Origin of the sequence: Saprospira grandis DSM 2844 (assembly GCF_000275825.1) — a bacterium.
GTDB classification, from domain to species: Bacteria; Bacteroidota; Bacteroidia; order Chitinophagales; family Saprospiraceae; genus Saprospira; species Saprospira grandis_A.
In genome coordinates, this window is record NZ_JH719942.1 from 4,162,624 (window position 1) to 4,209,695 (window position 47,072).

Genomic DNA, 47,072 nt, shown 5'->3' on the forward strand with positions numbered 1-47,072 from the left:
CATCCCCTCATTCGAGGGGATTTTCTGTTCCACTAGGCTCCATCAGCAAACAAGGGCTTTAGCCCGCCCGTTTGCATAGACCCGCAACCATGGGCTTCAGCCCATGGCCGCAGAACTGCCTAGCCACTAAAAGACGCTTTCTTTATCTCTCCTTTTTCAAAACTCCTAGAGAAAAAGTTGAGGGACTAATGAAAAACCGCAGGACCGAAAAAAACCTAATACCTTCTTTTCATATAAAGAACTTCTTCTCTATTCTATCTCCCATAAAACCCAAGAAAAAGTTGAGGGACTAATGAAGAAAACCAGAGACTACAGAAGGATAGCATTCAAAATCTTGTGTGCGCCCTTTTTGCTGCCTAGGGACAAGCCCCTAGGCTAGCTTTTTCAGACAGCCCTCTGCGAGGGCCTTTGGATATGGCCCTTCTCTGCAAAAACAGATGAGCAAAGCCGTGGATCACAACTTGAAGCCCTTTAGGGCTGACTCCATGGAGTTAGCCTAAGCGATGAATGGTATTTTATCATCCCTGTAGGTTAAAACCCACAGCAACAAAAGAGACCAAACTTAGCCCAATAAATATGAGCCGATGGTTGAAACCATCGGCCCATATCATTTATAGCAAACAAGGGCTTTAGCCCGCCAGTTTGCATAGACCCGCAACCATGGGCTTTAGCCCATGGCCCCAAAAACTCCACACTAAAATTAAGGGATAAAACAATTGCGATTAGTTCTGCCACAAAAAATTCATAGGAACCCTAGGGCCAAGGCCCTAGGCTAAGAAAAAATTGTCATCCCCTCATGCGAGGGGATTTTTCTTGGCGGTTGTGCTTGGACGGTTGTTGTTGTTGTTGTCACTAAAAAATCAGGGATAAAAATAATTGCTATTATTTCTGCCCTGGGCTGAAGCCCAGGGTCGTAGACTTGAGCGAACTAGCGGACTAAAGTCCTTGTTCGCTTTTTCTACTTATAGCTTTCCATTAAGCTTCGGCCCAAAGCTACCCTGCCACTAAAAGACACTTTCTTTATCTCTCCTTTTTCACCCCCAGAAAAAGTTGAGGGACTAATGGAAATTATCTCCATATGGCTTCCTGCTCGGCTGCCTAGGGACAAGCCCCTAGGCTAGCTTTTTTAGACAGCCCTCTGCGAGGGCCTTTGGATATAGCACTTCTCGGCAAAAGCAGATGAGCAAAGCCGTAAATCATAATTTAAGGCCCTTTAGGGCTGACTCCATTGGGTTAGCCTAGGGGCTTGTCCCTAGGCGATGAATGGCAGGCGGCAAAGCCGCCGCAAAGGAGCGAAGCGACTGGCCCAGCGCTGCGCAGGGGTGGCCGAAGGCCAGACCGAAGCCGCCAAAGGCGGCTGAAGGGCCGAACAGACCTGTGAGCCCCGCAGCATAGCGGCGGCCAGCTTGCTGGCCGCGGGCCCCAAAAAATAAGAAAGTCCTAAACCCTTTAGAAAGGTTGATTATCCCTCTTTTTTTCTGTATCATTGGGGCATTAACTCATAAAAGAACAATGATGAAAAAACAGACAACTACCATTGGTTTGGACCATACGGAAAGCCTACAATTGGCTGAAAAGCTAAACGTACTCTTGGCAAATTACCAATTGTTGTACATCAATACTCGTGGATTTCATTGGAACATCAAGGGGGATAACTTTTTTGAGCTGCACGCCAAATTTGAGGAAATTTATACTGATTTGCAGATCAAAATTGATGAAATTGCGGAGCGGATTTTGACTTTGGGGCAGCAGCCTTTGCATGCCTACAGCCAGTATTTGGAGCAATCATCTATTGAGGAAATCACCAATGTGACTGATGGGAAAGAGGGTTTGGCCCATGTATTAAAGGCCTTTTCGGTTATCATTGAATTGCAGCGCGAGTTGCTGGGGCTCTCTGATGAGGCCAGTGATGAGGGGACCAATGCCTTGATGAGTGATTATGTTCGGGAGCAAGAGAAATTGGCTTGGATGTACAATGCTTATTTGGGCTAGTTCTAAATAGTTTTATATCTTAAGCGCGCTGGTCAGATTGGCCAGGGCGCTTTTTTTTCGCCCAACATTTTGCTTACAAAAAAGAATCTTATGCAAAAGAAAAGTTCTTTGGTCCAGAGAGACCAAGCTGTCGTTTGGCATCCTTTTACACAAATGAAAACAGCCGAGGCGCCAATTGCGATTACTAAGGGCAAGGGCACATTGCTCTGGGATGAGGACGGCAAAGAATACATTGATGCCATTGCTTCTTGGTGGATGAATTTGCATGGGCACAGCCATCCTAATTTTGCGGCGGCCCTCAAGCAGCAGGCCGAGCAATTGGAGCATGTCATTTTTGCCAATTTCACGCATGAGCCTGCCGTACAAATTGCCGAAAAAGTATTGAGCAAGCTCCCTGATAATCAGGCTCGTTTCTTCTTTTCGGACAATGGGTCTACGGCCGTAGAGGTGGGTCTAAAAATGTGCTTTCAGTATTGGCACAACATCGGGAAGCCCAAAACGAAGATCATTGCTTTTGAGGGGGCCTATCATGGCGACACCTTTGGGGCCATGTCGGTGGGGGGACGCTCTGCTTTTTCGGCCCCTTTTGCCCCCTATCTTTTTGATGTGCTTTTTGTAGAGCCGCCTTTGCCGGGCCAGGAAGCCGAGAGTTTGGCTGCTTTTGAGCAGTTATTGGACCAGCATCAGGGGCAAATTGCGGGATTTATTTTTGAGCCTTTGGTACAGGGTTCGGCGGGTATGCGGATCTATGAGGCTGCGGCCTTAGATCCTTTTTTGGCCCATTGCAAATCGGAAGACATTCTGATTATTGCGGATGAGGTCATGGTGGGTTTTGGTCGAACGGGCAGCTGGTGGGCCAGTGATTTTTTGGCTCATGATCCCGATATTTTTTGTTTATCTAAGGGCCTTACGGGTGGCACGATGGCCTTGGGTGCGACTACTTGCAGCGATAGAATTTTTCAGGCGTTTTGGTCCGATGACAAATACAAAACCCTCTTTCATGGGCATAGCTGCACGGGCAATCCCTTGGCCTGTGCGGTGGCCTTGGCCAGCTTTGAGCTGACCAATTCGGAAAAAACCTGGGAGCAGATTCGCTGGATCGAGCAGCAGCATAGCGCCTTTGGGCAGCAGATCATTGGGCACCCCAAAGTGAGCAATATGCGTCAGAAGGGGGTCATTTGGGCCTTTGATTTACAGACGCCTGACTCCACCTCTTATTTCAACAACATCCGCGATGAGATTTGGCAGTTTTTCATTCAGAGAGGCTTGTTGTTGCGTCCCTTGGGCAATACGGTCTATGTTTTGCCGCCCTACTGCATCACGGAGGAGCAAATGGGCAAGGTACATGAGGGGATATTGGCCCTTTTGGATAGTGCTGTTGGGGGGTAGTTTTGGGGCCTGCCGCCTTTGGCGGCCGGGCCCTTGCAGGGCTCGCAGGTCTGCTCGGCCCTTCAGCCCTTCGGGCTTCGGTCTGGCCTGACGGCCACCCTTTCAGGCCCCTAGGCCAGTCGCTTCGCTCCTTTGCGGCGGCTGCGCCGCCTGCTATCTGGACCTGTAGGTGGAAAGCTACAGCAACAAAAGAGGCCGTGCTAACTGCAATAAAATGGGCCGATGGTTAAAATCATCGGCCCATAATGAGTTTAAGCTGGCTATGCCAAATAGCCTAAGCTAGCAATTGCTCCAAGCGCAATTTCCATTTTTCCCAATCTGGAAGAAGCAGCGTCTGTAGCTCAAAAAATGCCTGATTGTGATGAGGATGCAACAAATGACAAAGCTCATGTATAATCACATACTCTATACAACGCTTGGGGGCCATAATCAACTCTGGATTGAGGATGATTTTCCCCTTAGGGGTACAACTCCCCCATCGACTGGGCATTTCTCTTAACTGTATGCTGCTTGGCCCCTCATGAAAGGACTTAAAGCGCTGAATTAAAGGTGCCGCAATTTCTTTAAATTTATGCTCGGCCCGCTCCCGATACCAAGCTAAAAGCAGGCCCTTTGCCTTGGCCTTCTCTTTGGTATGCACTTCTATATACCGCCCCCGATACTTTACGCCCTGCGGCCCCTCCGAAAGAATGACTTTGAGCAAGTACTGCCGCCCCATATATAAATGCGTTTCCCCACTGACATAGGTCCGCACAGTCCGCCTAGGATGAAAGGATAAGAAGTAACTCAATTGCTTGATGATCCAGGGCGCCCGCTTATGCACCTTCTCCCGAATCAGCACCAAGGAGGTCTCTGGCGGCACCTTTACGATTACTTGCATTTCTGGCGTGACCGTAATTCCCAAAGATTTACGGGCCACATACTTTATTTCGTAAGTGATTTGCTTGGAACCAAAGGCAATGACATCTGTCATGATTTATATCTCTTTTTGGCATTGGCAATAATACGATCTACTAAATGATAGACCTGGTCAAAATCAGGCGATAAGCCCTCTGCCTCTAAACTGTCAATTATAATATCACTCAGTGCAATAGACATCTGCCCCTGTATATCCTGCTTTTGCACCCAATCCACGACAATCATATCCTTTATGAGCTGATCGCTAGTTAAGGCAAAGGCTAAAGCGAGCTGTTGCTTTTTCTCTTCTTCTAGGCCCGAGGGGACCAAGTTTTCCAACTCCTCCAAAGCCAAACCATAAAAGGCTTGTGCCTCCGAATGCCCAGCCAATGCAGCCGGCAAACTACTATCTTCCCGGTTCAAGACCTTTTGCATCAGGTCCTTGAGCTTGTTCAAATATTGTAGTTCCGTCATTCTCTTTTCCTTAAAATCCCGTATAGCCTCTTCCAACATTTCCGAGAATTTGCGGTAAAAAGCGGGGTCCTCTTCTAGGCGCTCACTAATGTGCTTGGCCGTCCGAGAAGCTATTTTATCTGCCTTGGCCCGATCGCCTATGGTTTTTTCTACCTCTTCCTGAAAGGCTTCCGTATCAAAGATATCGACCATGCTTACAATTTGCTCTACGCCCGAACTACTGATGTGCTGATCGATCAACTTCTGAATCTGGCCCTCATAACGCTTATAATCTACCTGATCAGAATAGCGAGTAAGTACGGCCTTCCGCAGCTTTAAGAAAAAGGCTAGATCCTCTTTGTATTGAACCAATTGATTTTTGGGCTCCTCTTTATGAAAGTCTACAGAAGACAAAGCCATTTTTAATGTCCGTGCATAGGCCCGCAGCTTATCATAAAAGATGACTCGAATGGCTTCATCTGCCAAAAGCTGTTGGTAGGCCTCTGCATCTCGCTTGTTCTTGACCGTTTTAAAGATATCCCAAAGCTCCGCATGCCGCTGCGGCAACTTGCCAATTTCTTCCTTAATATCGGTTAAAGTGCCCTTCAAGTCATCAGGATCAAAGTCATCAAAGGAGGAGTAAGTGGCCAAAGCATCATCTAAAGCCCCTAGTACCCCATAGTAATCAATGATATACCCATAGTCTTTATCTGGATGTATGCGATTGACCCGCGCAATGGCCTGCAATAGACTATGATTGCGGAGGTTTCTGGTCAAGTATAATACGGTATTCTGTGGCGCATCAAAACCCGTCAATAGCTTATCGACAACAATGATGATCTCAGGATGCTCCTCGTTTTTGTAGCGATTGACGATGTTCTTCTGATAACGACTGGCATTTCCATGCTCTTCCATCATCCTTTTCCAAAAGGACTTTAGCCGATTAGAACTGGCCCCATAAGCGCTATCTTCTCCCTCCCGATCATCTATGGCCGAGATGACGACCTCACTACTGACCAAAGTAGTGGCATCCAAAAATTCTTTGTACTTGATGGCCGTCTCTTTGTTGGGAGCCACTAATTGCCCCTTAAAGCCTGTTCCCCGGAAGTTCTCCTTAAAATGCTTGGCAATATCCCAGGCCTGCGCATAAACCTTCTGATCCGCCTTATTGAGCTGGTCCGCTCGACTAAATTTCTTTTTCAAATCCTTGCGCTCATATTCCGTTAAGGGCTCCGCAATCATCGAAAAGAAGTTATCTAAAGCTGCCGCATTTACAGTTTGGGCCGTATGCCTCCCCTCATAGAGCAAGGGCACAACTGCCCCATCCTTGACGGCCTGATCGACGGTATAATGATCGATCAACTTTCCAAACTTGCTCAGGGTGTTTTTGTCTTTCTTGAATAAAGGCGTTCCCGTCAAGGCTATAAAGCAAGCATTGGGTAATACCCGCTCCATATTGACATTGAAGGTTCCATGTTGTGTGCGGTGGCCCTCATCCACCAAAACAAAGATATTGGGGCTCTGCAAGGGCTGGCTCATTTTTTTTACTGCAGTCTCAAACTTATTGATGACCGTGGTAATGACCACATCCCCATCTTCTTCTAAGAGCGTCACCAATTGCTTGCCCGTCTTTGCATTTTCTACGGACATCCCACATTTCTGAAAGGTTTTTGTAATTTGCTCATCCAAATCCGTGCGGTCCGTTACGAGTACGATCTTAGGGTTTTTGATTTGTGGATCCATCACAATGGCCTGCGCCAATAGCACCATGGTTAGCGATTTACCCGAACCCTGTGTATGCCAAATCACGCCCCCGGAGCGCTTGCCCGCCTGTAAGGGCCGCAATTGCTCCATTGCCTTGGCCACCGCAAAATACTGCTGGTAGCGAGCTAGTTTCTTTACTCCATTGTCATAAAGAATGAAGTTGCGCAAAAAGTCTAATAAACGCTCAGGCCGAAACAAACCATAAAGGTAGGCATCCTGCGGACTAGGCGCTATGGGCTCGGCCCCCAAAGCATCAAAGTATTGACGAACATAGCGATAACGCTCCTCAAAAAGGGCATTTTTAGTCGTTTCGCTTAATGGGCGGTTCTTTAGGGCATATAGCTGCTGCTCATAATCTTGCTTGGCCTGGGCATTGGCAAATTTTTCTTGCCAGTGCGACCAGAATTTCTCTGCGGTGCCATTGGTGGCGTACTTACCCGAATTGGTCGAGATGCTTAATAAGATTTGTGCATAGACATACAAATTCCGTATCCCATCCTCTTGCTGATTGCGCAAATGCTGAGAAATGGCCTGCGCTATGGGCTGCTTCATATCGGGCCGCTTGCATTCTATGATGCCCAAGGGAATCCCATTGACAAAAAGGACAATATCTGGCCGATAATGATCCCGACGGCCCGTACGCAAAACAGAATACTCTTCTGTTAGATGAAAACAGTTGCGCTCTGGATGCTCAAAGTCGATATACTTTAGGTTGTAGCTCTTTTTTTGGCCCGCTATGGATTGCTCTAAGGATATTCCCGCCGTCAATAGATCATAGAGCTTTTGACTAGCCGTAATATATCCCTCTGCCAAAGGTAAACTAGTCAGGCGGCGAATGGCCTGCCCAATATTGGCCTCCGAAAAGTCTATTTGCTGGCCTGCCCGCTCTATCTTGTTGAGCCGCTTGAGCTGCTGCGCCAAGATGTTTTCTAATAATACGGTCCGATGACTGCCCCCTCTTGCTTGCAAACAAGCCGAAGGCGATAAATAGCGATAGCCCATATTGATTAGGAGGGCCAAGGCCGGTATTTGCGAGATATGATCTTCTTTAAAGGATGGTCTTTGCATTGCTTTTATGTTTAATGTTTGTCTGTAATAGAAGAACTCAGCAGCAAGCTATAGAATAACTTGCTGCTGAGTTTAGTTTTGTTAAATTATTTTCAGCTCCCAAGTGCCTGTACCTTCTCTAATTTTAGAATGCTTAATCACTTCACGCTTAAAATCGCTATCACTTATAGGTCCATAAAAATGTTTATCAAAGATTTCATAAAAATACACAATACCTTCTTTTTTAGCCTCAAATAATTTAATATGTTTTACATCAGATATTTTCTTTTTAAAATCATATATTATAGTTGTATTTCCAACTGCTTCCACTTTCCCTTTTCCCTCATCTATAGTACATCCTTTACAGGTTACAAGAACACCTCTTTTATCAGGTAAATATCCTAATGCTTGATGCCCCGCAATCGGTCCAACTAGTCCAAACTGAGGGATATATGATTTTGACTTCAACATTTCTAAAGGGCCTAATTTTAGAGAAATCCAAGAAGCACTATAGTTTTCAGAACGAAGACTAACGCCAACTATATCCCGCTTATAGAGACTTTTATATTCTCCAGCTACAAGATCTGTCTTAGTTGGGCGAAACTGTTGGTTCATTGCCATAATGAGCTGCTCAATATCTTTGAACTCACTATTAGGAATGGGTATATAAAAACACACTAATTCTGTTTGTTCAACTTGTTGGGAGGTCATTACTGCCTTGTAGTCCGAAAACTTTGCGTGATATGAAATATTTACAAGCTTGCCCAAGTCCACCCCCCCCCCATCTGCATTATAAACTTCATACTCGCAAACAATTCCGCTTTGTTCAAGAAGTGAATCTTTCCTCGGAGAAGCTGGAGATCCCATAATCGGCCCAACTGATACTAAATCCCAATTTTTCATTTCGTTTATTTATTTAAGGTTGTTAATAAATCTATTCTTTCTGCAACTAAAAAAAAGCCCAAGAACTATGACTTAGGCTTAAAACATCACAAAAAAGCGCTATACATCGCTGCAATTTTTGTTCAGTTTAAAAATTGTCCCAACACGGTAGTCATCTTGGGTTCCATTGACTTCGACAACTTTAATAAATCTCCTTTTAGATGTGTCTATCTCTACAATATATTCGACAGATTTACTCTCTCCTTTCCCAAACCAATGTACATATGCTGCATATGGGCAAACTAGTTTTAATAGCTTGAGGCTTATCTCTTTCTTTTCTGCATCAATATAACTCTTTGCATTTCCCGCAATGGTTTTTATTGTATTTTTATCCCAAGCATCAATTGAGTCTTTTTTATATTTATAAGAATCAGGTATAAAGTCTTGCATACTCACAGTAAAAACATACCTCCTACCATCTATATCAGACGCTTTCCCCTTTTCCCAATCTGTGTAAAAATCTTTAAGCTCCGTCAATTGCTTCTTTCGATAAAAAAAACGGTTTAATAATGCTGCGATTTGATTGCCAGTTGCGCTGTTTACACTGTATTTAACCTCTGGATAAAGTAGATTTTTCATAAGATTTCTTCATTTAATAATTAACAATGGCAAAGAGTACGGCTTTCTGAAGTAAAGTGCAACATTTTAAACTTATAAATTTAATAGCCGAAGGCCAAACGGCAGAGGCCAAAGGCTATGCCTTTAAAAAATGCCTTGACTAGCCTAAAATTTTTATCAAAGGATGGCCGAAGCGCAGAGCTTCCATTCGGCCTAGCGATGTGCAGCAGTGCGGCGCAGCCGCAGACCAAGGCGCTGCAAGCGCCGCAGGGCCGAGCGAATAGCGAGCTGCGAAACGTAGCGCCTGCCGCAGGCAGGAGGCCCCAAAATAATAATCACTTTCCTTAACAGAGCTTAATCGACCTAATTTTGCTGTAGGCATGTCTAGTTAGCGAGACTTGCTGATTTAAGTAATGCTTCCATACATAATCAGCACTTTCACACTCTAAAAGTTGGTCGGGCTGCTGTTCTAAGATGGCATAGGTCCGCTGATCAAAGTAGTGATCTATGGCCGTATCCTGATAAAAACTGATTTGCCCCTCTTTGCTTTCTGCGCTTAAGGTAGAGAGCTCCTGCAGCGGGTTGAGCAGAAGTTTATACTCCTTGTAAGGGAGCAACCTATTGGCATGATAACTAATTTTGCTAGTATGTAAGGCGATTTTGGCTATGACATAAGAATGCTTTGTTTTCTTCATGATCTTTTTAGCGCATTTTTCTGCCTGAACAAGTAGCTCCTCTAAAGGTTTTAGCTGAAAAGGAGGACCGAAAACAAGCAAGATCCCCGCTCCTTGTAGTTCATCTATCTCTCCGCCAAATTCATATATAATCGGGATAATGATATCGTAGTATTCCTCAAAATAAGTACTACGCCCCTCTCCCCATAAATGCGGCAAGAGCGCTGCATCATCAAAACCATTTATGTACATCAGCACGGCCTCTGCAGGCTGACTATAAAGAAAATAAGGGACATAAGTTTGATCAATTGCCTCTAAAAAAGGGGCATAGTCCCGCTCAAAGTCAGGCTCACAATTGTTGGGATAGACCAACTCCTTTTTAGCTAAGGGTGTCTTTTTTCCATAGCGCTCATTGAGTCGCTTGATCAATTCTAGGTTGGCCATAAGCGTTTTTTTAGGAGGCCGATAAATAGTTATAGTACTTGAGGCCCTTTAGGGCTGACTGCAGACGGATTAGCCTAGGGGCTTGTCCCTAGGCGATGATTGGCAAAGCCTTTCCCCCAAACAGCCCTTTCTTCCCCCTCAATATAATAACATTTGCTAAACCAACCGCTTCCGCCCCGTCAATAACTGCTGCATTATCCCCCGCTTTTGCAGACGATACTGCCCCAACTTGGCCCGCAATAAACTTAACTCCCGATCCGCAGTGTTTAAAAGCTGAGCAATGGCCTTTTGCTCGGGAAGAGGGGGAAGGGGGATTGATATATTCTTTAAGTTCTTTTTCGCAACACCATAAACCTTTGCTCCCGTAGCTATCCTTTGAAGACTCTTACGCACTGTAGGTATTTCATGAATATAGGCTTTAAATCCATCTGCAAATAAATTGGATTTTGAACGCATCAAAATTGTATGCAGCCCAGATATAGCTTTTCCTTCTAAACCTTTAACCTCTATACTTTTACCTACTCCTGCCAAATCCTCTGAAGCATCAGCCATAATTAAATCGCCATTCTTTAAGAGGGAATATTTTGCCCCCTCTTCTGCTGTGCATCCATGAATACTAAATTCTTCAAAGTCTATATAGTTATGGAATTTTGTGTGTATATCTCCATAATGCAAACATTGAATATCATTCCCCTCAAAAAGCTTTGCTCTAGAAAAGCTAGCTGTAGACAAAAAATCAAAAGCTTTTCCATACTTCACCCGCTCCCATTCCCCAGCAAAGCCCGGCAAACGCTGCCTGCCCGTCAACAACTGCTGCATTAAGCCCTTCTTTTGCTCCTCTTTTTGGGCAATCAAACGCTCTAATAGGGCAATGCCCCGATCCCATTGCGATAGACAGTCCGCTATGCGAGCCTGCTCTGGGAGAGGGGGAAGGGGGATTAACATATCTACAATCATTTCTAAGCGAACTGAGTCCACTGAATTTTTTGCACTAAGTCTAAATACTCGTTTTAAAAATGCTTTAGAAAAATAGTAGTATAAATATTTTCCAACAACATTATCTCTAAACTCATGAATATTATAAACTCTTTGATGATAGTTAAACCTACCATTGATATAATGGTAGTTCTTGCCAACCCCTACACCATCTCCTGATGTAAGTATCGCCTCTCCATCATATGAATATTCATTAATTCTTTCAACATTATCCGAACGAACAAAAAAAGGGTATTGGCCATTTTCAACTTTATCCTTTGTATCCCTATTACCTGTTTTCACTTTAGCCACATCCCCCAACTTCGCAACCTCCCAATCCTCAGGGATCAGTCCCAGCTTTGTTTTTTTATATTCTGTCTTCATTCCCTTTTTTCTTTAATAGTGTTTCTAGTTGTTTGGCTAATGAGCTACCAATAGTAGAGATGATTGTAGCCTGTTCTTCGGCAGTTATTTCTTCGGCATAGCGTTTTTTCAATACAGCATAACCAAAAACCAACCGATAATCATATTGGTCAAAATGGACCTCTAATTTTGCATTTAAGTCTTTTCTAGATAGTTGAGGATAAGGCTTGGCCCCTTGGCTAAAGCGAACTTGAATATCCACTTTGCTCAGCTCATCGCCTAATCTCCCCTCATGATAAGCAGTAACAGCCTGTGAAATGCCTAATATATCCGAACCACTTTCTCGCATAAAGTTATCATACTGACGCTCATAAGAGGCTGTTTCATACTGATAATACAGTTGGTTTTCACAGAAAAAAGGCGCAAAATTCTGCTTCAACTTATCTTTCAAGCGCTCAAACAAAGGCAAAATGCTTTTATAGTAACTTTCATAAACCCGCTCCGCATTTTTCTCTAATGTGGGCAGCTTAGGCCCTTCTCGAAAAAGGAGCAAGCGCTTCTCCCAATCGTCTGGCCGCTCTAGGCTTTCGCCCCTATAGGCCTTGAGGCGAAACTCCATGGCGGCCAAACAACTTTTTGCGACAAAATCAAGCAGGGGCTCCACCGCTCCCCCATCCTGCGCAATAATTAGCGTTCTTAGGTATTCCTCTTTTTCTTCTCTTAGGATAATGGCTGGGGCCAAGCCCATTCTCATCAAAATCAAATTCATCAAGATGCGGCCCATACGGCCATTGCCATCATCAAAGGGATGAATAGTTACAAATTCCAAATGAAAGCGACAGGCCAGTTCTATGGGATGCCGCGCTCCCTTTTCTTCTTCTTCCTGCAACCAAGTAATCAGAGATTGCATCCGAGGCTCCACATCTTCCACCGCTGCATAATGATAGCGTTCCGCCCCTCGCTGCACAAAGTTTTGGGTCTTTTTATAGTCGCCTGGCCGTCCAGCTACCTTTAGAGGATTCCCTTGAGGGTCCTGCGCATCAATTTCATACTTTTCCCCCATCATTTCGGCATGCAAGCCTCTAATAAGGTGTTGTGTAATAGGGCGTTCTTCTCTCACAATAGCCTGAAGCATATTCAGTACCTCATGATGAAGTTTCATTTCTTCATAATGTCGCCCATACTTATTCCCCGCATGAATACCATGCGTCAGCAAAATTTTGGTTTCGCTCAGGCTCAACGTATTTCCCTCCATGGCATTAGAATGATAATTCCAATCCAAGCGGATGCGCTCCCAGAGCTCCAGTTTCCGAGCTTTAGAGAGCTCACCCAATTGAGCAATTTCCTGTTGGATCTCCTTAATCCGTCTTATGCTTGTTTGCCATTTCATAGCTTCTTGTTTTTTGGTCTAAAACAACTGTTTTAAATAGCCTTGCATCTCGACTTCCACCGCCTTCAAGTCCTCCTCTAGCGCTGCAATCTCCTTTTGCACGGCGGCCATATCTACGGGCGCTTCCTCCTCAAAGGTATCTACATAACGGGGAATATTGAGGTTAAAATCATTCTCCTCAATCTCCTCAAAGCTGGCCAGATAGCTATATTTATCCTCAACTACCCCCGAGGCATAATCCCCAGCCTTATAGGCCCGATAAGTCGCCACGATTTTCTCTAGGTCTTTCTCGCCTAGGCGGTTTTGCTTTTTGCCCGCCTCAAAACCTTGGCTCCCATCAATAAAGAGGACCGAGCGATCTTTTTGGCGGCCCTTGCTAAAGACCAAGATAGCGGCGGGAATCCCCGTTCCATAAAAGAGGTTGGCGGGCAAGCCAATCACGGCATCCAAGAGGTTCTCCTCAATTACCTGCTTTCTGATCTTGCCCTCCGAGCTGCCTCTAAAAAGCACTCCATGCGGCACCACCACAATGGCCAGCCCCTTTTGCGCATAAGTCGACTCGATCATGTGGCTAATAAAGGCCCAATCGCCCTTGCTCTTGGGGGGCATTCCCCGCCAAAAGCGGTTGTAGGGATCGGTCTCCGCTTCTTCTCTACCCCATTTATCCAAAGAAAAAGGAGGATTGGCCACCACCGTATCAAATTTCATCAGCTCATCCCCTTCCTTATGTTTGGGGTTGCGCAGGGTATCGCCCCAACGGATGGTCGCATCATCAAAGCCATGCAAAAACATATTCATAATGGCCATAGCCCAGGTGCTGCCATTGGCCTCCTGCCCATAGAGCGAAACATCCTTGCTGCCCACCTCTTTGGCCGCCTTAATCAATAGAGAACCAGAGCCGCAAGTAGGGTCATAAATGCGAACCCCAGGCCCCTGCTTGCTCAATCGAGCCACCAAAGTAGAGACCTCGCTGGGGGTATAAAACTCCCCGGCCTTCTTGCCCGCATCTCCCGCAAAGTTCTGAATCAGATACTCATAGGCATCTCCAATCACATCATTGCCCTCCAAATGCTCTGGCCGCAGGTCTAGGCTATTAAAGTCTTTCAGCAAATTCTTTAGGCGGACATTCTTATCCTTGTTATCGCCCAAATTGCTGCTATTAAACGATACATTTCTGAATATTCCAGCACCTTCTCCGCTCAGCTTTTCGGGATTCGCCTCTTCCAAGTCTGCCAAAGCCTTATCAATCAGCTCCCCAATATTGCTTGCATTTCGCTGCTCATAGAGGTAGGTAAAATTACTTTTTTCGGGCAACTTAAAGCGCTCTCGGTCCATGGCCCGCTGCACGCGCTGCTCATTCCCCTCATATTTATCCATATAAAAGGCCCGTTTAGCATCATGCACCGAGCTCACATACTTCAAAAAAAGCATGGTCAAAATATAATCTTTATACTGGCTGGGGTCAATCACCCCTCTAAAGGTATCGCAGGCTTTCCAGACCACCTGGTTAATCTCTGCTGTAGTTAGTTTTTTACTCACTGTTTTAGCTTTTAGCATGCTATATATAATGTGCCTAAAGTACAGTTTTCAGTAGGCTTGAGCAAGTTTTTTTGGGGGGAGATGCTGCTGTTTTTTTGGGGCCTCCTGCCTGCGGCAGGCGCTACGCTTTGGGGCTCGCTATTCGCTCGGCCCTTCGCCAGCTTCGCTGGCTCGGTCTGGCCTGACGGCCACCCCGCCGCATCGCTAGGCCTGCGGCCCTTCGGGCCTGTAGGATGGATATATATACAGCCTGCCGCTACCCTCATCCCCAAAAACAACGATCAACCGAAGCACAAAAAAGCCTGTAGAACAAGAAAATGAACTAACTATTTGGCATAAAAAAAGCGACTCCTCAGAGTCGCTCCTTTCTAATTATTCTTAAAAGGCGTTTGCAAACGGAAACGAGGAACAATCACCTTGACCTCCTCCTCTTCGCCATCCAAATAACGCATGACATAATAGCCCTGCATATACCCAATATCGCTCTGTAAAGGGCAGGCCGAAACGTATTCATGAAAATCTCCGGCATACAATACCGGCTGCTGCCCCACTACACCCTCGCCTTCTACCTCTCTTTGGCTGCCATTAGAATCCCAAATCAACCAATATCGGCTGAGTAGCTGCAAAGGACGCTTGCCCAAATTGTCAATGCGAATTTGATAGGCAAAGACAAACTCCGAGCGCAAGGGCCGAGAGTAATCTGGCTGATAAACAGCGCTTACCGTAACCTTAATATTATGCGTGATGGCCGTTTCCATGCTTCAGTTTTTCTAAACCCGAATTGCCTTCAGAAATAAAGGCTTCTGCTACTTTTTCGGCTTCGGCTAAAGCCACCTCCAAATTGTCATTGACCAAAGTGTAGTCAAATTTACATTCATAGGTCAACTCATCGCTAGCCCGAGCAATCCGCTTGCGCAGACTTTCTTCATCTTCCGTTTTGCGGCCCCGCAAACGCGCAAAAAGCGTATCGGCAGAGGGCGGCTTGACAAAAATCGAGAGCGAACGCTCTGGATAATGCTTCTGTATATTTACGGCTCCTTTGACATCAATGTCAAAAAGGACACTTTTGCCCAAGGCCAACAAACGCTCCACTTCCTCTTTAAGAGTACCATAAAACTGATTCTCATAGACTTCTTCCCACTCCACAAATTCATCGGCCTCGATGCGGCGCTTAAAGTCTTGTAAAGACAAAAAGTAATAATCCATTCCGTTCACCTCGCCATAGCGCTGGCTACGGGTACAGGCCGAAATAGAAAAGGCCAAATCTTTGCGGGTTTTGAGCAAATGTTTGACGATAGTGGTTTTCCCCGCTCCAGAGGGGGCGGTAAAGATGATCAGTTTGGCTTCTTGCTGCATGTATTCTGCGATATTCTGTGAGAAAGTGCTTTTTTATATAACGCTTCCATTTTGAAATAGGCCACGAAGATAGGGAAATTAGGCCGTTTTTTAGAGCACATTAGCCAGTTGCTCCTTGATTTTATCGGCTTCCTCTTTCATTTGAATGACGAGGCGCTGAATCGGCGCATGGTTGGCCTTAGAGCCTAGGGTATTGATTTCTCTGCCCATCTCTTGGTTGATAAAGTTGAGCTTTTTCCCTTTTTGGGCCGGCTTTTCAGCCAAAAGCACCTCTTTAAAGTACTGGCAATGTTGGGCCAAACGCACTTTTTCTTCCGAAATGTCGAGCTTATCTAAATAATACAACAACTCTTGCTCAAAGCGGTTTTCATCTAGCTCTTTTTTCAAAGAAATGCTATCTAAATTGTTCTGCAAACGATCGCGTACATTTTGCAAACGCTCTTCTTCATGCCTAGGCAGCTCTTGCAAAAGCGCCTCAATTTCTTCTAGTCGGCCCAACAAATCTTTTTGCATGGCCAAGCCTTCCTCGGCCCGAAAGCTATTAAATTGCGCAATGGCCAATTCTACCGCCGCCAAAAGCTCGGCCCAACTTTCTTCCGACAAACTATCCTCATTGGGCACGACCACCGCAGGCAGACGGCTCACCGTATATAGCAAATCACCAGGCGGCACTTCTAGCTCGGCCCCCAAACTCTTGAGTTGCTCGGCATAAGCCATAAAAGCGCCCTCATCAATGCGGTAATCGCTTTTTTCGGCATGGCTTAGTTGTAGGCTAAAATCAATTTTCCCTCGGCCCAATCGCTGCTGCAACAAACGGCGCAGCTCCATTTCTTTGACCTGAAACTGCAGGGGCAAACGCAGACGCAAATCACAGCCTTTGCTGTTTACCGCCCGAATTTCTACTAAATAATGGCCTTTGTTGCCTTCTTTTTGGCCACGTCCGTAGCCCGTCATTGAGTATAGCATCTCCAAATGATGTTGGTTAAGGGCACAAAGGTCGCATTATTCCATTGTCTTCCCAAGCTAGCCGCCTTTTTTTTGCCCAAAAGCTTTATCTTACCCCAAACTGTTTTTATTTTTTGGGGCCTCCGCTGAATATAATGTTGCGGCGGTTACTCCCTTCGGTCGTCGAACTGCGGTCTAAAGACCTTGTTGTCGCTTCGCAGCTCGCTGCTGTTTTGGGGCCTCCGCCTCGCTTCGCTCCTCGGCGCTACGTTTCGCAGCTCGCAGGTCTGCTCGGCCCTGCAGCCCTGCGGGCTTTGGTCTGCGGCTGCGCCGCACTGCTGCACATCGCTAGGCCAAATAGCGCTTGGCGGCACAGCCCGCCGCTATTTATTTTGCAACGCTCAGAATCTTTTCTCTTTCGCATGGATAATCAAAAACTACTTTTCATTACTGGGGCCACCGGCTTTCTAGGCGCTTATTTGGTCCGAGAGGCCCTAAAAGCAGGTTATCAGATTCGGGCCAGCAAACGGCCAGACAGCCCTATGGACCTACTGGGCGAGATGGCCCAACAAATAGATTGGCGAGAAGGCGATTTACTGGACCTCTCTTTTGTAGAAAGTTGCCTAGAAGGCGTAGATAGCCTGATTCATGCGGCGGCTTTGGTCTCTTTTCAGCCCAAAGAGGCCGAAAAAATGATCCGCTTCAATGCCGATAGCACCACTTATTTGGTCAATGCCGCCCTAAATGCCAACATTTCTGAGTCGCTTTTTGTGAGTAGCATTGCCGCCTTGGGCCGAGACGAAAAAAAGTTGCGCATCGATGAACAATCGCAATGGGAAAACAGTAAATATAATTCTAACTACGCCATTAGTAAATTTAAGGCAGAATGCGAGGTTTGGCGGGGAATACAGGAGGGCCTGCCCGCCTGCATTGTTAATCCCTCGGTGATTATGGGCGCAGGCTATTGGGCCAAGGGCACCGCCCAAATGTTTCAGCAAGTAGCCAAGGGACTATCTTTTTACCCAGCTGGGGCCACCGGCTTTGTCGATGTGCGAGATGTAGCCGAGTTTTCTTTGGCCCTTTTGCAAAATCCTCAGGCGCAGGGCCAACGATTTATATTAAATGGTATAAATTGTAGCTACCAAACCCTATTTAGCGAAATGGCAAAGGCCTTGGATAAAAAGCCACCCAAAAGAAAGCTGCCCAGTTGGGGCACAGCACTCCTTTGGCGACTGGAAAAGGTCCGTAGTTGGATTAGAGGCTTGCCCCCAGTAATTACCGAAGAAATTGCCCGCAATTTGAATAGCAAATACGAATATGACCACCAAAAAGTGATTGATTTTTTGGGCAAAGATTTCCGTCCCTTGTCTGTTTGTATGCAAGATAGCGCCAAATTGTATAAATTGGCCGAGAGCGGAGAACAGCCCTTTGGCCTACTGGCCCCCTAAAGGCCTAGCGCTGTGCAGGGGTGGCCGCAAGGCCAGACCCAGTTTTTTTGAGCGCAGCGAAAAAAACGCAGGGCCGAGCAGACCTGCGAGCCCCGCAACCTTTCTATTACCCACTTTTTAAAAAAGGATTAAATTTGTTCAAAAATAAGCTAAAATGATGACGATCTCAGCAGCTCCCAAAAAAATGAATAAGCAAACTAAAAACAATATATTAAAGCTTTATTCTATGTTAGAAGATAATCCTTCTACGCAAATTAAGAATTTAGGAAAAACAGCTGCAGAGCATAAGATGCTTTACCGTTTATTTAGCAATGCAACCTTTACGGAGGATTATATCCAAGAGGAATATATTAAAAGCTGTCATCAAGCATTAGCGTAAAGGAGGTAAAACAGCGAGTAATTGTACCACATGATACTACAGAAATAAGCTATAATAATAGGAAGAATTGGATTAAGAACCAAGAAGGTTTAGGTCCCGGAGGACGAGAATCCAATTTATCTGTTTTTGGTCATGTAAGCATAGTGATCGATCGAGATACATCTAGTTTTCAATGCATTGGAAGTGCAGATTTATATTCTAGAGATAAAGATAGAGTTACTTGTAAAGAAAAAAAGAATAGAAATTCAGGGCCCTTTGCAGGGGAAAAGACACGTTGGTTGATATCTATGCTAGACTCCGATAAAAGAGTTAAAAAAAGTGAATCCAGAATTAGATATTTTACTATGTTTGTGATCGAGAAGCAGATATATATCCTATGATGGAATGTCTTAATCGGCATAATATAAAATACCTGATTCGTTCTAAGGAACATAGGAGAACAGCTATTTTAGAGGACAAAAAGAACGTCCCCCTTATCAATCTATTCGATTACCAAGTAGCCCGTCTAAGTACAAACGTACCCCTTGAAACTAGTCGTAAAGACCTACAAGGAATACAGCTAAAAGTTCGTGTGACAAGGACCCTATTAAAGGTTCCAAAATCTTCAAAATATATAATTGGCGAACCTCGACCAGAGCCAATGTATATAAATGTTATAGAGGCTTTTTGACCCTACTAAAGCTTTCCCTAATCCCTATCTAAAAAAAGAAGATCGAGAAGAAGAAGGAATCTATTGGCGGCTGTTTACCAACGAGTCTGTAGACACAGAAGAAGAGCTTTTAGATTTACTTAACTGCTATCAACAGCGGTGGAGAATTGAAACATACTTTAAATATTTAAAATCAGATGGCTTTGATATTGAAAACATATGTTTAAGAGATGGAGGCGCCATCCGCAAAATGATACTTATGGCAATTAGTGCATCAGACAAGATCCTTAGGCTACGAGAGGCCGGATTAAACCAAGATAATGAGACTTCAGCGCTTACTATTTTTACTAAGAAAGAGGTTGATTTTCTCGAGACTATTTTTGTAGAACATCTAGACGGAGAAAAAAGAAGCCCTTACAATAGTAATCCATTTAACTCTAAATCAATGGCTTGGGCCTACTGGGTCATAGCCTCGCTCGGAGGCTTTGATGGTATTGTAAAGAAAATAAAACATGCGGCTTCCATTAAAAAAGTAGAGAAAGGACTTGAGCGTTTTTACATTATGTATGACACGGCCAAAATGCTTGGACAGATCACATAAAATAAAAGTGGGTAATAGAAAGCCCCGCAACATAGCGCCGCAAGGCAAAGCCGCAGCGGAGGCCCCAAAAAAAGAAAAATCTGCTCAGAAACAAGAATAACTATGCAACTGCAAGAAGCAAAAGAAAAATTTATTGAAGCCTGGGGCGGATTTGGCTCCAATTGGGGAATCAATAGGAGTATGGCCCAGGTACATGCCCTTTTATTGGTGGCCGAAGATCCCCTTTCTGCCGACGATGTGATGGCCGAGCTCCAAATTTCTAGAGGAAGCTCAAACATGAATCTCCGCGCCCTAATTGATTGGGGCTTAGTCTATAAACGACTTAAGGCAGGCGAAAGAAGAGAGTATTTTGTGGCCGAAAAAGACATGTGGAAGGTCGTGCGGCAAATTATTATTCACCGCAAGAAAAAAGAGCTGGAGCCCGCCCTCAAAGTGCTAGAAGATGTGCAAGATATTGAGGGAGAAAGCAAGGAAAAAGAGGAATTTGTGGCCATGATTCAATCTATTGAGCTCTTTTCTAAAAAAGCTGATGGTTTGCTCGAAAGATTGGTGGATGCCGATAGCGAATGGCTGATGAGCGTCTTGCTGAAGATGATTTAGGCACGGCCAAATTCTTTTAGGGTCGCTAGCATTTTTTGGCGCACCTCTTCTTTTAGGGCGGGGATATCGGCTCGGCTTTTTCCTTGAGTTGGAATGGGGTCGGACCAAATGCCCCAGCAAAGGCCGGGCCCTGCCTGAAACTTCTTTTTGGCGCTCAGAATCTTATCGGTATTGATGATGGTCAGCACCGCTATGGGCTGCTGGCTGTCTACCGCTAAATTGAAGGCCCCATTGTGGAAGGCCTGCAGAGGTTCATCGGAAATATTTCGGGTGCCTTCAATAAATAAGTGGATCGAGCGCTGCTCCTCCAAATACTTTTGCAATTTGAGCATGCTCTCTTTGCGGCTTTCTGGGCTTCGGCGATCGACAAAAACGTCTCGGTAGTGGGAGACAAAACCCACCACGGGAATTTTTCGGACGCCCCATTTGGCCAAATAAGAAAAAGGCATGGGCGCGGCAGCCGCACAAACGGGAATATCCATCATCGATAAGTGATTGCTCACCATGACATAGCGTTCCTTGGGGTCAATTTTTTCTTTACCTCGAATTTGGATCCAATGTGCAGACAAAAGGCCCAATAAAAAGCCCCAAAACTTAGTAATATAAAGGGTGGTCCAGGCTTCTCGCTCTCCTTTGAGCAACTTGAAGCTGAGCCAAAAGAAAGGGAAGACCAAAGCGCCAGTGAATAAAAACATCAGGATCAACCAAAAACAAAAGATATTGCGGAGGAGGCGAAGCATAAGCTTAAGTAGGTTTAGACGTAGAGTAAAATTTTGGGCAAGATAAACAAGTTGTAGAAAAAGGACGCTTAGGGAAAACTTAAAAAAACAAGGCTATAAGACTGCCTTTTTTAAATGAGTTCTTATAGACTTGCGTATCTTTGGGGCGGAATAAGATCTCCTCTACATAAATTCAAAGCATAATACAGCAGCTATGGAAAGTCTGGAAATACAAGGCTTCGCTGGGTTTAAGGACCTTAAAATCGAACTCAATAAAATTAACCTCTTTATTGGCCCTCAAGCCTCTGGCAAAAGTGTGCTGATGAAACTGGCTTATTTTTTTAGGAAAAAAATCTCATCCCTATACATTTTAATTCCAGATCATTATCCCTATTTAAAAGATAAATTGGTCTCTCAATTTAAAGTAATCTTCCCAAGTAGTAGTTGGCCTAGTACTCCATTTTATATTCAATATGAATATAATGGATTGCAGATAACTATCATAAAGAGTGCCTCTCACCTTAAAATTGAATTTTCTGACCAATTAGAACAAATCATAGAGAATATACATAGTGAGTTTGTGACTGCTACAGGTGCTCAAGATATGGCAACAATTTATCAGACTTATGGTAAAGAAGCCTGCGATCAAATAGATAGCCATATCTATAACTTTTTCATGGAAGAATTACGTAAAGTCTTTATTGATTCAATCTACTTATTTTACCAGATGGTCCCCTCTGGTCGTAGTTTTTTTGCCTTTCTACAAGAAAACATCTTTTCTTTTTTGCGTTCAGAAAATGAGTTGGACCCTAGTTTTGTGGACTTTGCCTCTGAGTATGAGCGCATGAAAAAGACGTTGGCTCGAGAAAATCGAGAAGGGCGCGAACTTCTTCCTTTAGAACAAGAACTAGAAGTGTTAATTCAGCAGGTGCTGAAGGGAAAATATGTGCAAGAAGTAGATGGCGACTTTTTAAGCTTAGCAGATGGTCGTCACATCAATTTACTACAGGCCTCTTCGGGCCAACAGGAAGTTTTGCCCCTTTTGCAAGTGATTCGTCATTGGTTTAGAAGAACAAAAACGGCAGTTAGCCTCTACATAGAAGAGCCAGAAACCCATTTATTTCCACAGGCGCAGCGCCAAGTGCTAGAAGCATTGATTTTAATGTATAATGCACATGAAGCAGATATGCATTTAGAAATCAGTACGCATAGTCCCTACCTCATTAGTGTGCTTAATAATATGTTGTTGGCGGGACAGCTGGCCCAAAATGAAAAGGTAGACCAAAAGGCATTGGACCAAAAGCATCCGCCTTATTTAAGAGTAAAAAAAGAAGAGCTCTCGGCTTATATGCTAAAAGATGGAGCTGCTTTTTCGCTTTGGGATGAAGAAACAGGCTTGCTCAATGCCCAAATCCTTGATGAGGTCGGCGAAAATATTGATCGAGATTTTGATGAGCTCCTTAATCTAGAACCCTATGAGTAGTTGTCATCAAAGAAAATCCCATTCGATCATTAAGGTAGAAGAACAGGGCGAACGCTCTACTTTTAAACTTCATAACCCTAAAAAACTAGAGGTGGAGCATTTTAAGTTGGATGAATGCCAGGCTAGGGGGAATCAGCTAGGCTGTAAAGAGCAAACTAAAACCTGTGCTTTTCAAAACAACTTAAAAAAGAAAGTTAGCAATTGGCAGGGACAAAAGCGCTGCGATGCCCTTTTAGAAATAGCCGAAAAAGAAACACAAATTTTTGTGGAGTTAAAAGGGCAAGATATTGCAGCGGGAATAGAGCAACTAGAAGCCAGCCTAAATTTATTTGCCAAAGACAATTGGCAAAAAAAGCTTTTTTTGAGTTGCAATACCAAAAGGCTAAATAATCTGAACACAAAGATTAAACGATTCAAAGCGAGACTAAGGAAACGCTACAAAAAAACAGATTTTGACATAAAATCAGAACATCGTATTTAATTTCGGTCCTAGAGGGCGCGAAGCGCCCGCAGGCCTAGGGATGGACAGCGGGGCGGCGCAGCCGCAGACCCAAGTTTTTGAGCGCAGCGAAAAAACTGCAGGGCCGAGCAGACCTGCGAGCCGCGACACAGCCCGCAGCAAGGCGAAGCCGCAGCTGAGGCCCCAAAAAAAATAAAAACAGAAAAAATGAAAATTCTACTCATTGGATATGGAAAAATGGGGCAAACCCTAGATAAAATGGCGCAGGCCGCTGGGCATGAAGTGGTTGGAAAAATCAACCAAGCTAGCGATTGGGATAATTTTGAGCAGGAAGCAGAGGTGGCCATTGAATTTAGTCAGCCCGATGCCGCCTTGAACAATTATTTGGCTTGCTTTGAGCGGGGAATTCCCGTAGTTTCGGGCACTACTGCCTGGTTGGCTGATTGGGACAAAATGGCTGCTGCCTGCGAAGAAAAAAAGGGCGCCTTCTTTTATGCCTCTAACTTTAGCATTGGCGTCAATTTATTTTTTGCCCTCAATGAGCGTTTGGCTGAGTTGATGGCGGGGCAGCCGCAATACCGATTGGAGATGGAAGAAATTCATCATTTGGAGAAAAAAGACGCCCCTTCAGGGACCGCTATTTCTTTGGCGCAGGGCGTTTTGGCCCATAATAAGCGCTTTGAAGATTGGTATTTGGCCGAATTTCCCAATTTGGAAGGTAGCCAGAAAGAAAATCATTTTCCCATTTTTGCGCTAAGAGAAGCGGGAGTTCCGGGCACACACAGCCTGAAATATGCATCTTCGGAAGATGAAATTATTATTACACATCGTGCAAAAGGCCGCATTGGTTTTGCGGCTGGCGCCCTCAAAGCGGCCGAATGGTTGGCGGGGAAAACCGGTGTATTTGGAATGAAAGACCTTTTAAAAGAGCAATAAATGAAATTTAGTCGTTATCCCTTTGAACAAATCTTAAAGGAGCGCTTAGCCGTTTTGGAATTTAAACGGCCCACCGATATTCAGTATAAAGCGATTGAGCCCATTTTGAAGGGGCAGGATGTTTTGGCCGTGGCCCAAACCGGAACGGGAAAAACAGCCGCCTTTGCGATTCCTTTGGCGCAAAAACTATTGGCTAGCAGAGACAAAAGCAAGGGACGGGCGCCCAAGGTGGTGGTCATGGTGCCTACGCATGAATTGGCCCAACAAATTGAGTCCTTTATTCATAACTTGACTCGTGGAAGTTGGATAGAAACCCTGGCCATTTATGGGGGGAGCAAGCAAGATAAACAATTGGCCAAATTGGAGACGGGAGTTGATATTTTGGTGGCTACGCCTGGTCGTTTGTTTGACCTACAAGCCCAGGGCGCATTGCGGTTGCAAGAGGTACAAACCTTGGTCTTAGATGAGGCCGATAGAATGTTGCAATTTGGGTTTTATGAAGATATTCAGGACCTTTTGCAGCGCTTGCCTCAAAAGCGGCAAACCCTGTTTTTTTCGGCTACGATTGACCAGAAAATTAAGAAACTGGCCTATTCGCTGGTTTCTAATCCCATTCGGATTCAGATTTCGCCCAAAGATCCCGTCAATAAAAATATTGACCACTCCCTTTGCTTTGTAGATATGGAAGATAAGCGCTTTTTCTTGGAGCGTTTGTATAAGGAAAATCCCAATCAGAAAATTTTGGCCTTTGTGCGTACTCGTGTGCGGGCCGAGCGACTATTGACGGCCATGCAAAGAGTAAAAATTGAGGCCCAAAGTCTGCATGGCGACAAAGAGCAGCAAGAGCGAACCGCTGCGCTCAAAGCCTTTGCCGAAGGCGAAATTCGGTTGCTCATTGCCACCGATGTGAGTGCTCGAGGCATTGATATTCCCAATGTGCATTTGGTCATTAACTACGATTTGCCCGATCAGGCAGAGAACTATGTGCATCGGGTGGGCCGAACAGGCCGAGGCAGAAAAAGAGGAAAAGCCATCTCTTTTTGTGCGCCTAGAGAAGAAGAAATGTTGGAAAAAATTGAGGAGTATATGGGGCAAAAAATCAAATTGCTGGATATTCCCGTAGAAGATTATGAAGCCACCATTGACCTCAGTGACTCGCAGACTTATTCGTTTAAAGATGTGATGCGAGAAATTCAAGATGCAAAGGAAAGCAAAAAAAATCGACGAAAAAAACGGAAGAAATAAAAGGAGATGGCCAAAAAGAGGCGCTTTCAGGATTTGGGTTTTGGCACTGCCCTTCGAGAGGATCAAGATCGTTTAATCTTGCCCAATGGGCAGTTTAACATCTATAGAGATAATGCTTTTTTTGAGCGTTTTCAGTCCTATCAGTGGTTGGTAGAGCTCTCCTGGAGTAGTTTCTTTTTGGTCCTCACTACCTTTTATTTGCTCATCAATACAGTTTTTGCGCTATTGTATTTGGCTGTGGGCATCGAGCAATTGAGCACGGGAAATCCCGAGCTTTCGCATTTTTGGCAGGCCTTTTTTTTTAGTGTGCAAACCCTAACCACCGTAGGTTATGGCAGTGTGAGTCCAGAAGGTTTTTGGGCAAATTGTATTGCGGCTGCGGGTGCCTTTGTGGGTTTATTGAGTTTTGCCTTAGCCACAGGGCTGCTTTTTGCCCGTTTTTCTAAGCCCAATTTAAAATTGCGTTATAGCAAAAACATCTTGATTGCGCCTTATCAGGATGGAAAAGCCCTAATGTTTCGTATAGCCAATGCCCGACAAAAAGTATTGGCCGAGGCTCAAATTTCTTTGGTGGCTAGTTGGTTGGAAGAAAATGAACTGGGCCAATTGGGCCGAAAATTTTCGCCACTTTCCCTAGAGCGAGAACAACTGCGCATTATGCCCCTCAATTGGACCCTAGTGCATCCGCTCAATGAAGATTCGCCGATTCAAAATTTGGGGAAAAGCAGTTGTTCTCGCCAAAAATTAGAGCTGATTGTCATTTTTCAGGCCCATGATGATAGTCATGGCATCCAACTCCGGTCCTACCATTCTTATAGTAGTGAGGAAATGGTTTGGAATGCGCAATTTGTACCTATGTTTCAAGCTGGCCGAAATGGGCAAACGCTACTGCAGCTGAGTAAGATATCTGATTTTGAGTATGTGAAATTATAACTCTAGATTCTAATAACTTTTCAAATAAACAAAATGCAAACTACTACTTTTTTCCTTCTCCTATTTTCACTATTTACATTTAATACGGTCCAAGCTCAAAGCCTAAGCGGGCTAGAATCTGACTACAGCGCTTTGGTAAGACAATATAAAAGTATTAGCGAATGGGCCGAAAACATGGAAGATTTTGACGATAAGATAGGAGATCTTCATAGAAAGGTATCTTCCCTTGTTGGAGATATTGAAGATTTTGAACCTGACTATGAGGAGGCCAAACGCCATAAAAAACTTCTCCTTTTGGTCGAAGATTTTGAAGGGTTCACTCATTCTAGCCCATCTTCCGAGTCTTTAGACCACTTCAATCAATTTCTAAAAAAACTAGGCGCAACAGTCGAACTATTAGTAAAAAAAGATGGCGTAAATATTTACGCTGTACAAATTGGGTATTTCACACATATTTGTGCTTACGCCACAAAAAAAGGGCTTTATCGAGTTGATATTGAGTTTAATGCAAAACAAAATGGCTATAGTTTTTCCGCTGGGCGAAACTCTTTCGGTCTACGCAATGAAATAGATATTATTGATATTTATGACCAAAGAGAAATCTCAAAAACCATTAGCAGCATCAAAGTAGAATTGAGATAGCCCTCTAAATTGATTTTTACCAAAAGAGCCGAAGGAAATTCCTTCGGCTCTTTTTTAATGCCCTACTCCCCCACCAAAGCCTCTCGCAAAAAGCGGTTAATCCCCATGGCCGCCTCAAAATGTTCTAAAAGCCAAGGCAAAAGCTCTTTACTTTGCAGAACTTCATCCATTTCTGCCTCCTCCTCATAGGTCCGCATAAAATAATATTGCTTTTGGTAAATCAGGGGCAATTCCTCGCCCAAAGCCCGAAATTGCTTGGGGATGCGCTTATGTTTTTCGCCCTGCAAACCCGCAGGATAATACTGCTCAAAAGCGGGCTGGGCCAATAAACGCTCAAAGTTTTCTCTTTGGTCCAAAATAGCTTCCCGAACAGCCAAAACTTGAGCCGGCGATAAACGATAGGCACCACCGCCCACCCAAATTCCCGCCGGACCAATTTGCAAATAGTAGGCGGGCCAATCGATCGCTTTTCGCCCTTTAGATGATAAAATAGCCGAAGCATGCAGCTTGTAAGGTGTTTTATCCTTGGAAAATCGACTGTCCTTATAAATCCGAAAGATCAACTCTTTGGGCAAACGCAAATCAATCCCCGGCTCTATCCGCTGCATTTCCTGGCCCAAATCCTCAATCAAATGCGCAAAAGGCTGCTTGACCGACTCCTCATAGCGCTTTTTGCGCGCCTTAAACCATTCTCTTTCGTTGTTGGCGGCCAATTCTCGAAAAAAACCGAGGAAATCCGCATCAAAATATTGCATCTTCAATTCTTTTTTATCTTTCTATAATGTTGGGGCCCGCGGCCGCCCTTCAATTTGGGGCGGCCGCCGCTATGCTGCGGGGCTCGCTGTTCGCTCGGCCCTTCGCAAAACTTCGCTAGCGCTTGTTTTGCTCGGTCTGGCCTTCGGCCACCCGCTCCGCAGCGCTGGGCCAATTGGCCCTTCGGGCCAGGGCGGCTTCGCCGCCCCTAGTCCTCAAAATGAACGGGCCAAGATTTTCCTGCTGCGGGCAATTCTCTGGGGCAAGCTGGAGGCAAATGAGACCAAATTTGTTCTTTGAGTAAATCGAGCAGAGCTTGGCGCTCAAAGTTGGCGGGCCGAAGCAAACCAATTTCTCGATAAGGTTGGGGGGCGGCAAAACTGCGCAAGCTCGCCTGTTGTTTGGGCGGCAAAGCCTGGCCCGCCAATCTGGGCAAAATGGTAAATCCTCCCTGATAATCGACCAGCATGCGGAGGCTTTCCAAACTGCCCGCCAAATAATTAAGCTGTCGACTTTCGCCAGTTTGCAACTGCAAAGCACAAAAATCAACCAATTGTTGGCGGAGGCAATGACCTTCTTCCAGTAGCCAAAGTTGAGAAAGGTCCAACTCTTCCGTTAAGAAGTAGTTTTTCTCCATTTCAAAATCATCTCCATATAATAAGAAGTCTTCATAAAAGAGGCTTTCTTGGACCAAAGTAGGATGGCCAAAAGGCAAAGCCAAAATGCCAATGTCCAAATCTCCGGCAAGCATGGCCCGTTCCATCTCTTGGGTTTGCATTTCTCTCAAATCTAGCTGCAAATCTGGACAAGCGGCCAGAAAACTGGGCAAAAACAAAGGCAATAAATAAGGCGCTAAAGTGGGAATAATCCCTAGGCGAAAGCGCCCACCCAACTGATTTTGCTCCCAATCAACCATAGCTTTGAGTTGCCCGGCCTGCTGCAAAACCAAACGAGCTTTTCGCAAAACCTTCTGGCCCAAGGGCGTTGGGGCCAAAGGCTTTTGTTTTCGGTCAAAAATGGGCGCACCCAATTCTTCCTCCAACTTTTTGACCATCATACTTAAAGTAGATTGGGTAACAAAGCAAGCCTCTGCCGCCTTAACAAAATGCCGATGCTCTTCTAGGGCCAAAATATATTCGAGTTGCTGTAAATTCATTTTATTATCGATTTAGTCAATACCTATATCAAATATATCATTTTAAACAATTGAGCCGGCAAACTATATTTGCCTAAGCAAAGAAAAAAGCACTAAATTAAATGGTGTAGCCTAGCTGGGGCGACCAAAGGGAGCCTTTCTTTGCGCAGCAACTTTTAGTTGGCCTAGCGATGTGCAGCAGTGCCGCGCAGCGGCAGACCGAGCAAAAAACTGCGTTTTTTTGCGAAGGGCCGAGCAGACCTGCGAGCTGCGAAACGTAGCGCCGCAGCTTTGCTGCGGAGGCCCCAAAAGAGGCCCCAAAATTATATTATTTTCCTCATCCTAAACATAGCATATATTATGAGTAAGAAAGAGCAAAACCATAAATTGCGTTCGGCTTCTGGCCGTCCTTATACGAATCACGAAAATAGTAAATCTGCGGGCCGTCGGGGTCCTCTTTTGCTAGAAGATTATATTTTGCATGAAAAACTGGCGCATTTTAACCGCGAACGGATTCCCGAGCGGGTGGTGCATGCCAAAGGGAGCGGTGCTTTTGGTACATTTACGGTGACGCAAGACGTATCTAAGTACAGCCGCGCCAAGTTTTTGAACCAAATTGGCAAAGAAACCAAGGTTTTTCTGCGTTTTTCTACCGTAGGTGGCGAAAAAGGCAGCGCCGATAGTGAGCGAGATCCTAGAGGTTTTGCGGTAAAATTTTATACCGAAGACGGCAACTTTGATATGGTGGGAAATAATACGCCCGTCTTTTTTATCAAAGACCCCAAAAAGTTTCCCGATTTTATTCATACACAAAAGCGGGATCCTAAAACCAACTTGAAAAGTCCAACTATGATGTGGGATTTTTGGAGTTTAAACCCGGAGAGTTTACATCAGGTTTTGATTTTATTTTCGGACCGAGGCACGCCTTATGGTTATCGCCATATGAATGGTTATGGCTCGCACACCTTTAGTATGATCAATGCAGAAAATGAGCGGGTTTGGGTAAAATTCCATTTTAAGACGCTGCAAGGCATCAAAAATATGACTGGGCCAGAGGCCGATCAGATGCGGGCCAAGGATATGGATTTCTCTCAGCGGGATTTGGTGGAAGCGATTGAGTCGGGCAACTTCCCCAAATGGCGATTTATGATTCAGAGCATGACGGATGAGCAGGCGCAGGCTTTGCCTTTTAATCCTTTTGACTTGTCTAAGGTTTGGTCGCATAAAGATTTCCCTTTGCAGGAAGTGGGTATTTTGGAATTGAATCAAATTCCCAGAAATTATTTTGCTACCGTAGAGCAAAGTGCTTTTGCGCCTGCACATATTGTGGATGGCATTGGCTACTCGCCCGATAAAATGTTGCAGGGTCGTTTATTGTCTTATCCTGATGCGCATCGTTATCGTTTGGGGGCCAATTATGAGCAAATTCCCGTCAATCGTTGTCCTTTTGCGGTAAAAAATTACCAAAGAGATGGCTCGATGCGGGTAGATGGCAATGGCGAAGAAGGGCCCAACTATTATCCCAATAGTTTTGATGACATTTATGAGGATGCCAGTTATACGGAGCCCGCGGAAGAAATTAAGGATCCTGTAGCCGATTTCTTTGATCGGAATGAGGGGCCTGGCGAAAACGATCATTTTAGTCAGCCCGCCGCCCTTTTCAATGAAGTCATGAACGATTATGATCGCCATAATTTGGTGGCCAATATTGTGGGGGCTATGCAAGGCATTGCTGGTCCAAAACGAGAGACGATTATCAATCGCCAACTTTGTCACTTCTTTAGAGTAGACCCCAAATTGGGTGCTGCCCTGGCCCAAGGCCTAGAAGTTGATGTGGAAGCGGTGATGGCCAGTTTGAAACATGAATAAATTTAGTGGAAGAAGATAAAAAAGCCCAGTCTGTAGACTGGGCTTTTTTGTTGGGGGTTTAGTAGTTATCTATGATAAACCTTCGGAGAAACGGAAAGGTTTTCTTTTCTCCTTCTGCATTTTTTTCAAAGGTTGAAAGCCATATTTTTTTTAGTAGCAGCTTAAATTTTGCTAGTTGCCCCATGGCTTTAAGTTCATTAAAAAGTTGTAACAACTGCTGTTCTTGTTGTTCGCTAGCCTCCACTCGCCGTTGTTTAAGTAAGCTATTTTGATTGAGACCCAAAACTTTAATATTTGTCTTTGCCCCCTCATTCTTAGCCAATATTTCGCCTTTTGCTAAATCGTAGCTAAACTTATTTTCAATACGAAAACTAGTTGTCGGTAACAATCTTAACTCATCTTTGCCTTTTGCTGCATCGCAATGTCTTGTTGCGTTATCTCCAAACTGAATAAATAAACGATCTCCTACTCGAAGATTTTTAATGTCTGCTTTTCGCTTTAATTTTTTAATATGTGTTTTCTCAGGGATACGGTCATGCAACTCCTCTAAATCAGCAGGATGACAAGCATATAAACTTGCTATATCAGTTAGGGTTTCTGCTGCTTTTACCTGATGTATTTTCATTTTGCCTCCATTGCATGAAGCCAAAAGATTAGAGTAATCATAGGTAAGTCTTCTGTCTGTTCCTTTATCTAGTAAATGCTCGATGACAGTTGTATTCATATCTATTCGCTGACCGCAATAGCAACAAATGTGGCCCTGCTCCTCTAATAAAAACTTTCGAAGAATTTTTTTATTAAAATTGGCCGTTCTATTATCGTCTAAATACTTCCATAAAGTAGAGGCTGAAATTCCATCAGTATCTAAATACTTAGCATCTAAATCGGTTTCATGTGGCTGACGCCAATTATCTAAGGCCTCTTTCCCTTCACTACAAACTGCTTTATAAATCCATTCCATTAAGCATTTCTTTTATTTCGATTTGGCTCTCCAAGGCCTTAATTTTAGGATGCTCTTTATCCATTTCTTTCTTAAGCTTTACAATTTCCTCTTTTGCTTTTTGCAACTGATTATCTTGGATAAGCTGAAGTGTTTTACTTATGCCTTCTAGCGGAACTTCTCCCTGAATTTCTTCAGGCGATAGCCCCTGCCAAGCCAAAACAGTTTCTATATCCGCACCATAAGGATTAAAATCAATGACCGGAAAACATTGGTTATCTTTTAATAAATATAAAGATTCTGCTTTTAAATGGTTAATTACCAAAGGAGAATGAGTCGTCAAAATAAACTGAACATTAGGAAAAGTTTGTTGTAGGCGGCTCACCACTTTACGCTGCCAAGAAGGATGCAAATGCAAATCAATTTCATCGATCATGACTACGCCTGCGCCTCGCAGCGGATGCTCTTCCCCTTCATTGGCCAACGCCAAACGCATGGCTAAATCTCCTGCTAAAGCTAGTAATGCTTTTTCTCCCGAAGATAATTGCATGACGGACAGTTGTGCCCCTTGTTTTTTGAGAATCATATCGATATAAGGACTACGTTGTATTCGCAAATCCTTAAACTCATCTCCCATCATTTGTATAATTGCCTGCCGAACAGCTTCTAACTGAGGATGCTTGTAGCTAAAATCTTCTTGTCCTAATCGCTGCTCATTTTCAATATCTTCTGTAAAACGATACCAAGAAAAAAACCGCTTAAAATCGACTGGGCCAGTTGTTAATGCATTGGTATACAAGCTCATTTCACTTGCTTCCTCCAAAGAAGCTAAAGACGACTCCCTAATATTACGGTCCGAAGCGTAATAACTGATGACGGGCAGTTTTGATTTTTTGTCTTCATGTAAAAAATGAATTGATTTACGATCCCATAAAGCCTGTCCAAATACTTTTTGGTCCTTATATCTACGTAAAAAACTCTTATCCTTAAATTCTTTACCTAAAATTTCCCATCTCAGCTCTATTAAAGATTTTTGTGCTTTTATATAAATATCATTAACACTAAACCTGAGCCCTAACTCTTTTTCTAGTTGATTTAAAAGCCATTCATGCTCATATTTTATAGGAGATAGTTGTAATTTATAAGGAAAGAAAGTAGAGCTTAACCACTCGTCTAAATCCAACACAAAAGGAGCAATTGCCGCACGAATCGCCTCCAAGACCGCAGTTTTTCCCGCTCCATTTACCCCTAAAATGACCAAAGGCTCCCCATTTTCAGGAAAAATAATTTCTTGTCTATCCTTAAAGCCTCTAAAACCCTCTATGCTCAAGCTTTTTAACTGCATACGCTCATCAATTTAATGTCCCTGAATATTTAAAACCTAACGATACACCCCCGATTTCTCAATAATTTCTCGCACGGCATCGGGCACCCAATAACGAATACTTCCTCCATTAGCTACTTGCCGACGAATATAAGTTGCCGAAATTTCTACCAAAGGTGCTTCTGCAAATAAATGAATGCTCGGATGATTTTCCAGCTCGCCCAAACTTACTTTGGGGCGTTTATATACATAGATAGCATGATGCGCCAAAATTTGCTCATAATTTTTCCATTTGGGCAAAGAGCGCAGATTATCGCCCCCCATCAGCAAAACAAATTCATGTTCGGGATGCTCTTCTCGCAAATAAGCCAAAGTATCTACGGTATAAGAGGGTTTGGGCAAATCAAACTCGATAGCGCAGGCCTTTAAACCGGGCTCCTCCTCCACCGCAGCCTGCAACATTTCTAAACGCAGGTAATCATCGGCCAAAGTTTTTCGTTCTTTATGTGGATTATGCGGACTAAGCACTAACCATAACTCATCCAAAGGACTATGTTGCAGCAAATAACTGCTAATCATTAAATGCCCGATATGAATGGGATTAAAAGAGCCGAAAAAGAGTCCTACTTTCATAATTTTTAATTTATTCTGCCGAAAATATACAGCCTTCTTTTCGGATTGCCCTAGATGGCTCCGTTTTTTTGTGACTTTAGCCCGCCTTTAGTATCTTTAAGTAAAACAGACCTTAATTATGTGGAAAAAATACCTTTTTTGGCCAGCTTTTATGGCCCTGCCCTTTCATTTGATGGCGCAAGCCCCCGAAGGATCGGGCCCCAACTTAGTTCCGAATCCCGGTTTTGAAAAACTCAGAGCGAAACCACCAAAAGGCGATCTCGATGGCTTTAAAACCTTTCGCTATAGTATTTCTGATTGGTCGAGTCCTTCTTTATCGACACCTGATTTAAAAATTGTGTTTCCACAAACCCTAAAGTCGGCAAAAAGAAACAATGAAATCATTGACGAACCCCATTCGGGCTATAAAATGGCCGCTATTTTAACGCACAACCCAAAATCGGAACGCAGCAGCGTCTATAGAGAATATGTGCAGGCCAAATTGACCCAAACTTTGCGCAAAGGAACCGAATATTACTTTGAATTTTGGGTCTGCCGTGCCGTTCGCTCCAAATATGTAAGCAATAATATTGGGCTGGCCCTCTCGCCTACCCGACTCACCAAAGGAAAAACTTGGGACCCGCTCACCGAGATTAAACCCGATTTTAATGTGGAAGAGGTCATCAATAAAGATAAAAGAGAATGGGTGAAGTATTCTGGCACTTTTGTCTCGCCCAACCGATCTAATTGGATTATCCTCGGCAATTTTTTCGATAATGAAAAAACAGAAATGATCGAAGGCTCTGCCGATCCCGCCGGAGATTTTGAAAATGCCTACTACCTCATTGATGATATCATCCTTTGCGAGCTCAACTTTAAAGAAGAGCCCCCCGCATTGCCTCCGCCCCCGCCCCCCAAAGTTGGCGATGTGGTTAAATTGGACCGCATTTTCTTTGTGACCGCAAAATGGGGCCTCTTGCCCGAATCTAACCAGCAATTGCAAGAGGTTATTGATCTGCTCAATGAATATCCAAGTATGGAAATTGCCATTCATGGGCATACCGATAGCCGCGGAGACAATAGCTACAACCAACGCTTATCTGAAAACCGCGCAAAATCGGTCTATAATTATTTGGTCCAAAAAGGAAGCCTGGCCCCAAATCGCTTAAGTTATAAAGGCTTTGGCGAAAGCAACCCCGTTGCCGACAATAATACCGCTGAAGGCCGACAAATTAACCGCCGCGTAGAGTTTACCGTCACTAAAGTAGATGCCGAAAATCTCGAAGTCGAATACGAAACAGAAGTTAATCCTTATACCGATGAGGATTAACCCCATTTTATAAGCACTTTAAAGCCCAAAAGTAAAATTTTGGGCTTTTTTTTGGGGCTGCCCCTCGCTTCGCTCGGGTCGCTACGCTTCACAGCTCGCTGTTCGCTCGGCCCTGCGCAAAAAACAAGTTTTTTGCTGGGTCTGCGGCTGCGCCGCACTGCTGCGCATCGCTCATCCGCTCATCTGTTTTTTTTTCTTTGGGCTGTTTTCTTCGGCAGTTTTGGCTTCTTGTTTTTTCTATCCCGCATAAATTTCATAGGACCCCTGGGCCAAGAAAAAAATTGTCATCCCCTCATTCGAGGGGATTTTTCTTGGCGGTTGTGCTTGGACGGTTGTTGTTTTCTTGATGGTTTTAGATCTATTGGTTTTTCGCCGAGAAAAAATTATGGCCTTTTTATAGACACTGTGGGTTGAAACCCACAGCCATACAACAGTCCTATTCTACATCTATAGTGCGGAGAGGATTAAAATCCTCTGCCGCTTTGAACATGATGGTTTTTGGTCCATTGATTTTCCCCAAGAGAAATTTTTGCCCCTGTTTTTTTATGGAGGTTTTTAAACCTCCATTTAAAATGAAATGCCTTTTTGTTGTCTGGCTGTAGGTTTCAACCTACAGACCACCGCAGTTTTTCCGCCGAAGAAAAATGCTATTATTTTTTTATCCCATCACTAATTGAAAACCGCTATTTGAAAGGGGGAGTTTAAGGGCCAAAGAAAAATTAGTCTATATAAATTAGCTCATGACGTGTTTCTGTTTCTACAGCTTTAGGGGCTCCAATTCGGAAGATCCCTCCAGTCTTGTCATAAGGAGCTCCTGAAAATTCTTCTGTTGAAAGGTTAATATCTATCCAATAATTTTTATAGACTTCTCTCTTCGCTTTTAATTGCTTATAGAAGCCGAGGTCTGGCAACTGATACCAATCTGCAAAGAAATAACCATCTTCTTCATATTCTAGAACCAAAAAGTCTAACTCTTTAGCAGGAACTGTTGGGGGATGAGGTGTTGTGTAGGAACGAAATCGAAAAATTTGCTCATTTTTTTTGCTAATCAGGTTAGTCCTTGTCCATTTCAACTCAGGAGTTTTTTTCCCTAGCGCAATATTAATATAAAAAGCCTCTGCTGTAAGTTCATTTGAAAAACGAATGTAAGGGCTATAGGATAACTCATCGCTACTATTCACAACATATTTTTTATCAAAAAACTGCTTTTCACCTTGAAAATCAATAACTACAGAAGATTCATCTTTTCTTAAGAACGCTAAGGCAATTTGATCTCCCTCAACATAATGATAATAAGAAGTGGCTCTTTGCACTCCAATATTTTTAAATGGCAAAGCATTTAACCCAATGACTAAACCAGAACTCATCAAGATGATACTATCTTTTTGTATAGGCTTAAGCAGCTCTCCAAATCCTTTTTTAATTTTTTTGGCATTCAAACTTTTTAGCATTTTTCCTTGCTCATCTAGCAAATAAATTTTTCGCTTTTGGCCTTTTCGGTTCTGCTCAAAAATGACAAATTGTATTTCATCCCTCCCCTCTAATGATTCGGCTTCAAAATATTTTTCCTGAAAAAAAATGTTCTCCCGATTTAAAACGTCATAAATAAAACAACCTTCTTCTTTCTTATTGACCCACCAATAGCGCCCATTTTTAGAGAGTTGTTTTAACTCTTCTTTTGATCCTTCCTGTATCGGGATGAGTTCTCCAGAATCATAATAATAAATCCCCACCCCCTCTTTGATAAATAAAAAAAATGCCGTCTCGCCAGTTTGACTAAGTTGTTTTAAGGCTACTTTTCCAGCAGAACTCTTTAAAGTAGTCACCTTTACATCTTTTGCCCTTGAGTAGCTGTCGTAGTAAATAGCTGTAAATTCTGAGCCCCTAAGCTTCTTTTCTAGGATAATCTGATTTTTATCCTGATAGAAAATAGTTGGATAAGAAGATGCATTAGCAATATCTTTGGGAAGCAAAGTTTTTTGCCCATTAAAGGAATTAAACAAATAGACTTGCTCATCCCGCATAAAAAAGAAAAAAGCAGAACGAGGACCATAAGCTTTTTCTTGAAGAAAACCATATTTATCAGCCTCAATGACCTCCTGGACCTTCCCTTTTAAATCAGTAACCCAAAATGTTGTTTTAGAACGCTCACTATACGGAGAACTAATAAAAAATAATCTGTTCCCTTCTAAAATAGAAATTAGGCGCGGCTCATCAGCCAGAATCGAATCAGGCAAATCAGTTACACTAAAAATTGTTTCTGTAGCTAAATCAAAAATATCTACCTGCTGAAGATTATTTTCCTCGTACCCAATTGCCCAGTAGCCCGCACTTATATCCTGAAGGGAATTGCAGTAATAAGGCTTTGCCCAAATTTTTTTTCCAGTTCGAGCAGAATAACAAATACTACTATCTCTATTATAATAAATAAGTTGAGGAAGCCTATAGTTTATAGCAGTGATAGAGTCTTCTTTGACCTTTGTATGATTTTTTAGGTCTAGCAAATAATCATTATCTCCTTGGCTTGCTCTCGCAAAACGATCACTGCCAACAAAAGCACTGATATGATCAAACTTTTCTGCTTCAAAATAAAAACTTTTTGTTTTTTGATCTACTAGAAAATCATGATGAGTTAAAACTGGAATTCCTTTTTTGCTCTCCCAAAAAGGACTGTCTCTTTTTGGAAAGCTATAGGAATGTTTTAGCTCAACTTTTGTCAAATCTTTGCGGTAGGCTTTTTCCACTGACCAAGCAGACTTATAACGAAGATAAGCCATTGGTTTTTCCACTAAACTATCTTTTTCAAAGGGAAGCAAAACTTCTCCTTCAGCAGATAATAAACCAAAAAGCCCAAGCCGCTCCGCAATATAGCGGCCATCTGTGGTCTCTTCTAAATGACTGTAATAACTTTTCCAGTCTTGCGCAAAAACAGTGGAAGACAAAGAAAGTCCCAAAAAAAGCAGAATGATTTTGTGCATTTTTTATTTAAGATTTAAAGTTTGGATGAAAATTTCACAAAGCTAAAAAGAACAATTAAAAAAAAGAGTTCCTTTTGGGGCTGCCCCTCGCTTCGCTCGGGTCGCTACGCTTCACAGCTCGCTGTTCGCTCGGCCCTGCGCTCTCCTCGGGTTTTTTGCTGGGTCTGCGGCTGCGCCGCACTGCTGCGCATCGCTCATCCGCTCATCCATTTTTTTTCTTTGGGCTGTTTTCTTCGGCAGTTTTGGCTTCTTGTTTTGCTAAGCAGCTTGCTGAACAGCATATTTTTCTGTTGGGCCATATAAAAGATCCAAGCCATTTAGCAAAACCTGATAATAGAGAGCAATAAAGCGGTTGAGCAAAGCCAAAGGCTTTTGCAAAAGCCGTAATTTTGGCGAGGAAGAAAGGGCTTCCTCCTTTTTTTGCCCTTTTTGCGGCAAATCTTTCTGAGATTGCCCCTGCAATAAGCCCATGCTAATGAGTTGCTCATAAATAAGGGCCAGTTCTGCAACTTCTTCTAAAATGCTTGTAGGTTGGCCCAAGGCCTTAAAAATGAGGAGAAATTCGGCAAAGAAAAATTTTCTGCGGCCAATAAAATGGTCCAAACCCGCAGCGCGCAGGCGTTTGCGCAAGGTCGGATAAGAAATGCCGTAAAAAGCCTTGAGCATTTTCTTGCTCAATTTATAATCCTGCATTTTTTGTTCGAGAGTCATCATGGGGCTATTTTTTTTGTTGTTTTTAAAGTTACGGCTAAAAAACAACAATAGCAATAGACTGAAGCATAATTTTTTATCTAAAAAATTGCTTGTTTTTTGGCCCAATTGCTAATTGAAAGCCGCTAATTGAAAGGGGGAGTTTTCTTGGAGCTAAAATTTTTTCCATTTTCCAGCAAACAAGGGCTTCAGCCCGCCAGTTTGCATAGACTTACAAGCATGGGCTTCAGCCCATGGCCATAAAACAAGTTCCACACTAAAATTAAAGGCTAAAAATAATGTCTATTATTAGCACCCATAAATTTCATAGGAACCCTAGGGCCAAGGCCCTAGGCTAAGAAAAAAATTGTCATCCCCTCATGCGAGGGGATTTTTCTTGGCGGTTGTGCTTGGACGGTTGTTGTTGTTGTTGTCACTAAAAAATCAGGGATAAAAATAATTGCTATTATTTCTGCCCTGGGCTGAAGCCCAGGGTTGCTGACTTGAGCGAACTAGCGGACTAAAGTCCTTGTTCGCTTTTTTTGGGCGGTTGTTTTTTTCTTGATGATTTTAGATCCATTGGTTTTTCTCCGAGAAAAAATCCATTCATCGCCTAGGGACAAGCCCCTAGGCTAAGTTTTTTTATCAGCCCTCTAAAGAGGGCCTCTTTTTATTTTGCTAAATTTCTGCGTCTAGAAGGAGCAAAGCGACTGGCCTAGCGATGTGCAGCAGTGGCCGCAGGCCAGAGCAAGCAAAAAACTTGTTTTTTTGCGCAGGGCCGAGCGAAGAGCGAGCTGCGAAACGTAGCGCCGCAAGGCGAAGCCGCAGCGGAGGCCCCAAAAAATAGCTCTAATTTTTATCCAAAATGAAAAGTTCTGTAGTTCTAAACTTTCTTTTCTTTTCAAAAGCCCTTACTTTAGGCCAAGGAAAAAAATAACGTCAAACTATGCCTCAATATCAACTCCCTGTATTATATGTAGCGGCCAACAGCGAAGAATTTCAAAGTTTGCAGCATTTTTTTGCTGGCAGCCAAGTCCAATTAGTGGCCAACCCCAGCCCCCAGCAGCTAGAAAATAGTGAAGAAAAAGTTTTGTTGCTGCTTAGCGATAACTTTTTAAAAGATCATGCGGCCATGCAAGCGCTGAGCTCGCTGATGCTAGAAACCGAGCGAATTTTGCCCATTATTTTAAATGGTCGACAAAAAGATGCCGCCGGAAATATTACGGAAACGCCCACGCAGACAAAAACGATTCATGAACTCATGCGCTACCGAGATTTTTGGCATGAGGAATGGATTCGCCTGCGCAAAGCCAACCGAGAAGCAGAAGCCGATGAATTGGAAGAAATTGAAGCGAAAAAACTTTTTGCCAAGCGTTTATCGACAAATATTGGCAGTTTTTTGCGAAAAATCAATGCGCTTTCGCCTAGTCCTTGGGCCGACTTTGAAGCCAGCGAGTTTAGTCGCCTTTTGCAAGCAATCGATATTACAGCTTTGCCAAAAAGCGAAGAAAAACCAGCCTTTATCGAAGAGGAAATTGAAGAAGCTCCCGAAGCAGAAGCTCGGGCCGAAGAAGAAATTTTGGAAGAAGAAAGCCCTGAAGAAACGCCCCTAGAAGAAAAGGAGGAAGAAGAAGATTGGCCAGAAAATTCTGTTGAGGAAATGGAAGAGGAAGAAAAAATAGCGGCGGAAGAAGAGCCTTTGGAAGCTGTAGAAGAGGAAAAATCGGAAGAAATTCCGACCGTTTTGGAAAAAGAAGAAAAAGAAGAAGCTGTGGCCGAAAAAGTAGTTTTAGAAGACGAAAATTTGGAAGCGGCCCAAGAATATTTGACAGAAGTTCGCTCTTTGGATGCGCTTTTTGTCATTGCAGAAACCGAAACGGAAGAAGCGGATTATGAAGTGGCGCGTTTGGCTTATGAGCGAATTTTGGCATTGGATCCCAGTAATGGTCGCGCTTTGATTTGGTTGGCGCGTTTGTTAGATCGTCATTTTGAGGAAGAAGAGCAGCAATTGGCGCAAGAATATTATAAAAAAGCGATTTTTGTCAATGAAGAATCGGCAGCGCTTTATTATGAGTATGCTTTGCATTTGCGCAAAAGATTTGCCTCATTATTTAGAGTGAATGAATTATTGCATCGGGCCTTAGAAATTGATCCGCAATATGAGTTAGCTTATTTGGCTTTGGCCGATTGCCAGGCAAAACAGGGACAAATTGAAGCGGCCAGAGCAAATTATTTGCAAGCTTGTTTGCTAAATCCCGAATTGCAGGCTATAGAATTGGACCAGTTGTATAAAGTGATTCGTTTAGAGGAACAACAAGCATTGGCCGAAGAATTACAGTTGCCCGAATCGGAAGAAGAAATTTTGCCTTCGCCTCATGCCGAAGAAGTGGTTTTCATTACTGGCGCAACTTCTGGTATTGGTCGGGCTACGGCTTGGCAGTTTGCTCGCGCAGGTTACCGTTTGGTCTTGGCTGGTCGCCGAGCAGCCCGTTTAGAACAACTTTCGGAGCAATTGCATGAAAATTTTGAGCAGTTGGAAGTGCAAACGCTTTCTTTTGATGTTCGAAATAAAGCAGAAATTGATGCCGCCTTAGCCAAATTGCCCGAATCTTGGGGCAATATTGATATTTTGATCAATAATGCAGGCTTGGCAAAAGGTAGAGGCCCCATTCATGAGGGAAAAATTGAAGATTGGGAAACCATGATTGATACCAATCTAAAAGGATTACTTTACTTGAGCCGGGCGATCAGTCCGATTATGGTCCAAAATAAAAAAGGATTTATTATTAACATCGGATCGATTGCAGGCAAAGAAGCTTATCCTGATGGAAATGTTTATTGCGCCACTAAAGCCGCTTTAGATATGCTCACCAAAGGAATGCGTTTAGATTTGCATCGCTATGGCGTTCGGGTAGCCGCTATTCATCCGGGACATGTAGAAACTGAATTTGCTTTGGTTCGTTTTGATGGCGATGAAGAAAAAGCAAAAATTTATGATGATTTCACGCCTTTGCGAGCCGAAGATGTAGCGGAAACTATTTTCTTTGTGGCTAGTCGCCCAGAAAGAGTAAATATTCAGGATTTACTGCTTTTTGCCAATCAGCAAGCTGCTGCGGCCGTTATTGATCGCTCTGGAAAAAAGTTTGAGTAAAAGCTTTAGAGAAATAAAGAGAGGCGCGCAGAAAACAAAAGTTTTTTGCGCGCTTTTTTTTGGGGTAGTTTTTCCACCAAACGAACTAATACAAACATCTTTTAGGCAAAGATTTTATTTCACCGCCGAAAAATATGCTCATGTATTATCGCTATTTATTTTTGTTCCTCTTTTTTCTGGGGGGAATTCAGGCTACGCAAGCTGCGGGAGCTCCGCAATATATTGTGGAGATTGATACTTTGGTTCCGCCACCGCCAGCACGACCACAATGTCTAGATTTTATAGATCATGAACCAATCTGTTGTTATTATCTCAAAGAGCACTGCCAAGAAAACGAAAGTGATCAAGAACGAAAACAATGTGGCGATCTAGCTTTAAGAGATGATTTAATGTCAGCCTTAATTTACCCTAAAGCGGCCAAAGAAAAATCTTTGGAAGCAACAGTTTACATTCGCTATACGGTAACTGTGGAGGGAAAAATGAAAAATATTGAGTTGGCCAAACTAGTAGGAGAAGAAAATATGGGCTTTGAAGAAGCTGCATTAAATGCAGTAAAAACGGTAGCTAAAACAGCAAAATGGGAAGCAACAAAACACAAAGGGAAATATATCCCGATGAAAATGGTTGTCCCTATTAAATTTAAATTGGAAGAGCAGGATTAAGCTTTTGCTCCATTTCCCACCAAACGGACTGATACAGACATCTTTTAGACAAAGCTTTTATTTCACCACTGAAAAACATGCTCATGTATTACCGTTATTTATTTTTGTTCCTCTTTTTTCTGGGGGGAATTCAGGCTACGCAAGCCGAAACAGCTCCGCAATATATTGTGGAGATTGATACTTTGGTTCCGCCACCGCCGCCACCGCTGCCCGTACCGACTGAAATTATAGATCATGAACCAAAATATTGTTATTATCTCACAGAAAACTGTTCAGAAGACGAAAGTGCAGAAGAGCGAAAAACCTGTGGGCAGTTAGCGTTGATGAAAGATTTATCGGCTGCTACAATTTATCCTAAGGCTGCCAAGGGAAAAAACATCAATTCGGTAGCTTATATTCGATTTGTGGTAACTGCCGAGGGGAAAATGGAAAATATTGAACTTATTCGATTTAAGGGGGAAGAAGAACTGGGTTTTGAAGAAGCTGCATTAAATGCAGTAAGAACCGTAGCTAAAACGGCAAAATGGGAAGCGGGCCAAGAATTCGGAAAAAAAGTTTCGATACAAATGGTTGTACCGATTCGCTTTAAGTCAGAAAAAGATTAGCGGATCGAACTCCTTTAAAAATTAGCAAAATTGCAACTAGCTGTCTATTTTGGGCGGCTAGTTTTTTTATGGACCTATTCAAGCCGTCATGTTAAAATCCAACATTCTCAAATTATCTCTTTTTGCCACTGGTCTTTCGGGTATTGTGGCCGAATACATTTTGGCCACCTTGGCCACTTATTTTTTGGGCAATTCTGTTTTTCAGTTTACGATTGTCTTGTCTGTCATGCTTTTTTCTATGGGCTTGGGCAGTAGGATTTCCAAGTATTTTGAAAAGAATTTGCTGAGCAGCTTTGTCGTGATTGAGTTTACGCTTTCGCTTTTGGTGGCCTTTTCGGCTTTATTTACCTATACGGCCACGGCTTATATGGAATATACGGGCGTTTTTATTTATAGCTTTTGTATTCTGATTGGTTTATTGATTGGGATGGAAATTCCCTTGGTGGTTCGCCTCAATGATTCTTATCAGGAGTTGCGGGTCAATGTTTCTGCGGTGATGGAGAACGATTATTACGGCAGTTTGATTGGCGGATTATTTTTTGCTTTTGTGGGTCTTCCCTATTTGGGCCTCACCTATACGCCTTTTGTTTTGGGGGCCGTCAATTTTGGCGTGGCGCTTTTATTATTGGTCTTTTTGGGCCAACTTTTTCCCAAAGCCCATAAATTCGCCTTTAAGATTGGGGCTTTTGCAGTGGGTTTAGTGCTTTTGGCTGGTTTTTTTGCGGCTGAGCCCATTGTTCTTTTTGGCGAACAGAAACGCTACAAAGATAAAGTCATTTTTCAGCATCAATCTAAGTATCAAAAACTGGTTATTACTGAGTGGAAGGGCAATCATTGGTTTTATATCAATGGCAACCAGCAATTATCTACCTTAGATGAATGGATGTATCATGAACCCATGGTCCACCCTATCGCCAGTTTGCATCCCGACCCCAAAACGGCTTTGGTTTTAGGCGGCGGAGATGGCTGCGTAGTCCGAGAATTACTCAAATATCCAAGCATTGAAAAAATTATGTTGGTTGATTTGGACCCCAAAGTGACAGAGCTGGCCAAAACAAACCCCATTTTTTTGAGCATGAATGACAGCGCCTTGCTAGACCCTCGGGTAGAAGTTCTCAATGGCGATGCTTTTCAGTATATGGAAAAGACCTTAGATTTTTACGACCTGATTTATTGCGATTTTCCAGACCCAAAAAGTATTGAACTGGGCCGTTTATACTCTTACGAATTTTACAAAATGTGTTATAAACAGTTAAGGCCAGGCGGGCTCATTTCTATTCAATCGGGCAGCCCTTATTATGCCAGCAAGGCTTTTGCTTGCATTGACAAAACAGTAAAAGAAGCAGGCTTTAGTACTTTACAAATTCATAATCAGGTACTTACACTAGGACAATGGGGCTGGACCCTCGGCGCAAAAAATTTACCCCAAGAAGGTTTTCTCAAAGCTTTAAGAAATGTTAATCTTGATCCGATTCCTACAAAATGGCTAAACAAAGATGCACTTTTGCATATTACCTCCTTCGGTAAGCCAGTAATTCCCATAGATACTGCAGAAATTGAAATCAACCGAATTCATGATCCTGTACTTAGCAGTTATTACCGTAAAGGAAACTGGGACTGGTATTAACTTCATCAACAACAACCCTCTCCTATGAAACAGTTATCAGTTTTTTTGCTTCTTTTTTGGGCCAGCCTTTCTTTTGCCCAAAACGAAAATGTTCCCACAGCAGCCAATGAAATTTGTCCTATCCTTATTGGTGAAACTATTCCTGAAGGAAGCCTGCAAAATACAGCAGGAGAATCTGTAGATGTTCAGGAATTGATCAAAAAAGAAAAGACCGTTTTGGTCTTTTATCGCGGAAGTTGGTGCCCCTACTGCAATAAACAACTTAGCGGATTGCAAGAAATTGAAGACCAAATAAAAGAGCTGGGCTTTCAAGTTGTCGCCGTCTCTCCTGACCTTCCAGAAAATCTCAAGAAAAGCATTGATAAACAAGAACTCAATTATCAGCTTTTTTCTGATAGCAAAATGGAGTATGCCCAACAACTGGGCTTGGCCTTTAAGGTAGACGATAAAACCAGAAAACGCTATAAAGCTTTTGGCATCGATTTAGAAAAAAGCTCTGGAGAAACACACTATCAATTGCCCGCACCTGCTGTTTTTGTCCTCAATAAAAAAGGAGAAGTTCAGTTTTCTTATATCAATCCTAATTATAAAGTGCGTTTGGCCCCCGAAATCTTGTTGGCGGTGCTCAAAGCCACCGAATAAAACAACAAAAGCCAGTAGATTTTTTCTACTGGCTTTTTTTTGATCTCTTTTTGGGAGATTTTTTATGTTTTGGGGCCCGCGGCCGGCTAGCCTTCGGCTAGGTCGGCCGCCGCTATGCTTCGCGGCTCGCAGGTCTGCTCGGCCCTGCGTTTTTTTTCGCTACGCTCAAAAAAACTAGGTCTGGCCCTTCGGGCCACCGCTGCGCAGCGCTGGGCCAAGGCCACTCTTTTTTTGTCTAAGCTGAACCATGATTAAATAAAACACAATCAAGAATGACCGCAGCCGCCAAAATTAGTTGTTCGTCTCCTTCATAGATTTCAACGCTATAAGTATCCGTCCATGCCCAAAACTTTTTAGACAATTTGGCTAATTGTTTTTCATTTGCACGAACAACAAAGTCTCTGGACCAAAAGCCAGCCTCAACTTGGTAAGTTGACCCTCCTGAAACCCTTAAACTAAAGCGATGTCCCCAAAGGTAAAACTGCTTACGTAATTCAGCAATGACTTCTCCCCTCTGTTTTATTTCAAACTGAGGAAATAGGCAAAAAAGCCGTCTTTTAATTTGAAACAACTCTTGTCCTGTTTTATACTCTCGAAAAGAAAGGTCCTTGCCCCAAGAAAAAAACTTTCCGTCTACCAAATAAATAATTTGGTCTAGCTCATCTCGGATTAGATAACTACTATCTAGACTCCAAGCTTTTTCCTTGAGCTCAAAGCGCTTTGGCATGACTACTTAGTTTGATTTCTTTTCAAACAGCACCAAATCAATCACAATAGCGGTGGCCAAGATAAAAGCCTCATCGCCCTCATAAATTTCAATGCCATAAGTATCGGTCCAATTCCAAAAGTCTTTAGATACTCTGGCAGAAAGGCCCGAAGCTCGGCGAAATTCAAATTCTCTTTGCCAAAAAGAGCCATCAATGGTATAATCATTTGGGCCAGGCACATCTAAGGTAAACTTTTGGCCAAACCACTGAAACTCCTTGCGGATCTCAGCCACAGAGGCCCCATCTTTCAAAATTTCAAAGCGAGGCATCAAGGTCATTAAAATTTGCTTGATGCGAAACAGCTCTTCGCCAGTATTGTAGTCCTGAAAAGAAAGGTCTTTGCCCCAAGAGAAAACTTTTCCCTTGACCGCATAAACAGGTTCTTCATTTTGGTCTCGAATGACATAATTGCCACCAAAACTCCAAATTTTTTCTTTCAATTGAAATAGCTTGGGCATATTAGTACGTTTTAAGGTTGTATGAGGATAAATAAGCCAGTGAGCTGGCTACAACTCAATAATAAACAAAAAAATTAAACTAAGCAATAAAGCCGCTATTTTTCTTGCCAAAGCCGAATATTGAAGCAAAGAAAACCGATGAGCGGATGAGGGATGGAAACTAGTGGCCGAAGGCCAGACCCAGCTTTTTGAGCAAAGCGAAAAAAGCGCAGGGCCGAGCGAGCAGCGAGCTAGTGCACAGCCCGACCCAAGGCCCAAAGGGCCGCAGGGGCAGCCCCCAAAAAAAAATAAACACTATTTTTTGTGACAAAAGAGGATTATCCTTTTCTTGAGTTTGTTTAAAAATTTCGTTTTAGGAAAATAAGTATAAAGGCTAAATAGTGTAGACTCGCCCAGTTGTCGGCTTTTCTTTCAAAACGAATGAGTAAAATTTTGAATGCGTCAATCCATGCGTTAGTTCGCTCAACAGAAAAGCGTTCTTTGTAAAGTTCCTCATCTATAATATCTTGATAATAAGCTTTTTTTCTATTTCTTTTGTTGTGGTCAATATTAGGGATAATGCCCATTTTTTGGCAGTTTTCTCTAAGTTTTTTGCTATCAAACCCTGCATCAGCATTCATAAATAAACCATCAGGAGAGATGTCTGAAAGCTGCAGATCGGCAAGCATTTTTTGGAAATGACTCTCGATTCAAACAAATCATTATG

General features: G+C 43.3%; 41 protein-coding genes and 1 pseudogene. 20 read left to right on the forward strand and 22 right to left on the reverse strand.

Translation table 11 applies throughout. The features are described 5' to 3' along the window. Nucleotides 1–1,515: 1,515 nt before the first annotated feature. Both SAPGRDRAFT_RS18425 and bioA read left to right on the forward strand, forming a co-directional pair. Nucleotides 1,516–1,992 carry a Dps family protein gene (locus tag SAPGRDRAFT_RS18425; RefSeq protein WP_037350578.1) on the forward strand — a complete coding sequence of 159 codons (477 nt, stop codon included), beginning with the start codon at nucleotides 1,516–1,518 and terminating at the stop codon, nucleotides 1,990–1,992. A 90-nt stretch (nucleotides 1,993–2,082) separates the two neighbouring features. Then, nucleotides 2,083–3,381, forward strand: a complete 1,299-nt coding sequence (gene bioA / locus SAPGRDRAFT_RS18430; RefSeq protein WP_002660942.1) for an adenosylmethionine--8-amino-7-oxononanoate transaminase — start codon at nucleotides 2,083–2,085, stop codon at nucleotides 3,379–3,381. Nucleotides 3,382–3,655: 274 nt separating this feature from the next. On the opposite strand, the gene SAPGRDRAFT_RS18435 is transcribed toward bioA, so the two are convergent. From SAPGRDRAFT_RS18435 to SAPGRDRAFT_RS18495, 11 genes are all read right to left on the reverse strand, one after another. Further along, complete coding sequence (locus tag SAPGRDRAFT_RS18435; protein WP_002660944.1) at nucleotides 3,656–4,354, reverse strand: M48 family metallopeptidase; 699 nt, start codon at nucleotides 4,352–4,354, stop codon at nucleotides 3,656–3,658. Beyond that, a complete protein-coding gene (locus SAPGRDRAFT_RS18440; RefSeq protein WP_002660945.1) occupies nucleotides 4,351–7,563 on the reverse strand; it encodes a type I restriction endonuclease subunit R in 3,213 nt (1,070 codons plus the stop codon). The genes SAPGRDRAFT_RS18435 and SAPGRDRAFT_RS18440 overlap by 4 nt, the downstream gene beginning before the upstream one ends. An 81-nt stretch (nucleotides 7,564–7,644) precedes the next feature. Next, nucleotides 7,645–8,445: a hypothetical protein gene (locus SAPGRDRAFT_RS18445; RefSeq protein ID WP_002660947.1), complete on the reverse strand. Its 801-nt coding sequence runs from the start codon at nucleotides 8,443–8,445 to the stop codon at nucleotides 7,645–7,647. 99 nt (nucleotides 8,446–8,544) lie between these two features. After that, nucleotides 8,545–9,063 (reverse strand): hypothetical protein, encoded by a 519-nt coding sequence (locus SAPGRDRAFT_RS18450; RefSeq protein ID WP_002660949.1) that lies wholly within the window; start codon nucleotides 9,061–9,063, stop codon nucleotides 8,545–8,547. A gap of 323 nt (nucleotides 9,064–9,386) precedes the next feature. Beyond that, the gene (locus SAPGRDRAFT_RS18460) at nucleotides 9,387–10,160 is read right to left on the reverse strand and encodes a hypothetical protein (RefSeq protein WP_002660950.1); all 774 of its coding nucleotides are present in this window, start codon (nucleotides 10,158–10,160) and stop codon (nucleotides 9,387–9,389) included. 156 nt (nucleotides 10,161–10,316) lie between these two features. Continuing rightward, the gene (locus SAPGRDRAFT_RS19955; RefSeq protein ID WP_002660951.1) at nucleotides 10,317–11,519 is read right to left on the reverse strand and encodes a restriction endonuclease subunit S; all 1,203 of its coding nucleotides are present in this window, start codon (nucleotides 11,517–11,519) and stop codon (nucleotides 10,317–10,319) included. Further along, on the reverse strand, nucleotides 11,503–12,888 hold the full coding sequence (locus SAPGRDRAFT_RS18470) for a Fic family protein (protein WP_002660953.1): 1,386 nt from the start codon (nucleotides 12,886–12,888) through the stop codon (nucleotides 11,503–11,505). The genes SAPGRDRAFT_RS19955 and SAPGRDRAFT_RS18470 overlap by 17 nt, the downstream gene beginning before the upstream one ends. Before the next feature lie 18 nt (nucleotides 12,889–12,906). Beyond that, entirely contained in the window at nucleotides 12,907–14,445 is a 1,539-nt protein-coding gene (locus tag SAPGRDRAFT_RS18475) for a type I restriction-modification system subunit M (RefSeq protein WP_002660955.1), read from the reverse strand. Between the two features lie 350 nt (nucleotides 14,446–14,795). Further along, a complete protein-coding gene (apaG, locus tag SAPGRDRAFT_RS18485) occupies nucleotides 14,796–15,185 on the reverse strand; it encodes a Co2+/Mg2+ efflux protein ApaG (RefSeq protein ID WP_002660956.1) in 390 nt (129 codons plus the stop codon). Then, nucleotides 15,163–15,783 (reverse strand): guanylate kinase, encoded by a 621-nt coding sequence (gmk, locus tag SAPGRDRAFT_RS18490; RefSeq protein WP_002660957.1) that lies wholly within the window; start codon nucleotides 15,781–15,783, stop codon nucleotides 15,163–15,165. The genes apaG and gmk overlap by 23 nt, the downstream gene beginning before the upstream one ends. Nucleotides 15,784–15,873: 90 nt before the next feature. Beyond that, nucleotides 15,874–16,749 carry a YicC/YloC family endoribonuclease gene (locus SAPGRDRAFT_RS18495; protein ID WP_253271373.1) on the reverse strand — a complete coding sequence of 292 codons (876 nt, stop codon included), beginning with the start codon at nucleotides 16,747–16,749 and terminating at the stop codon, nucleotides 15,874–15,876. Nucleotides 16,750–17,150: 401 nt separating this feature from the next. On the opposite strand from SAPGRDRAFT_RS18495, the gene SAPGRDRAFT_RS18500 reads away from it, so the two are divergent. From SAPGRDRAFT_RS18500 to SAPGRDRAFT_RS18510, 5 genes and pseudogenes are all read left to right on the forward strand, one after another. Beyond that, the gene (locus SAPGRDRAFT_RS18500; RefSeq protein WP_037350975.1) at nucleotides 17,151–18,176 is read left to right on the forward strand and encodes an NAD-dependent epimerase/dehydratase family protein; all 1,026 of its coding nucleotides are present in this window, start codon (nucleotides 17,151–17,153) and stop codon (nucleotides 18,174–18,176) included. A 154-nt stretch (nucleotides 18,177–18,330) separates the two neighbouring features. Beyond that, complete coding sequence (locus SAPGRDRAFT_RS23675) at nucleotides 18,331–18,555, forward strand: hypothetical protein (RefSeq protein ID WP_156002017.1); 225 nt, start codon at nucleotides 18,331–18,333, stop codon at nucleotides 18,553–18,555. Nucleotides 18,556–19,295: 740 nt separating this feature from the next. Then, a pseudogene (locus SAPGRDRAFT_RS23680) lies at nucleotides 19,296–19,418 on the forward strand (transposase); the annotation flags it as partial. A 45-nt stretch (nucleotides 19,419–19,463) separates the two neighbouring features. Beyond that, nucleotides 19,464–19,805, forward strand: a complete 342-nt coding sequence (locus SAPGRDRAFT_RS23685) for a hypothetical protein (protein WP_051018637.1) — start codon at nucleotides 19,464–19,466, stop codon at nucleotides 19,803–19,805. A gap of 102 nt (nucleotides 19,806–19,907) precedes the next feature. Then, nucleotides 19,908–20,405 carry a GbsR/MarR family transcriptional regulator gene (locus tag SAPGRDRAFT_RS18510; protein WP_002660964.1) on the forward strand — a complete coding sequence of 166 codons (498 nt, stop codon included), beginning with the start codon at nucleotides 19,908–19,910 and terminating at the stop codon, nucleotides 20,403–20,405. Here the strand turns inward: SAPGRDRAFT_RS18510 and SAPGRDRAFT_RS18515 are convergent. Beyond that, a complete protein-coding gene (locus SAPGRDRAFT_RS18515; protein WP_002660965.1) occupies nucleotides 20,402–21,145 on the reverse strand; it encodes a lysophospholipid acyltransferase family protein in 744 nt (247 codons plus the stop codon). The two genes, SAPGRDRAFT_RS18510 and SAPGRDRAFT_RS18515, sit on opposite strands and share 4 nt — an antisense overlap. A gap of 193 nt (nucleotides 21,146–21,338) precedes the next feature. On the opposite strand from SAPGRDRAFT_RS18515, the gene SAPGRDRAFT_RS18520 reads away from it, so the two are divergent. The 6 genes from SAPGRDRAFT_RS18520 to SAPGRDRAFT_RS18545 all read left to right on the forward strand — a co-directional run bounded on the left by SAPGRDRAFT_RS18520 (nucleotide 21,339) and on the right by SAPGRDRAFT_RS18545 (nucleotide 26,823). After that, entirely contained in the window at nucleotides 21,339–22,607 is a 1,269-nt protein-coding gene (locus SAPGRDRAFT_RS18520; protein WP_002660967.1) for an AAA family ATPase, read from the forward strand. Further along, nucleotides 22,600–23,088 carry a hypothetical protein gene (locus tag SAPGRDRAFT_RS18525; RefSeq protein WP_002660969.1) on the forward strand — a complete coding sequence of 163 codons (489 nt, stop codon included), beginning with the start codon at nucleotides 22,600–22,602 and terminating at the stop codon, nucleotides 23,086–23,088. The genes SAPGRDRAFT_RS18520 and SAPGRDRAFT_RS18525 overlap by 8 nt, the downstream gene beginning before the upstream one ends. A 186-nt stretch (nucleotides 23,089–23,274) precedes the next feature. Further along, the gene (dapB, locus tag SAPGRDRAFT_RS18530; protein WP_002660971.1) at nucleotides 23,275–24,003 is read left to right on the forward strand and encodes a 4-hydroxy-tetrahydrodipicolinate reductase; all 729 of its coding nucleotides are present in this window, start codon (nucleotides 23,275–23,277) and stop codon (nucleotides 24,001–24,003) included. Beyond that, a complete protein-coding gene (locus SAPGRDRAFT_RS18535) occupies nucleotides 24,004–25,248 on the forward strand; it encodes a DEAD/DEAH box helicase (protein ID WP_002660974.1) in 1,245 nt (414 codons plus the stop codon). 6 nt (nucleotides 25,249–25,254) lie between these two features. Next, complete coding sequence (locus SAPGRDRAFT_RS18540; protein WP_002660975.1) at nucleotides 25,255–26,181, forward strand: ion channel; 927 nt, start codon at nucleotides 25,255–25,257, stop codon at nucleotides 26,179–26,181. A gap of 33 nt (nucleotides 26,182–26,214) precedes the next feature. Further along, the gene (locus tag SAPGRDRAFT_RS18545) at nucleotides 26,215–26,823 is read left to right on the forward strand and encodes a hypothetical protein (protein WP_002660976.1); all 609 of its coding nucleotides are present in this window, start codon (nucleotides 26,215–26,217) and stop codon (nucleotides 26,821–26,823) included. Nucleotides 26,824–26,885: 62 nt separating this feature from the next. Here SAPGRDRAFT_RS18545 and SAPGRDRAFT_RS18550 read toward each other — a convergent pair whose 3' ends face one another. After that, nucleotides 26,886–27,578 carry a DUF2461 domain-containing protein gene (locus tag SAPGRDRAFT_RS18550; RefSeq protein WP_002660978.1) on the reverse strand — a complete coding sequence of 231 codons (693 nt, stop codon included), beginning with the start codon at nucleotides 27,576–27,578 and terminating at the stop codon, nucleotides 26,886–26,888. A gap of 206 nt (nucleotides 27,579–27,784) precedes the next feature. Beyond that, nucleotides 27,785–28,732 carry a hydrogen peroxide-inducible genes activator gene (locus tag SAPGRDRAFT_RS18555; protein WP_002660979.1) on the reverse strand — a complete coding sequence of 316 codons (948 nt, stop codon included), beginning with the start codon at nucleotides 28,730–28,732 and terminating at the stop codon, nucleotides 27,785–27,787. Between the two features lie 339 nt (nucleotides 28,733–29,071). Here SAPGRDRAFT_RS18555 and SAPGRDRAFT_RS18560 point away from each other — a divergent pair, with 339 nt between their 5' ends. Then, nucleotides 29,072–30,580 carry a catalase gene (locus tag SAPGRDRAFT_RS18560; protein WP_002660980.1) on the forward strand — a complete coding sequence of 503 codons (1,509 nt, stop codon included), beginning with the start codon at nucleotides 29,072–29,074 and terminating at the stop codon, nucleotides 30,578–30,580. A gap of 58 nt (nucleotides 30,581–30,638) precedes the next feature. Here SAPGRDRAFT_RS18560 and SAPGRDRAFT_RS18565 read toward each other — a convergent pair whose 3' ends face one another. Genes SAPGRDRAFT_RS18565 through nadD form a run of 3 tightly spaced genes read right to left on the reverse strand, consistent with a single transcriptional unit; the run spans nucleotide 30,639 to nucleotide 33,477 of the window. Then, nucleotides 30,639–31,541, reverse strand: a complete 903-nt coding sequence (locus SAPGRDRAFT_RS18565; protein ID WP_002660981.1) for a hypothetical protein — start codon at nucleotides 31,539–31,541, stop codon at nucleotides 30,639–30,641. Next, nucleotides 31,525–32,865, reverse strand: a complete 1,341-nt coding sequence (locus tag SAPGRDRAFT_RS18570) for an AAA family ATPase (protein WP_002660983.1) — start codon at nucleotides 32,863–32,865, stop codon at nucleotides 31,525–31,527. Before SAPGRDRAFT_RS18570 ends, SAPGRDRAFT_RS18565 begins: the two co-directional genes overlap by 17 nt. Before the next feature lie 36 nt (nucleotides 32,866–32,901). Then, nucleotides 32,902–33,477, reverse strand: a complete 576-nt coding sequence (nadD, locus tag SAPGRDRAFT_RS18575; RefSeq protein ID WP_002660984.1) for a nicotinate (nicotinamide) nucleotide adenylyltransferase — start codon at nucleotides 33,475–33,477, stop codon at nucleotides 32,902–32,904. A 118-nt stretch (nucleotides 33,478–33,595) separates the two neighbouring features. Between nadD and SAPGRDRAFT_RS18580 the strand changes: the two genes are divergently transcribed. Then, nucleotides 33,596–34,786: an OmpA family protein gene (locus SAPGRDRAFT_RS18580; protein ID WP_002660986.1), complete on the forward strand. Its 1,191-nt coding sequence runs from the start codon at nucleotides 33,596–33,598 to the stop codon at nucleotides 34,784–34,786. Nucleotides 34,787–35,505: 719 nt separating this feature from the next. Here the strand turns inward: SAPGRDRAFT_RS18580 and SAPGRDRAFT_RS18590 are convergent. Further along, nucleotides 35,506–37,764 carry a hypothetical protein gene (locus SAPGRDRAFT_RS18590; RefSeq protein ID WP_002660988.1) on the reverse strand — a complete coding sequence of 753 codons (2,259 nt, stop codon included), beginning with the start codon at nucleotides 37,762–37,764 and terminating at the stop codon, nucleotides 35,506–35,508. A gap of 258 nt (nucleotides 37,765–38,022) precedes the next feature. Next, on the reverse strand, nucleotides 38,023–38,478 hold the full coding sequence (locus SAPGRDRAFT_RS18595) for a hypothetical protein (RefSeq protein ID WP_002660989.1): 456 nt from the start codon (nucleotides 38,476–38,478) through the stop codon (nucleotides 38,023–38,025). Between the two features lie 922 nt (nucleotides 38,479–39,400). Here SAPGRDRAFT_RS18595 and SAPGRDRAFT_RS23200 point away from each other — a divergent pair. The 5 genes from SAPGRDRAFT_RS23200 to SAPGRDRAFT_RS18620 all read left to right on the forward strand — a co-directional run bounded on the left by SAPGRDRAFT_RS23200 (nucleotide 39,401) and on the right by SAPGRDRAFT_RS18620 (nucleotide 45,141). After that, a complete protein-coding gene (locus SAPGRDRAFT_RS23200) occupies nucleotides 39,401–41,605 on the forward strand; it encodes an SDR family NAD(P)-dependent oxidoreductase (protein ID WP_002660991.1) in 2,205 nt (734 codons plus the stop codon). A gap of 134 nt (nucleotides 41,606–41,739) precedes the next feature. Continuing rightward, nucleotides 41,740–42,267 (forward strand): energy transducer TonB, encoded by a 528-nt coding sequence (locus SAPGRDRAFT_RS18605; protein WP_253271374.1) that lies wholly within the window; start codon nucleotides 41,740–41,742, stop codon nucleotides 42,265–42,267. An 83-nt stretch (nucleotides 42,268–42,350) separates the two neighbouring features. After that, complete coding sequence (locus SAPGRDRAFT_RS18610; protein WP_002660995.1) at nucleotides 42,351–42,872, forward strand: energy transducer TonB; 522 nt, start codon at nucleotides 42,351–42,353, stop codon at nucleotides 42,870–42,872. A gap of 88 nt (nucleotides 42,873–42,960) precedes the next feature. After that, nucleotides 42,961–44,499: a polyamine aminopropyltransferase gene (locus SAPGRDRAFT_RS18615; protein WP_002660996.1), complete on the forward strand. Its 1,539-nt coding sequence runs from the start codon at nucleotides 42,961–42,963 to the stop codon at nucleotides 44,497–44,499. A 24-nt stretch (nucleotides 44,500–44,523) separates the two neighbouring features. Then, nucleotides 44,524–45,141: a peroxiredoxin-like family protein gene (locus SAPGRDRAFT_RS18620; protein WP_002660998.1), complete on the forward strand. Its 618-nt coding sequence runs from the start codon at nucleotides 44,524–44,526 to the stop codon at nucleotides 45,139–45,141. A gap of 235 nt (nucleotides 45,142–45,376) precedes the next feature. Here SAPGRDRAFT_RS18620 and SAPGRDRAFT_RS18625 read toward each other — a convergent pair whose 3' ends face one another. The 3 genes from SAPGRDRAFT_RS18625 to SAPGRDRAFT_RS18635 form a co-directional block, all read right to left on the reverse strand. Next, entirely contained in the window at nucleotides 45,377–45,868 is a 492-nt protein-coding gene (locus SAPGRDRAFT_RS18625; RefSeq protein ID WP_002661000.1) for an LURP-one-related/scramblase family protein, read from the reverse strand. Nucleotides 45,869–45,874: 6 nt separating this feature from the next. After that, entirely contained in the window at nucleotides 45,875–46,366 is a 492-nt protein-coding gene (locus tag SAPGRDRAFT_RS18630) for an LURP-one-related/scramblase family protein (RefSeq protein ID WP_002661002.1), read from the reverse strand. 338 nt (nucleotides 46,367–46,704) lie between these two features. Beyond that, nucleotides 46,705–47,034, reverse strand: coding sequence for an IS5 family transposase (locus SAPGRDRAFT_RS18635; RefSeq protein ID WP_051018644.1), 330 nt, complete (start codon nucleotides 47,032–47,034; stop codon nucleotides 46,705–46,707). Between the last annotated feature and the right edge of the window lie 38 nt (nucleotides 47,035–47,072).

Excerpts from the sequence above, each read along its gene's own strand:
- SAPGRDRAFT_RS18555 (WP_002660979.1), bottom strand. The coding sequence starts at position 28,732 with ATGAATTTACAGCAACTCGAATATATTTTGGCCCTAGAAGAGCATCGG.
- dapB (WP_002660971.1), top strand. The coding sequence starts at position 23,275 with ATGAAAATTCTACTCATTGGATATGGAAAAATGGGGCAAACCCTAGAT.
- SAPGRDRAFT_RS23200 (WP_002660991.1), top strand. The coding sequence starts at position 39,401 with ATGCCTCAATATCAACTCCCTGTATTATATGTAGCGGCCAACAGCGAA.
- SAPGRDRAFT_RS18525 (WP_002660969.1), top strand. The coding sequence starts at position 22,600 with ATGAGTAGTTGTCATCAAAGAAAATCCCATTCGATCATTAAGGTAGAA.
- apaG (WP_002660956.1), bottom strand. The coding sequence starts at position 15,185 with ATGGAAACGGCCATCACGCATAATATTAAGGTTACGGTAAGCGCTGTT.
- SAPGRDRAFT_RS19955 (WP_002660951.1), bottom strand. The coding sequence starts at position 11,519 with ATGAAGACAGAATATAAAAAAACAAAGCTGGGACTGATCCCTGAGGAT.
- SAPGRDRAFT_RS18570 (WP_002660983.1), bottom strand. The coding sequence starts at position 32,865 with ATGCAGTTAAAAAGCTTGAGCATAGAGGGTTTTAGAGGCTTTAAGGAT.
- nadD (WP_002660984.1), bottom strand. The coding sequence starts at position 33,477 with ATGAAAGTAGGACTCTTTTTCGGCTCTTTTAATCCCATTCATATCGGG.
- SAPGRDRAFT_RS18520 (WP_002660967.1), top strand. The coding sequence starts at position 21,339 with ATGGAAAGTCTGGAAATACAAGGCTTCGCTGGGTTTAAGGACCTTAAA.
- SAPGRDRAFT_RS18535 (WP_002660974.1), top strand. The coding sequence starts at position 24,004 with ATGAAATTTAGTCGTTATCCCTTTGAACAAATCTTAAAGGAGCGCTTA.
- SAPGRDRAFT_RS18560 (WP_002660980.1), top strand. The coding sequence starts at position 29,072 with ATGAGTAAGAAAGAGCAAAACCATAAATTGCGTTCGGCTTCTGGCCGT.
- SAPGRDRAFT_RS23675 (WP_156002017.1), top strand. The coding sequence starts at position 18,331 with ATGATGACGATCTCAGCAGCTCCCAAAAAAATGAATAAGCAAACTAAA.
- SAPGRDRAFT_RS18625 (WP_002661000.1), bottom strand. The coding sequence starts at position 45,868 with ATGCCAAAGCGCTTTGAGCTCAAGGAAAAAGCTTGGAGTCTAGATAGT.
- SAPGRDRAFT_RS18580 (WP_002660986.1), top strand. The coding sequence starts at position 33,596 with ATGTGGAAAAAATACCTTTTTTGGCCAGCTTTTATGGCCCTGCCCTTT.
- SAPGRDRAFT_RS18475 (WP_002660955.1), bottom strand. The coding sequence starts at position 14,445 with ATGCTAAAAGCTAAAACAGTGAGTAAAAAACTAACTACAGCAGAGATT.
- SAPGRDRAFT_RS18605 (WP_253271374.1), top strand. The coding sequence starts at position 41,740 with ATGCTCATGTATTATCGCTATTTATTTTTGTTCCTCTTTTTTCTGGGG.
- bioA (WP_002660942.1), top strand. The coding sequence starts at position 2,083 with ATGCAAAAGAAAAGTTCTTTGGTCCAGAGAGACCAAGCTGTCGTTTGG.
- SAPGRDRAFT_RS18495 (WP_253271373.1), bottom strand. The coding sequence starts at position 16,749 with ATGCTATACTCAATGACGGGCTACGGACGTGGCCAAAAAGAAGGCAAC.
- SAPGRDRAFT_RS18515 (WP_002660965.1), bottom strand. The coding sequence starts at position 21,145 with ATGCTTCGCCTCCTCCGCAATATCTTTTGTTTTTGGTTGATCCTGATG.
- SAPGRDRAFT_RS18550 (WP_002660978.1), bottom strand. The coding sequence starts at position 27,578 with ATGCAATATTTTGATGCGGATTTCCTCGGTTTTTTTCGAGAATTGGCC.
- SAPGRDRAFT_RS18630 (WP_002661002.1), bottom strand. The coding sequence starts at position 46,366 with ATGCCCAAGCTATTTCAATTGAAAGAAAAAATTTGGAGTTTTGGTGGC.
- SAPGRDRAFT_RS18440 (WP_002660945.1), bottom strand. The coding sequence starts at position 7,563 with ATGCAAAGACCATCCTTTAAAGAAGATCATATCTCGCAAATACCGGCC.
- SAPGRDRAFT_RS18540 (WP_002660975.1), top strand. The coding sequence starts at position 25,255 with ATGGCCAAAAAGAGGCGCTTTCAGGATTTGGGTTTTGGCACTGCCCTT.
- SAPGRDRAFT_RS23685 (WP_051018637.1), top strand. The coding sequence starts at position 19,464 with ATGGCAATTAGTGCATCAGACAAGATCCTTAGGCTACGAGAGGCCGGA.
- SAPGRDRAFT_RS18590 (WP_002660988.1), bottom strand. The coding sequence starts at position 37,764 with ATGCACAAAATCATTCTGCTTTTTTTGGGACTTTCTTTGTCTTCCACT.
- SAPGRDRAFT_RS18565 (WP_002660981.1), bottom strand. The coding sequence starts at position 31,541 with ATGGAATGGATTTATAAAGCAGTTTGTAGTGAAGGGAAAGAGGCCTTA.
- SAPGRDRAFT_RS18450 (WP_002660949.1), bottom strand. The coding sequence starts at position 9,063 with ATGAAAAATCTACTTTATCCAGAGGTTAAATACAGTGTAAACAGCGCA.
- gmk (WP_002660957.1), bottom strand. The coding sequence starts at position 15,783 with ATGCAGCAAGAAGCCAAACTGATCATCTTTACCGCCCCCTCTGGAGCG.
- SAPGRDRAFT_RS18610 (WP_002660995.1), top strand. The coding sequence starts at position 42,351 with ATGTATTACCGTTATTTATTTTTGTTCCTCTTTTTTCTGGGGGGAATT.
- SAPGRDRAFT_RS18435 (WP_002660944.1), bottom strand. The coding sequence starts at position 4,354 with ATGACAGATGTCATTGCCTTTGGTTCCAAGCAAATCACTTACGAAATA.
- SAPGRDRAFT_RS18620 (WP_002660998.1), top strand. The coding sequence starts at position 44,524 with ATGAAACAGTTATCAGTTTTTTTGCTTCTTTTTTGGGCCAGCCTTTCT.
- SAPGRDRAFT_RS18545 (WP_002660976.1), top strand. The coding sequence starts at position 26,215 with ATGCAAACTACTACTTTTTTCCTTCTCCTATTTTCACTATTTACATTT.
- SAPGRDRAFT_RS18510 (WP_002660964.1), top strand. The coding sequence starts at position 19,908 with ATGCAACTGCAAGAAGCAAAAGAAAAATTTATTGAAGCCTGGGGCGGA.
- SAPGRDRAFT_RS18595 (WP_002660989.1), bottom strand. The coding sequence starts at position 38,478 with ATGATGACTCTCGAACAAAAAATGCAGGATTATAAATTGAGCAAGAAA.
- SAPGRDRAFT_RS18460 (WP_002660950.1), bottom strand. The coding sequence starts at position 10,160 with ATGGCCAACCTAGAATTGATCAAGCGACTCAATGAGCGCTATGGAAAA.
- SAPGRDRAFT_RS18615 (WP_002660996.1), top strand. The coding sequence starts at position 42,961 with ATGTTAAAATCCAACATTCTCAAATTATCTCTTTTTGCCACTGGTCTT.
- SAPGRDRAFT_RS18500 (WP_037350975.1), top strand. The coding sequence starts at position 17,151 with ATGGATAATCAAAAACTACTTTTCATTACTGGGGCCACCGGCTTTCTA.
- SAPGRDRAFT_RS18470 (WP_002660953.1), bottom strand. The coding sequence starts at position 12,888 with ATGAAATGGCAAACAAGCATAAGACGGATTAAGGAGATCCAACAGGAA.
- SAPGRDRAFT_RS18635 (WP_051018644.1), bottom strand. The coding sequence starts at position 47,034 with ATGCTTGCCGATCTGCAGCTTTCAGACATCTCTCCTGATGGTTTATTT.
- SAPGRDRAFT_RS18425 (WP_037350578.1), top strand. The coding sequence starts at position 1,516 with ATGAAAAAACAGACAACTACCATTGGTTTGGACCATACGGAAAGCCTA.
- SAPGRDRAFT_RS18445 (WP_002660947.1), bottom strand. The coding sequence starts at position 8,445 with ATGAAAAATTGGGATTTAGTATCAGTTGGGCCGATTATGGGATCTCCA.